We start from the raw sequence: 57,671 nt of genomic DNA, 5'->3' as shown, positions 1-57,671 counted from the left end.
ACAGCTCACGCAATTATCATTTTTCCTGGTGGCGCAGGTACTGCTGAAGAGTTGTTATATTTATTAGGCATATTGTTGCACCCAGATAATACTAAACAATGTTTACCTGTTATTTTAACTGGCCCCAAACAAAGCGAGGCGTACTTTAAAGAGCTATGCGAGTTCGTTGAAATGACCCTTGGTAAGGAAGCCTTGGATAAGTTTGAAGTTATTATTGATAATCCTGAATTAGTCGGTCAAAAACTAAAGTCATCGATGGCTAATGTTCGTGATTACCGTAAAAGTGAAGGTGATGCCTACTACTTTAACTGGACATTAAAAATAGATAACGACTTTCAACAACCTTTTGCACCAACACATGAAAATATGGCAAGTCTAGATTTACACCTTGATCAGCCTAAACAGCTACTCGCGGCTAATTTGCGTAGAGCTTTCTCTGGTATTGTTGCTGGTAATGTAAAAGACGAAGGCGTTAGAGCCATTAAACAAAACGGTCCATACATTTTAAGTGGCGAACCTGCCCTTATGACAAATATGGATAAATTATTACAGGCATTTGTTCTTCAAGGTCGCATGAAGCTCCCTGGTAGTAAATATATTCCATGTTACAAAATAAAAGCATGAGTTTTATAGTTTGAAACCCCATTTACTTCTTATTGATGCGCTTAATTTAATTAGGCGCATTTACGCCGTTGACGCGAATCAAAAACATCATAGCGACGAGCAAATGATACAAACGTGCTGTGCACGTGTAGCCCACGCCTGTAAAAAGCTTTTAGATACGAGTAATGCAACCCATGCCATTGCTGTGTTCGATGGTGACAAAAGCTGGCGTTATCATTTTTATAAAGACTACAAACACTCACGCGCGCCAATGCCCCAAGTATTAAAAGATGCTCTATTGCATTTTAAAGCCGCAATTGAAGAAACCGGTATTGTAGTATTTGAGCCTATTAACGATGAAGCTGATGATATTATTGCAACGCTTGCCTTTAAAGCATCAAATAATCAAATAACGAGCACTGTTGTTTCTACTGATAAAGGCTTTTTACCTTATATTGGCCCTTATATTACAGTTTACGATTACTTTAAAAAGCTATATTTAGATGAGACAAGTATAAAAGAGCGTTTTGGTGTTGAGCAAAATAAACTCGTTGATTTTTGGGCATTAGCGGGCGATAAAACAAATGATATTCCGGGAGTTAAAGGAATAGGTACTAAGTCTGCGCAGCAAATAGTTAATAACTATAATTCAATTGAACAAGCAGCCGAAGATGAGTCTCTAAGCCCGAGTATTAAAGCAAAGTTAGCCGCTAATATGGATATGTACGTAATTTCAAAGCACTTGGTTAGTTTACGCACCGATATAAATTTAGGTTTTAGTTTAAAGCAGTTAAGACTTAATTAGTCGCAAGTTAATAGCCTCTAAACATTACAAAACGTATACTGATATTAGTTACCGGAGTCAGAGTAAGCCATATTGAAAAAATTTATCCGATATTTAATTTTAGGTTTAGGGCTATATGCACTGATAGCTGCATTGGTGATTACCTTTTATAAAGACGATCCTCAAGCTATGATTTGGCAAGACCGAGAGGCTTTCAATAAACGTTACATCGAAAAACTATCACTTGAGCAGCCAACAACACTAAATAGTGTTCTTGATTACTTAGGCAGCCCCGATCTTACTTATGCCAAACGAGATGGTGAACAAGTATTTCAGATAGTTTTTTATCGTACACAACATAAAACATCTGACGGTATTACCACTATGGATGAATGTACTGGCCTATTATTTAAAAATGGGCAGCTGTTTTTATGGGGCCCGAGTGCATACAATAAATACCAAGAACAAAATTAGGTGAAGGTTTAATGGATGAAGCTGTTTCAACTACCTTAGAGCAGCTGCTTAATAATACGCAGCTGTTTTTAAGCTATTATAACAATAAACAAAAATGGACAGCTCTATATCCAATGGCAAGTAAGCTAGCTGAGCAATATAGAGTGCTCTACAGCAAACAGCCATTCGCATTACAATCCCGATTGACGCTTTATAACCCAAGTTATTCTTATGCAACAAATTTAGTTGTTAGTCAGAGCGTCATAACTGCTGCCCTGTGTAAATCTCAAAATTATAATAGTGCCTTAAGTGAGCTATACATAGCCGCTACTCTCATTGAGCATTTATGTGTTGGAGCGCAATTAAACAAGCTTTGCGAGCAAACACCTTTTCAAAATTCTGATAAAAAAATTTGGAAAATGCGTCATCAGTTAGCAGCAAAAGTAATGTTAGCTAGTGGTGATTCAGCCAAACCTGTTACGCAGTTACTAGCTAAATTAAATAAGTATAAACAAGCATTGGTAAGTGCTCCTAAAATAATGCTTTACGATGGAGGCATAACGCTGATTGCTCTAGCAAATATTATTAGCATGAACATTACGAGCAACACGGCTAATAAACATATTAGCTTATATAAAGCACTTACCGATTTGTACATTCGCACACCTAACTTGTTCGCACTGCAATTAATTAAATCACTAATAGCGCATTTAGGGCCATTATTACCGGGAAGCCGCGTTTTATACGCTGAGCAAACCATGATTTATTTAGCAACTGATGCACAACAACGGCATGTTTTGATTAGTACAGCAAATCCAAATAAATTAACCTGGTACAGAGTAAAAGCAACGCTTAACGATAATCCAAAACAATGGCATTGCACTGATAAAACCATTAGCTTCAAAGTATTTAACAGTGAACATGTAAAACCACAAAGTGAGCTTGAGGTTGATAAGGCACAATCTTTACTTGAGCTAATAAGTAATATTAAGTTACAGCACGAATACAGCTATAAAGGATTAAGCCTGCTGATGGTCCCTCACCCTCTCGTAATTGCTAATTTATGCGAGGCTGTAAAACCATATAATAAAGAACATCAGCCCGCAAAAGACTTAAAACATAGTTTATCGATGGTCGGTTATTATAATGCACCTGCAATAATTCAACGGGTTGTTTTTGAACAATTAGTTAATGTTACCCCACATCCATTGCAAGCCTACGTGACTAACAGATTAAATGGATTAGTAAAAATAATGGCTTTATTGGTTAGTAAAAATGATCACGACCAGTTTGAGCACATCACTTTACCTTTATACGCTTACGCCCATTTTTTATTAACGCAATGCAGTACACAGCTTTCTCGTAAAACGCTGATTGACGACACACCAAATAAAACATTGAGTGCCCCTATCTGCTCCTATTTTGGGGTAAATTCAATTAACACTGAACAACTAACACAACAGCTTACTCATTTATTGAGTGATAACCCATGGACTGCAGCACTCTTAGAGGCAGAGCAAACACCTAAAAAGCACTTAACTGAGGCCCATAAACTTTGGATTACACTGAAGATTGTTGCTCAAAATGTGTTTAAACCAGAACTTTCGCTAACTCCGTGGCAGCAGCAAACGTTAAATGAACAGCTAAAAATACTCAAGTGGCATAACAAAGCTGATTTTTATCAACAATTAGAATCTCTCGAGTTGTTTAATAGTATTTAGTTTATTAGAAGCTATTTTATGTCTTTATACCCATTATAACTTTCGTGTATACCCAGTATTTTTTGTATAAACTAGCAAAATGGGTGATAAGTTGGTATAAATGCGCCCTTAAATTTTCAAGCACGTTCACATAAATGTTCTAACAAGCGGTTACTCTCAGAGTAATAATTTATGTGCAAATCAAACTCTTTAAAGGAAAAGTCAATGGCCAAACAAACCATCACAGTGATCAAAGGCGACGGCATCGGTCCGAGCATTATCGACTCAGCACTTGAAATATTAAAAGCCGCAGGTTGCGACTTTGATTATGAATTTGTTGATGCTGGCCTAGCTGCACTTGAAAAAACAGGTGAGTTATTACCGCAAGAAACAGTTGATACAATTGCTAAAAATAAAATCACTCTTAAAGGCCCATTAACTACGCCTGTAGGTGAAGGTTTTACATCTATTAACGTAACACTTCGTAAGCAATTTGGTTTATACGCTAACGTACGTCCAGTTAAATCATTTGTTGGTACTAAAGCGCGTTACGACGATATTGATATCATTACTATTCGTGAAAACACGCAAGGCATGTACTCAGGTGCTGGCCAAGTAGTAAGTGAAGACGGTAATGAAGCACAAGCAAAATCGATCATTACGCGTGAAGGCGCAGAAAAAATCGTAACTTTTGCATACGAGCTAGCGGTACGCGAAGGTCGTAAAAAAGTAACTGCAGTTCATAAAGCTAACATTTTAAAATCAACATCTGGTTTGTTTTTAAAAGTAGCACGTGAAGTAGCTGAGCGTTACCCACAAATTGAATCAAATGAAATGATTGTTGATGCAACATGTATGAAGCTGGTAATGACACCTGAAGAGTTTGACGTAATTGTTACGACTAACTTATTTGGTGATATTTTATCTGACCTTTGTGCTGGTTTAGTTGGCGGTTTAGGTATGGCACCTGGTGCTAACATTGGTGAAGACGCAGCAATTTTTGAAGCTGTACACGGTAGTGCACCAGATATTGCTGGCAAAAACCTTGCTAACCCAACATCTGTAATTTTAGCGTCTATTCAAATGCTTGAGCATTTAAATATGGGCGATACTGCAGAGCGTATTCGTAGTGCTGTTGCTGATGTAATTAAATCAGGCGACCGTACAACTCGCGATTTAGGTGGCAGCCACGGTACAACTGATTTCACTCAATCAGTAATTGACCGTTTATAATTAATATTTGTTATTAATTTAAATAGCCCGCTAATTTAGCGGGCTTTTTTGTGTTTGCTAACTGCGTTTACTACCTAATGTATTTATGCAGGTTAGTATTAAACCTAATTAAGCCCAAAAGTAGTAATCCTAATAAACCCGCCAGTGATCCGCCACTTGAACCCGAACTACTTTGTTGCTTTTGTACAGTAGCAGATAACTCTTGAGTAAAAGTATCATTGGTTTGAGTATCAGTAACATTCAACGTTACGTTATAAGTCCCGTCAGCTTGATAAGTATGCCTTGGGTTTTGTAAATTTGATAACGCACTGCCATCACCAAAATCCCAACTATAAGTGTAACTATTAAAGCCGCCGGTTACTTGGGCATTAAATTGTGCGCTTAAATCACTAACTGTAGCGTTTGCGTTTATGTTAAGCGGAACATTAGCAGTTACATCAATCGCTTTTGATTGCTCAGTGCCTTCGTTATCTGTCACTGTAAGCGTTACTTGGTAATCACCAGAGTACAAATAATTATAAGTAAGCGATTGAGTCGCTAAAGTACTTCCATCCCCTAGCTGCCAATTATAAGTATACGGAGCTACTCCACCTGTAAGCGATGCCTCAGCTGTTAAAGTTCCTTGGTTTATCTCATATTCAATTTCATTTACAGTTAATGGTTCAACTAATGTAACTTGTGCTACAGCTACTTGCTGTGAAGTGCCATTATCTGCCATAAACTCAACGTTATAAGTGCCATAGTCTTGGTATTCATGAGTACGCGTTAACTCTGTGCTGGAGCTCCCGTCGTCAAAACTCCACGTAAATTTGTCCGCAGGAGTAAGTGCAAAACCTTCTACATTAAAATTAACGGTTAAACCGTTTTTAGTAAAATTAACTCCCTTAGTAACATCGTAAGTAAGCTCTACTTCTATATCTTCACTGTCTGCTGACTGGCTTATAATACTAAACCCAAAACCAACCTGTGGAAGCACAACACCCGATGGTTTTTGCGCTGCAAAGCTATAATCGGTTTTATCAGTAAACCCGGTGATAGCTGATAAATCATCATCACCTAACCCTGCCCTTTGTTGATATAGGCTAAAAGCAGCATCACGTATTTGAATTGCTGAAGCAGCCGGAGTTTGCGTACTGCCTTTATTTATCGAGCGCTGATCAGCATCTACCACTAATGCAAAACCACTGCCTGGATGCTCAGTAGTATTATTATCTGCTCGAGATTCATTGCTGTACCACAATAATAACCCCGGTGAGTACTGCTCTGCTTGCAAACTACTGTCAACGCCTGTGTATGAACGCAATTGTAAATAGTAATGTGATGGCGATGCATATGTGTAACTACCTACTTTTTCAAAGCCATTAAACTCAGTGTTAACTTGATCTTGTGCATTATTTTGCCAAATTAAAGTATCACTTTGCTCAATGCGCATATCATCAACAACAAAACCATAATAATGTGTGTTCGCATCTGTTATGTATTCAATTTTTAAATCAATTGTTTGCCCAGCATAAGCTGATAAATCAAACTTATGGGTCAAATAGCCGTTAGGTTGCTTAGCATCACTATTAAGAAATGAATCACCTGAGATATACGGACCAATATCACCGTAGTATGGATTAAGCGCTTGCGTATAATTACTCGCGATTGGCTCGCCATTTACTTTTACTTGAACTAAATCGTAATCACGCTCAATACTGTAATAAGCAATAAAGCTTAAAGTAAGTGTCTCAGTTGTGCTTGGTAGCGCTATTGTATTAGCTAAGCTGTTGCTAATATTGTCGCCCGTATTTGAATAGTATTGAAAATCACCTTCTACTGGAGCCCTAAATTTTTCGAGCCTTGGTGGTAGTGTTATTTTTATTTGATTTTGCTGTTGTGAAGTACTCGCAGTATTAATTAATGTTTGCTGTGAATTAGCCTCTATCTCATCCATATCAAGCGTAAGCTGGTTAACCCAGTTACCCTGGTACCGCTTTTGTAAATATTCAAGCGCATAAGGGCTAAACATAACTGGCTCTGAGCCTCTTGGCGAACCAGCCCAACTTCCTGTCGACATAACTGACCAAGACGCGACAGGCTCACCTACCGTGTTAGATTGTAAGTCGTATTCATCTAATAATCCTAAATCATGCCCAAACTCATGCACAACCACACCAATCCCGGCATCAATAGGGTTAATGGTATAACCAAATAGCTTAATATTGCTGCCTGCAATCTCGCTCGGCCCGCTATTTTCATCAAATACATAGTAGCGGTGCGACCAAATAGCATCGGTACTTAGGTAACCGCCACCCGCTTCTTCGCCAATACTTGAATGAAAAATCATTACATGGTCAATAATGCCATTAGGTTCATTAAGGATACCGTCGCCATCAATATCATCTAAATCAGTTAAATCGTAATCGGCTAAATTAATATTAAACTTTGCAACCGCCTTCTCCACTGCCTCTTTAATTAAAGCGGGCGCATTTATATCCCGTATACTGCCTTGGCGCTCACCATATATTTTTGCATTGCTATCAGCGGTTACCCAGCCATATACCTGTCCGTTAAAGTTTAAGCTGTTCCCCGAAGCCACTTTATAATAATCAGCAGCCGTTTTTAAGCTTTGTCCATCAGGGCCTGTATAACCTTGAGTATTAAAAAGCATTTGCTGATAGTGCTCAGTTGAATAATCAGCGTAAAACATGTCGGTGTCTTGCTCTACAAGCTGATTGTCGTCATGTTTTAGATCAGGAAAATCAATTAAGATAGCCAACACTTTTACATCATTAACGCTTTGATCTGGCACTAGCGACGTTGAAAAAGCAACCTGCTGTTTATTTGTGTTTGAAAAAACGTTGGAAGAGGATTTAAATTGCCTAAAGCCATTTTTAATTGAGTGATTGGCAACGTCTTTGTTACTCATATATGACTTAAATGAACTATCTAACTCACTTGAAGATATTTGGTCTCTTTTTTTAAGCCAATATAAAATACGCTCTTCGTTAGTTATACCAACATCATGCGGACTTAAGTTATTAGCCGCCACCATAGGGCTTAATAGCGTAGTTAAAAGCGCAATTAACGTCACTTTTTTCACTGTGTTTTCCTCAAACATAATTATGTAGCAATCATACCTAATAATAGAAATTTAAACATGCGATAAAAACATATAGTTAACATATGCAATTAAAGCTAATGGTCTCTCACACTCTTTTATACCTAAAATCGAACTCACAACCTAAAATGCATAATTTCTGCCAGTAAACTCAATTAAACATAGTTTTTCTGCAGGTTTAAATTAAAAAAAGCCACAAAACGAATTTAAAATGCAAAAAACAGCTTTCAAGGTTGACATGAAGGCTTAAAACCCTTAAAAATAAACTTATACAAAATCTTTAATTTAAAAGCAGTGTTTTGCTAAGTAGAGTAAAAACTATGAACACACACATTAATCTTTTAGTCGTACTCGTACTGGTCTTAGTTATAAGCCCAGCGGGGATGTATTAAAAGGTGATACTGCTTTTTAAAAACCCTCGCACTACGCGGGGGTTTTTTTATGCATAAAAAAGCGCACAGAGGAATGAGGATGAGCAAACAAGAATATAATGGTTCTGAACTAGTAGTTCAGGCATTAAAAGAGTTAAAGGTAAAATACATATTTGGCTATCCCGGTGGTTCGGTTTTAGACTTATATGATGCACTTTTTCAGCAAGATGACATTGAACATATATTAGTACGTCACGAACAAGCTGCAACACATATGGCTGACGGCTATGCCCGCGCTACTGGAGACGTTGGTGTTGTACTTGCAACCTCAGGCCCTGGCGCTACAAACTGTATTACAGGTATTGCAACGGCCTACATGGATTCAATTCCTATGGTTGTGTTATCAGGCCAAGTGCCTACAAATTTGATTGGCGACGACGCATTCCAAGAAACCGATATTGTGGGCTGTTCTCGCCCTGTAGTTAAACACAGTTTTAACTGTAGAAGTGCTAAAGACATCCCTACAATCTTAGCTAAAGCTTTTTATATTGCTAGCACTGGTCGCCCAGGTCCTGTCGTTGTTGAGCTTCCAAAAGATATGCTTAACCCTGCTATTAAGTTTGAATACGAATTTCCTAAAACCACCGAACTGAGAACGTACAGCCCTAATACTAAAGGGCACTCAAAACAAATTCGCAAAGCCGTAACAGCTATTTTAGAGGCCAAAAAACTGGTTATCTACTCTGGTGGTGGTATTGTTATTTCAAATACATCAGAGCAATTAACGCATTTAGTTGAATCATTAAATGCCCCCATTACAAATACACTAATGGGATTGGGTGGTATTTCAGGTGTGCATCCAAACTTTGTAGGTATGTTAGGCATGCACGGCACGCTTGAGGCAAACAAAGCAATGGCTAACGCCGATGTGATTTTAGCGCTTGGTGCCCGATTTGATGATCGTGTAACTAATAATGTTCAAAAGTTTTGCCCTAATGCCACAATTGTTCATGTGGATGTTGACCCAACTTCAATTTCTAAAACAATTAAAGCACACATACCAGTTGTAGGTTGTTTAGCAACCGTACTTGAACAACTACAAGCGGGTATTGATAAAAGCCCAATAAAAATAGACCGCAGCGCGCAAGAAGATTGGTGGCGACAAATTATCAGCTGGCGCGAACAAAAGTGCTTAAGCTACAACACTGATGGCGACAAAATTAAGCCACAAGCGGTGATAGAAGCGGTTTATAAAGCCACTAATGGCGATGCTTACGTAAGTTCAGACGTTGGTCAGCATCAAATGTTTGCAGCGCAATATTATCCATTTAAGCATCCTCGTCAATGGATCAACTCAGGCGGCCTAGGCACCATGGGCTTTGGTTTACCTGCTGCAATGGGCGTAAAGCTAGCCTTTCCTGATAAAGAGTCTGTGTGCATTACGGGTGATGGCTCTATTCAAATGAACATTCAAGAACTATCAACCTGTTTACAGTACAACCTAGCGGTAAAAGTTGTATCACTAAATAACCGCTCTTTAGGTATGGTACGCCAATGGCAAGACATGGTTTACGGTGGACGTCATTCATCATCTTACATGGATTCACTACCTGATTTTGTTAAGTTAGTTGAAAGCTACGGCCATGTAGGCATACAAGTAAACACACTAGATGAGTTACAACCTGCTATCGATAAAGCAATGTCAATTAGCGACCGATTAGTCTTTTTAGATATAAACGTTGATGAAAAAGAACATGTATACCCAATGCAAATTAAGTTAGGCGGCATTGATGAGATGTGGTTACGTAAAGGAGTAAAAGCATAATGCGTCGTATTTTATCTATTTTATTAGAAAACGAACCAGGTGCCCTATCACGTATTGTTGGGCTTTTTTCACAACGTGCATATAACATCGACAGCCTAACTGTGGGCACAACAGACGATCAATCATTGTCGCGTATTACCATTACCACTATGGGTGATGACAGAGTTGTAGAGCAAATTACAAAGCAGGTTAACAAACTAGTCGACGTGCTTAAAATTATCGATTTAACAGAAATGAGTCACATTGAACGTGAGCTATTGCTTGTTAAGGTATTTGCTCAAGACGAGACGACTCGTGCAGCGGTTACGCGAGTAGTTGATGTGTTCCAAGGTGCTATTTTAGATATGGGCCGACAAAGCTACAGTCTACAATTAGTGAGCAGTACAGACAAAATAGAGTCGTTTTTAGACACACTTCGTCATGAAACCGATATTATTGAAGTTGTACGTTCTGGCGCTGTTGGCATTGGTCGAGGCGATAAAGCCTTAAAAGCGTAAATTTATAATATAAAGGCATCAACTGATGTCTTTATTAAACATAAAAAAAAAGAGCTAAATAGCTCTTTTTTTAATTTAATTCGTTAAACCTATTAAGGGTTTACTTGGTCTTTAAGACCTTTACCTGCTTTAAAGCTTGGGATAGTTGCCGCTGCGATTTGGATCTCAGCACCCGTTTGTGGGTTACGGCCAGTGCGAGCTGCACGTTCTTTTACTGAGAAAGTACCAAAACCAACTAATGCTACTGAATCACCTTCTTTTAAAGAAGAAGTTACAGCACCTGTAAACGCGTCAAGAGCACGAGTAGCAGCGGCTTTAGAGATTTCTGCATCAGTAGCAATTTTTTCAACTAATTGAGCTTTATTCATTGTTAGATTCCTATTCGTTATTATTTTGCCTTCGCAAAACCTATCTTTATGCATTTTTAAAGAGTTAGCAACAGCAAATTGCATTTTTTGCTTAAATTCTTAAAAAATGAGTAAAATTTAAATAATTCTCTGTAAAATACAGCGTGTTGGGTTAACAAAGACTTAATTTGAGTACAATTTTGGCGCAAGTTAAGCAACTGGGTAAATAAGCTATATTTTTTCGATCACTAAGGTCACTTCCCCGACCTCGACTCCAAACTTAACAATAGATGTGCGGTTTATCAAGCGCGATTGTGTAACCAGGTACATCCAATCATCAAAATTCACTTTTAAAGTACTGCCATCGTATGGAAGCTCTACATCGTAATTCCAATGAAATACGCTGCCATCACTTCTACCTTTTGCTGTACCTATAACATCATCTGCCACACCCGTTAAACTATTGTCTTCATTTAACGTTATTTTCCAAATACGCTTTTGAGTTTCGCCATCGTCATAAACAAAGTCTTCTTCAATAACGCCCTGGTTACCTTCCCAGCTCGCATTCATATCTACGACAAGCTTGCGGGTCAATTCACCCTTAAAGTCTTGTACAACACCGTAGGCTTTCAAATTTCCACTAAAAAATGTTTTAAAGTCAAAGTTTGGCGATGTATTTTTATAATGCTCTACATTTGGTGCCGAACAGCTTATCAGCAACAAAGCAGATAAGCTTACAAGAGCTGTTTTAAACGCGTTAAATACATTCATATTAATTCCCTAATAGTTGCTTTCGTAGTTTCGGCTCAGACGTTTTTTCATCCAGCCAAATGGCTAAAAAATCACTCGAAAATTGAGGTTCATTTATTTCGCCAATTTTTTCATCATTATGATAAAAAGTACTCATACCCTGCTCATTTGTGACTAACGTTAGCGAATCACCTTGTCTAATATCAGGCCAAATAGACAATAATTTACTGTCGTATTTGTCTGCTAGCTCTTTTTTTCCAATATGCTCCCACTGCTCATTTGTTGCTTTTACGATTTCTTTAGCTTCAAAGTCACGTAAATAGGTAAGTTTAAATTTAATAGGATGCGTTCCTGCGCTGTAATTACCTGAAGGGGTAAATAAAACCGCGTCATATACATCCCAAAATAAATACTCCATTCGTGCTTCGCCTACTTTATTAAATTGTGTGTCAGCTAAAACAATTAAAGTTGTAAGCAAATAAAAAGTAACTGCCTTTAGTAAAAATTTCAAAATAAGCTCCCTCGAGTCAATGGGTAATGTTACGAAATGGGAATTGTGGGCGATCAGCGATTGATGAATAACTTGATTTTTTGGTTTATAAAAAGAATAACAGTAAACACTGTAGACCAAAGCGCACCGTAAACGAGCCAAAACTGCCATAAAGGTAAGCCTAAGCTTATTACTTCAAAGCGCGCCCCAGCCCAATAACTTGCTGGAGCAAAAGCCATGCATACTAAAAAGGCCTGCCAAAGCTTTAATTTACTCAAAAAAACCATAGAAGTATTTAAAGAAAGTAATAACGCAGCCCATAAAAAGACGAGCCATAGAGGGAAGGGATAAACTTTAAATTCTAACAAGCCTGACTTTACTGCTATGAAATCTAACAATAGTGCTAAAGGTAGGGCTTTAATTAGAAGTAAGGTGTCTTGTTTTTTTTGTTTTGACAACCAAAACATTAAAACAATAATCAATCCGCTAAAAAGTAGCGAATCAGCTTCAAGCAGCAATGATAAAAACCACACTGCTTGAAATAAAACAAAATTAGTAACCGAGCGCAATATCATCGTTATCGCTAACAAAACGTGGTTTACGCGCCATTAAATGCACCGTACTTGTTGCTCTAGCTCTAAACGCGCCTTCGCAGTAAGCAAAATAAAACAACCATAAACGATAAAAACGTTCATCAAATTTTGAGCGGTCCAAATCAGGCCAGCTTTTTATAAAACGGCTTCGCCAGTCTGCTAATGTTCTTGCGTAGTGAGCACCAATATCATTAACAGTATGAATTACCATGTCGGTATTATTTTTAATCTGCTCACTCATCTCATTAAGTGATGGCAAACACCCGCCTGGAAAAATATACTGCTGGATAAAGTCAGAGTTTTTTAAGTAGTGCTTATAACGCTGATCGCCAATAGTTATAGCTTGTATGAGCATTGCACCGTCGTCTTTTAACAATTCACCACATTGGGTAAAAAAGCTAGGTAAGTACTCATGGCCCACCGCTTCTATCATTTCGATAGAAACAAGCTTGTCGTATTTTCCTTTCAATTGTCTGTAATCAAGCTTAAGTAATGTAATTTTACTTTCAAGACCAAGCTCTGAAATTTTATTAGCGACATAATCATGTTGCTCATCAGATATGGTTGTTGTTGTTACATGGCAATCGTAATGTGTGGCTGCATATATAGCAAAAGCCCCCCACCCTGTACCAATTTCAATTACTGAATCATTTTTTTGAAGCTCAACTTGCTCACAAATGCGTTTAAGCTTGTATTGTTGAGCCTCTTCAAGTGTGGCTTCTTTTGTAGGATATACAGCACTTGAATAAAGCATTTCTTTACTCAAAAATGATTCGTACAAATCATTGCCTAAGTCGTAATGAGCAACGATGTTTTTCTTAGAGCCCGATTCAGAGTTTTTATTTTTTATGTGATTAAACCGGTGTGCAATATTACTAAAAAATGCGAATTTCTTCTCAAACTCATCAAGTTGCTTCTCATTTATAGCAAATATCTCAATGAAAGAGGTTAAGTTGTCACAAGACCAATGCCCCAAAATATACGCTTCACCAGCGCCAACGCTCCCAGATAATGCAAATGCCTTATACATAGCTTTATCGTTTACTATAATCGTTGCTTTTAGCACTGAAGATGGGTCACCAAAAACTGTACGCTCGTTTGCATCTACTAAAACAACTTGGCCTGTTTCAATTGACGAAAAGGCTTTAGTCACTAATTTTTTATATATATTAGTTAACCAGTTTGTGCTTTGTTCGCAATTTAAGCTCGACACTTTATCCATTGAAATACCTATTAATTGTCCTGACTATCTATTTGCTTTATGGCTTGCCTGAGTGACCTAAAAAAGGAACTCGTTTTATAAACAACTTTAACGCTTGATAATAAATACCTTTGAAAATAGACCATGTCATGGCCGGAAAACGTTTAAATAACTTATTAACTTCTTCTTTAGTAAGCTCTTTACGTTTTAAGCGAAGTGTAGCATCAAATAATAGCTCTTCATTTCGCTTATTTTCAATGTGTATCAATGTTTTATCAAGCGATTGCTTAACATGCCAATGATAGTTCATATCTAGATTCATAAAAGGTGATACGGAAAAAACCTTTTTAAAGTTCACTTTTTTTTCTAAAGGTACTAAATAATAATGACGTTCGTTCCATGGTGTATTACTTACTTCAGCAATCATGTATTTAAAACGGGTGTCGTTATGACCAAAAAAGTAAAAATTAACAGGACTAAAATACACACCAAAACAACGAAGTTGCCCAAGCATGTAAATATGAGAAAAGGTTTCAGTAAGACCTAAATTGGCAAGTTGTTCGTGTGCACGCTCAATAAGAGGACGTTTAGCAAGCTGTGAGGTGCCTGTAAGATAATCAGCTTCATTAAACTTTAACGCCTTAAAGCCTGACGTACCTATGTGTTTATGCACACCATTTAGTTGTTGAGGATTATTTAAATCTACCCACATCATATATAAAGGGTAACTAAAGCGATGTTCTTTAACAGCAAAACGGCGATGTTTAACATCGCCTAAATACACTGCACTAGTCAAATTCGACCCCAAGTTGCTTGGCTACATCTACACCACTGTGTACGCCATCTTCATGAAAACCATTGTACCAATAAGCACCGCAAAAATAACTATTGTTGTGCCCATCAATACTGTGTTTAAGTTTTTGAGCTGCAATAGACTCTTGGTTAAATACAGGGTGGTGATAAGTAAACTCGCGCAAAATTTTACTTTGGCTTATTCCTTCAAGATGGTTAAGCGTTACACAAAACTGTGTATCTGATTGTATACCTTGCAAAATATTCATTTGGTAAGTAACAACAGCGGCTTTATCCGTGTTGTTGTTAAGTAAGTAGTTCCAGCTTGCCCATGCCGCTTTTCTATCTGGTAAAAGGTTTGTATCGGTGTGCAGCACCACTGAGTTCTCAGTGTAAGCTATTGCACCCAATACTGACTTTTCTTGCTCAGTAGCATCACCCAGTAGTGCAAGCGCCTGATCTGAATGACAAGCAAATATTACTTTATCAAATTTACTTTGCTCGCCATTGGCAAACTCTATTGTTACTTCATCATTTTGCCGCGTAACTGATTTAATATTTGTATTGAGGTTAATTTTGTCTGCAAAACCTCTGATCAGCGGCTTAATGTACTGACGAGAGCCTCCTGGTACTACATACCACTGTGGTCTATTGGTTACATCTAAAAGCCCATGATTAAAGAAAAACTTAACAAAAAACTCAACGCCTACGTTTTCCATTTCTTTAATACTGGTAGACCAAATAGCCGCGCCCATAGGAAGAATATAATGGTATTTAAAAAAGTCATTAAACTGGTTATCGTTAAGCAATTGCCCTAATGACTGATCAGACTGGTAATCACCTTTTTCATGCATTGCTTTGCACAGTTTGTTAAACCTAACAATGTCGTACAATAATCGCCAAAACTTAGGTCTAAAAATATTACGACGCTGTGCAAATAAGCTTGTAAACGTATGTCCATTGTATTCAAAACCAGTGGCTTCGTTATGCACACTAAAGCTCATCTGGGTTGTTTGTTTATCAATACCAATGCGCGAAAGTAACTTTTCAAAATATGGGTAAGTTCGGTCATTAAATACAATAAAGCCAGTGTCTATTGCGTATTTGATGCCACACACATCAACATCAACCGTTGCTGTGTGTCCACCTATGTAATCATTTTTTTCAAATACGGTTACATCGTAATGTTTGTGAAGCAAATGGCCACATGTTAAACCAGATACACCAGTTCCTATTATTGCTATTTTTTTCAACGGGCTAATCCTTTTGCGATTTTAAGCCAAATCGGCAGTGGTAAAATGCGTAAAGCTTTTAATATAAGTGTAAAACGATAAGGGAAATGAACGTCTTTGCGGCGTTTTTGAATACCCTTAATCATGTAGTCAGCTGCTTTTTCAGCAGTAACGGCCATAGGCATCGGGAAATCATTTTTATTAGTAAGTGGCGTTTTTACAAACCCAGGGTGAACTAAAGTCACATCAACATCATTTAAATCAACCGCTAAGCTTTTTGCCAAGTAACTTACACCCGCTTTTGATGCGCCATAAGCTTCTGAACGAGGTAGCGCAAGGTAAGTAACACTTGAGCTGACCAAAACAAGTTGGCCGCCTGGATTTATTTTAGGAAGTAATGCCTCAAGGCAATACCCCATAGAAAGTAAGTTAACGTTTATTACACGCTCAAACAACGCGCTATCAAAGTTGCGCGCATCATCTATATATTCACAATTACCAGCGTTTAAAATAACACGGTCAAAATGAGGAAAGCCAATAGTAGACTCTTTTATATCTTGCAGGTTAGTTGCATCAAATTTACATGCTTGGATATTGTCGTATTTAGCAAGCTCGGCGAGCTTATCACTATTACGGCCGCAAGCTATAACAGTGTCTCCTAGCTGTGCATATTTAATTGCTAGCTGCTCGCCAATACCTGATGTAGCACCCGTTATAAGTGTGATCATAATTAACCTGCCCTTTTATCAATTAGCTTTATAACGCTACCAAGTAAAGGAATGTGTTTGTATAACAACTCGCCCACATTAAAGTAGTCTCTGTGCTTAATAATTTTGCCATCTTTAAAAATAAGCTTGCTATGACCGTCTACCGAGATAGTTTTACCTGATGAGAGCTTTGGATGTGCATAATGCATAGTCCAATAAATAAAAGCATTGTTACCGCTATTAAACGAATCACTAATATCAAACTGGCAATGCTTAACATTGCTGTATAAGTTAGCAAAGTACCTGCGCAATTCTACAATGCCGTTAATTTCATGCATCGGGTCTATAAACTGTATGTTGTCACAGTAAATATCACTCAATAAATCAAGATTAGTACTATCAAGCTGTTGGTATATTTCAACAAATTTATCTACTGGTAACTGGTTATCCATATCACACCTTAAATGCAGCAAGTGCACGTTCTCGTGCCGCTTTATGATCAACTATTGCTGGCCAGTAACATTCCTTATCTTTGCCTGTTGCGGCTAAATAAGTGTGTGGAAAATGAATGTGTTTATCTGGCACGTTTTCAAGCTCTGGCAAATACTTACGGATAAACTTGCCCGTTGGATCAAAGCGCTCGCTTTGTCTGATAGGATTAAAAACTCTAAAATAAGGCTGAGCATCACAGCCCGTACTTGCAGCCCACTGCCAACCACCATTATTTGAGGCTAAATCGCCATCAATTAAGTGCTGCATAAAAAAGCGTTCACCTTCACGCCAGTCTATTAATAAATGCTTAGTTAAAAAGCTTGCAACAACCATTCGTAAACGATTATGCATCCAACCGGTTTGCTTAAGTTGTAGCATTGCTGCATCCACTAATGGGTAACCTGTACGCCCTTCGCACCATGCTTTAAAATCGCTTTCGCTTTTACGCCACACTACAGCATTATACTTTTCGTTAAAGTTATCGCCGCGCGAAAGGTTCGGAAATTCAGCAATTAAATGCCTGTAAAATTCGCGCCAAACAAGCTCGTTAATCCACGTAAACGTTTTACTTTTTGATGTAGTTAAAATATCAGGATAACGCTGCTGAATATTAATAAGCAATTGCTTTGTGCTTACAATACCTAGGGCTAAATACGGGCTTAAACCCGATGTGCCTTTTACACTGGGAATATCACGCTGGTCGTCGTAACTTGTAAGTTTGTCGCATATAAAATTATCAACTACGGTAGAGAGTGTTTCGTCGTCAACCGGCCACTTATCTGAGCACCCATCACTTTTTAGTAAATCACTCTCGTCAAACTCAATAGGGTCAGAAGTTAAAGGCCATTGTGGCAAACTAAAGTGTGTATCTTGATACTGCTTTAACCATGCACGTTTAAAAGGAGTAAACACTTTATACATTTCATTACTTTGATTTTTGACCGTTCCAACAGGTGCAATTAAATCACCTTCGTACAAAGTAAAAGTAATAGAAAGCTCATCGCATTCATGCAAGATTGCTTTATCGCGGTTTACTTCATTAAGCTCATATTCTGTATTAGCAATTACGTGTTTTACATCGTTTGCTTTACAAAAGTTAATAAGCTCGCGCGTACAATCACAAAAGCTAGGCGCTTCAATAATATGTAAAGTAATACCGTAATCAGCAAGTTGTGATTGAAGATAAGTAACTCGGCGCTTGAGTAAGTCAATCTGAATAGGCGCAGCTTGGTGTTGTTGCCACTGCTTTTCAGACACAAAAAAAATGGCGTGTTTAGCGCCATTATTTAGCGCTTGAATTAACGCTTCATTAGAAAAAAGGCGCAAATCGCGCCTAAACCAAAATAATGTATCCATTAAATACCAAATCGTAGTTTTAAATCGTGAGGGTATGGGTTAAAAAACACTTGTTTTTCAAGGTACTCATTCGGATGAACTTTCAAATGGTGTTTTAACAAGGTAAGTGGTACATACAATGGCACCAATCCTTCGCGGTATTCATCTATCGCATCACGAAGTTCTTGTTTTTCAACCTTCGATAAATCATTTTTAAAGTAGCCTTGTAAATGCATTAGGGTGTTGCAATTATTTCTGCGAGAAGCAGGCTTTTTCAGACCTGTCATCAAACCTAAAATATATTCATCCGCAACTGCATTTATGTCGTCACCTACGAACGTTCCAAGCAGATTACCCAAATCTCGATAAGCTTGGTAATTGTGAGCCATCAACAAGTACTTATACTGAGAATGAAATTGAGTAAGCTTATGAACCGTTAGTGGTTCTTGTACTAACTTTTGCCAATTTTTAAATACGTAAATTCTCATTACAAAGTTTTCACGTAAATGCATGTCATTTAAGCGACCGTTTTCTTCACATGGCAATAATGGGTTGTGCTTCATTATTTGCTCAGCAAAAAAACCAATGCCTTCAGAGGTATTACCCGTGCCTGCTTCGTTGTATATTTTAATGCGCTCCATGCCGCAGCTTGGACTTTTTGCGCAAAATACAAACCCGCTCAACTCTTTAGCTTGTTCTGTTGCAACTTTTTTACCATACTCGGTAAGTTGTTGACCTACATCTCCAGTACCATCTGGGCGGCATACTTTAATAGTATCTCCCACTTTAACCTGGCGAATAGTTGGTCGAGGTATTGGTAAACCTACCGCTACCTCCGGACAAAACCGTGTATATTCAACGTGTTTACCTAACTCATCCATACAGAAGTTTGACTTTTTATGACCGGTGTCAAATCTAACTTTTTCGCCTGCTAAGCAGGCGCTTATACCTATTTTTATTATATCTGTGTGCATAAATTCTCTTAGTAAATCAAATTACCTATTGGATTTAGTAACTTGCTGAAGCCCTTATTAAAATGTAGCGCACTACTGACAACTGTAAAGCACAAACAACCATCTTTTGTTAAAGGAGTATGTTGGTGGCTACCATCTTGCCATATAAAGTCACCTGGTACATATTTTCCTTCTTCATCACTAAACTCACCATCTAGGAGTAAAGTAACTTCAAAGCCGGTGTGCGTGTGTTCTGGTATTTCACCACCAGCATCAATATGTAACAAGCTAGAGCGTAATGGGCCATCATCAAGTGCAATACGCGATCTCGCAAGCTTACCCACTTGGGTAAATTTACTGTGAGAAATACGCGTTAGCGCACGTGGAAGCTGATAGTTATGCTCATTAACTTTAATAGAAACAGGCTCTACTTCATAAACTTCGTCGATAGAATCATCAGACGTGATCATATCAAGCACATTCAATTCAAATTCTTCAAGTAACTCAGGTTGCTCAGCTTGAGGTTTCTCATATTGCGCTGGCTCTTCGCTAAATAATGCGTTTGCATTGCTTGCCTCAATTTTAGCTACTTTAGCTTGGCACACAGGGCACATATCTACATGTATAGAAACGGCTAAACTCAATGATGTAGCAAGTGATGCATCGCAATACTGTGTCAGTAAAGTTTCACTCGGGTGATGTTTAATCATGCTGATCTCCCATTTCATTACGTAATTTTTGCAAGGCCAAACGTAATCGTGATTTTACCGTGCCTACTGGAATATTAAGTTGATGTGCAAGTTGCTCTTGCGACATGTCTTGAAAATAAACGCCCCTTACCACTTCGCGTTGAGCAATAGGTAATTTATCTAAATAACGTTTAATTTGTTTATCTTCTAAATGATCACTGTATTCGTGATGTGTATCTTGTGATTCGTTTAATAACGGCCAAATATCTTCGCTTATGTTTTCTTCTTTATTACTTTTCATTTTACGAAGCATATCGAATGAAGCGTTACGCATAACGGTATAAACCCACGTAGTAGCCGCACCTTTATCACTGTGATACAAATGTGCTTTACGCCAAACAGATGTTAACGTCTCTTGCACAAGCTCCATTGCTTGAGCTTCAACACCAAATTGCTTAATTCCAAAGCGTTTAATTTTTGGCGCAAAGTATTCAAATAAATAGGAAAATGCTTTTTTATCGCGTGACTGTGCAACATCTATAAGCGCTTGCATGAGTTCTTTACTCGGCGTTTCTGGCATGGCAGTGTACTTACCTGTATTAGGTTCACAACGTGGTGATTGTTGTTGACTTACCATAATAATTTATCCCGTTATTGCTTTTGTATTAAGTAATACGGGCAATAATTAATTTAGGATCATAAAATTTAGGCAAATTCGTTATTAATCACAGTATGGAGGAAATTCAGTAAGTTATCAAAGTTCGTTTCAAACGCAAGTTGCTGTTTTTTCTCAATAGAAATAGGTAGGAGCTCAAGCCAACGAGCTGCAATCCAAGGCAGTTTGTCAAAGTGAGTTTTTTTGTACAGTAAATTAAGTTCCGGATTACTTTTAAACACGTTTAAAAGCGCATCATGCAATAAGTCATGTTCGCCAACTGAGTTGTTAGAATCCTTATACCAATATGGGGTATTACAAGGAGAAACCAAACCATGTCGCAGTTCGTCCTCGTCTTGATAAACATCATTTATTTGAACGCTTTGAGAAGCAAACACATCGATTAATAATACATCGTTGTCGTCTTGGTCAAAATCAATAATATCAACAAGGCAACCTTGCGCGCTTATATTAAATGGCGTGTCGTGCTCAAATGTACAAAGCACAAACCCTGTATTGTTTTTTAATGCGGTTTTAACCATATTTAAATAGCGAGGCTCAAATATGCGTAATCGCGTATAGCCTTCAGGTAACATAAAAATGGGTAATGGAAAAATCGCACGTTTCATAAAGTCTACTTCTTTCAAACACTCTGCCTTTATTTACGTGCGCTTTTGCTAAGTCGATCAGCTTTGTATGAATCGAATTAATTACCAGCTATATAATTGGCTAAAGATTAAACCAACCTCCCATAGCTTTAAACACTTGAACCGAGTAATAAGCGCTTATCATACTGACTACGGGTGCTAACATTAATGCAAATAATCCAAGTTCACTGCTCATCGTTTTAATCCTTTAAATAATTTATTTTGCGTTTTTAATACTAGTGTCAGTATTTTTAGGCGTTGTGCTATGTGTTAAAACGGGCTCATCTAATAAACCCTCTAAAACAGTTTTAGCATCAAAATAAAGCGTTTCCTTTAGTGATTTTTCAAGCTCGATTGTGGTTTGCTTTACGTAGCTTGCTACACTTTGAGTTAATATATCAGTTACATCTAGGTCCACTTCTGTTGCATGTACTTGCGCAGAACCTAATACTAATAAACTTGCCATAGCGATTTTAATTGAATGTTTCATAATGGTATTCCTTGTTTGTGTATTGTTTAGACGTAGTTACATACTCAAGGGTTGTGCCAACATAAAAATAAATCATAAGCAACTGTAATTAAACAGTTTTACATGCATCGCTTTAATTTAAAAAATTCATACCTTGTTAATTTAACCATTTAATTTAATTTTTTGACTACTTTTTAGTTAATAAATAAAAGGGTTTAAATGTATTAATACCGTCACACTAAATACATTTAGCGTTTATAAAAACGTCATATCTACCCGCTAAAGTGCACACCACTATTAATAATTCAAAAAGTGCAGTATGACCCTTTCATCACGTCGAAATTTTTTAAAAACCTCAGCAGCAAGTATATTTACCGTCGCAGTATCGAGTGCCATTACAGGTTGTGCTCAAACATTAATAAACAAACCTCTATCGGCTATTGAATTTAAACACGGTGTAGCCAGTGGCGATCCGCTCAGTAATGCTTTAATAATTTGGACACGTGCAACCACTGCTCAATCAAATTTTGAAGTTACTGTTGCTTGGGAACTGGCAAGTGACTCTCAATTTAAAAACATCATCCGCAGCGGGCGCGAACAAACAGATAAAAGCAGAGACTTTACAATAAAAATAGATGTGCAAGAACTTGCTCCAAACACAGAGTACTTTTATCGATTTGTGGGTTTAAATACACAAAGCCCAATTGGCCGTGCTAAAACACTACCAATAAACAATGTTGAACAAATAAAAATGGCTGTTGTGTCGTGCTCAAACTACCCTGCTGGGTACTTTAATGCCTACACCGATGCCGCTAAACAAAAAGATTTAGATGTAGTACTGCATTTGGGTGATTACATTTACGAATACCCAATGGGAGGATACGCTACCGAAAATGCTGAAAAAATTGGCCGCCAATTAGCAGCCGATAACAGCGGTGAAATTATTACCCTAAGCGACTACCGCAAACGTTATGCAATTTACAGAACAGACCAAGGCCTTCAAGCTCTTCACGCTGCAGCGCCTTTTATCGCAATATGGGATGATCACGAAGTTACCAACGATACCTATAAAAGTGGTGCTGAAAATCATACCCCTGATGAAGGTGACTTTTTTAAGCGCCGTGCAGCAGCTATTCAAGCCTATTACGAATGGCTGCCAATTAGGCCGCCAATGGGCGAACAAAGCCCGCAAATATACCGCACCTTTGATTTTGGTAATTTAATAAGCTTGCACATGCTAGATACTCGCGTAATAGCACGCGATAAACAACTTGCTTACAGCGACTACAAAAATCTAGAGACCAAACAAATGGATGTTGCGCGCTTTGCCAGTGATTTAAATAATCCAAATAGGCAGTTACTAGGTAACACACAACTAAACTGGCTCACCAGTGCAATAACTAAATCAAATGCAAAATGGCAAGTATTGGGCCAGCAAGTATTGATGACTAAAATGTGGCTACCTACTGAAATATTCTCGCAATCCGATCGCACTAAAATACCTCAGGTGTTAAAAGAGCTTGTTACCATTAAAAAAGCCGTGTTAGCTAATAAAGCGGTAACACCCGCACAACTTGCACGTGTAAATACTTTAATGCCTTATAATTTAGATGCGTGGGATGGTTACCCAAGCGAGCGCGAAGCATTATACAAAAGCGTTGCTGCATTAAATAAAAAGTTAGTCGTGGTTGCAGGTGATACGCACAATGCGTGGCATGGCACATTAAAAAATGCAAAAGGCGAAAGCGTAGGAGTAGAATTTGCAACGCCTGGTGTTACATCCCCCGGTATGGAGCATTATTTAGCGCTTAATACAGCACAAGCAAAGCAAATGGCTGACTCGCTTTCATTGTTAATAAACGACTTAAACTATTGTGACTTATCACACCGTGGATATATGTTACTGACTATTACTAAAGATCAAATCACAACCAATTGGCGCTATATAGATAACATAAACTCCCCTAGCTACAACATCACTGATCAACACCAAAGTGTTTATAAAGGCTAATACTTTTAAAAAGAAGGTAAATGTATTATTTACCTTCTTCGCATATTTTATTTAACGCGCTTAACTACAGCTATAGATAAGCGTCCACGAAGCATCACTTCCGGGAATGCTGTTTGTATACCAATTTGCGCTGTATGCATTACCTTGATATTGCATTTTATCGTCGGTGTTATTGTGAGTAAACGGACCACCTGAGTAATCTTTTTTTACCCAATTAGGGTATGCATTAATACCATTACAATCTGTTGAACTTACAACACTGCATCCGTTTGTATCAACACTTGTACCAGCGGGTGTATCTGGGCACTGATCAATATCATCACTCACTCCATCGTTATCCGCATCGCTTTGTGGTTCAACTACTTCAACAACGCAACCTACATTATTAACAGTTTCACCTGCAGGTGTATTAGGGCATTGATCAATATTATCGCTAATACCATCGGCATCGCTGTCAGTTACCTCACAACCAATACTATCAACCGTTGTACCTGCGGGAGTATTATCGCACTGATCAAGGCTGTCACTTATACCATCACCATCAGAGTCTAAAGCAACCGTACTACCACCCCAACCTTGAATGATCTCTTTAACTTTAGAGCCTGAAGCGGTTAATGAATTCCAACTACCGCCTGGGGTAAATAACGAAGCACCTTCGTTTTTATCGTTTAAAGCCCAGTTAGCGTGGCTAATATTGTTTGTTTTAAAAAATGCCATCCATGCATCAGTTTCATTAATATTAACACCACCATTGCCATCAGCATTAACTGTTCCCCACTCTGTAGCAAATAGTGCAATGCCGTTATCGAGTGCTGTTTGTGCTTTATTTCGATACGATTGACCATGCGTGCCAGCATAAAAATGCAGAGTGTAAGCAATATTGGCGCGATCTATCGGGTTTTGTGATGCCACATCAACATCTTGCGACCACGTAGGCGTACCAACCACAATTAAGTTATCAGGATCGATTGCTCTAATTTTATCAATAACTGTTTCTGCGTAAGGCTTAATATCGTTAGCCCATGAAATTTGTAACGGCTCGTTATAAATTTCATAAATAACATTGTCGTACTGCCCATATTTGGTAGCTACGTCTTCAAAAAAGCGAACTGCAGTCGCCTGATCGGTATGTGCTTCATGGCTATGAAAATCAATAATAACGTACATATCTTCGCTAATAGCTGCGTTTACAACAGTATCAAGACGGCTCATATTGCCCTCCCAATCAAAGTTCAAACTACCACCAGTACTCGTACCATGACCAATAGCTGCACGAATTAATGTTGCATTAAATTCAGTTTTTGCCTTTGCTACTGTTTGTGCTGTATAAAACTTTTCAGCGCCCCAACCGGTGTTACTCCAAAATAGGCTAGGTCCTGCAAAGCTTGTGTTTTCTCCACCTGCAAGAATTTGATTCCCACTCACCGTTAACTTTTCAACAGCGGCATTGGCCATAGTTGAGCATCCTAATAATAAAGCTAACGATAAGCTCGCCACTTTTAAATCCTTTCTTTTGTGATTATTTGAACTGTTATTCATCGTATTTCCTTAAATTGAAATTATCAGTCGTCATCGTTTGACGTAATAAATTGACACCAAACCAATACTTAATAGTTAAACAAAGTTAATTTGGCGAGCAGAAAGTACCATTTATTTATTAACATTAAATGAATAAAAAGGTACAAGGAGAAGGATTTTAATTAACTAAATATCAACAAGTGAGCGATTTAACGAGGTTTGAGGATTTTACTGGGTATATACAGGAATTTACACGATGTTTACATGGTGCGGGCAAAAAATCTCGGTTACAAAAAATATGTATAAAAATGGAAAAAGCGGTAATAATAATTATTACCGCCATCAATAATAGCTAAATATCAGGGATAAATATGCGAGAAGAAAATTAATAAGCCAACCAAACCGAGTTCTGATTAACTGGCTTATTTTTTAGTGGGCAGCGCTTTTCTGCCCAAACGATATGCATCGGCTATGCTCAGCACCCAAATTATAATCATTAAAGGTACGTACTTATATTCAGCGAGCTGAGCGCAGGCGTTAGATGGTTGTTGCGCGGCTTTTAAAATGGCCGTAACCGACATGGGGATTTTTCCGTTTACAATTTCATTTGCAGTACACTGTGCAATCGCAAATATATCTTGAAAGGTTAAAATTAAAAGAACAGAGAATACACCCGCAAAAATAGCGCCTATAAGGTGTTTTTTTAAAGAAAAATGCCCCGCTCCAGGATAAACAATGGCGGTAAGTAAAGCAGCTTTTAGATCTTGTTTCATTTTTACCTAATATAAATTCACTTTAACGTGATCACATAAAAAAGCCACTTTGCAGTGGCTCAATTAAAATATCAAGTAGTTAAATGTATTATTGTCCACCAAACCCGAGAGTTAACTCAATACCAACAAAGCGAGGTGCCCCTGCAACAAATGTTGGGTTGCCAAATCCCCCTCCAGTATTACCTGCATCAACTAAATACTCTTTATCTAATAAGTTACTAGCAAATACACTAACAGCCCAATCATCACCACTTGCAATTCCTAAGCGCGCACTGACTAATCCAAGCCCAGGTTGGCTAATATCTAAGCCTGATATTGGCGCATTTGCTGGCTCAAAATACACTTCAGAGCGGTAGCTATATATTAAAGAGCTCGTTAAATTAAGTGAGTTCGACAATTCTGTTGAATAAAACAGCCCCGTACTAAACGTCCACTCTGGTTGTAGTCTAAATTTATTGCCTGCGAGGTTACCATTATTACTATCATCATCTATTTCAGCATCAAGGTAAGCCGTATTGGCAAATACCTCAAACTCATTATTAATTAACGCCCTTACTTCAGCCTCTGCGCCAACATTAGTGGCAGAGCCCGCATCTGCAGAAAACGCAACGCCTTCATCATCCTGTAACGTAACCTGAAAGTTAGAGTAATCTTGATAAAATACAGCGACAGAGTAATCTAAACGCCCGTCAAGCGCTTTGCCTTTAATACCGGTTTCGTAGTTCCAAATAATTTCCGCTGGGACTTCTGATATAGAAGCTTCAACACTCCCTTGTTCATCGTTAGCCGAACTTACTTCAAGTACTTCCGAACGACGCCCTTTTGAAACAGTCGCATACATATTTGTAGTAGGGTTTATTATATAAAGCGCATTAAAACGTGGCAGCCAATCATCATAATCAGCATCGCCATAGAATGTTTCACCATTTGTATCAACCGTAAACAATGGCGCTTGTGTTAAAACACTATTGGGTGCTGCAGAGCTATAACCACTGCGCTTTTCTTCTTTTATATAACGAAGACCCGCTGTTAACTCCAGTGCCTCAGTTGCAGCATAAGTTACATCAGCAAACGCTGAATACGCTTTGTTTTCACCATAGTTTGTAAACTCTAGTGAATATGGCAACTCGTTTATTGCACCACCTGTTAATGCTGGCGTTAAAATATTAACGCTACCATCATTATTAATACAAGGAACACCTGAACCCAATACGCCTAAGCAATTTAAAAATATAGACTCCTCTGTACTAAATGGAACACGCTGGCTACCATCTTCTTCAAAGTAACTCACACCAAAAATACTAGTGAACTTATTCTGCGTATAAACAGCGCGTAATTCTTGGCTAAATTGATCGCCCTCAGCAGCTTCTGCAAATTCTAAAAACCATGCTTGCGTACCATCAGCGTCAAACACTTCTAATGAGTCAAAATTACGCCCTGCAGTAATTGAAGTAATTGTTAAGTCATTACTTACATCCCAATTTACAGTCAAATTTAAATCGTTAACTGTGCGCTCCACACCTAAGTCTTTTTTTCCAAACACAGACTCTGCATACGGACTACCTGGCATTTCAACAAAGCTATATGGACTTGTATCACCACCGGTGGGTGCATAAAGCCCATTTTTAAAAGATGTACCCGAGTCATCATTTTTTTCATACGTATACACCAAATCAATCGTTACATCGTCATTAGGTGTAATACGTAAAGACGGACGATAAGAAAAACGCTCAATAGCATGCATATCATCTTGCTTAAACCCAGCCGGATTTTGGGAGTTACTATCTCCTGCAATATTTTTTATAAACCCATCACGTTCACGATAAGTAAAAGCAACACGGCCTTGCAATAAATCATTGCCACCCGTTACAAAGCCACTAGCACCTTTGGCTGAGTAATTACCAACGGATGCTTTTAATTGAGCCGAAAAATCTTTTTCTGGTTTGCGTGTTGCTACACTAATAGCCCCCACAGAAGCTGCTGTTCCAAACAGTGTTGCTTGTGGTCCCTTAACAACTTCAATTCCTTCTACATCAAAAAGCTCAAAGTATGAGCCACGAGAGCGTGATACATCTGCTCCGTTATAATAAATAGACACACGAGGGGATGATTGAGACGACCCACTATCAGACGTAATACCACGAATTACAAAGCCCGGGTTGTTAGGGCTTTGCTCTTGAATAACAAGCCCTGGTGTTATTTCAGATAAAGTGTCTAGTTCACCTATACCTAAGCTTTCTAAAAAGTCGCCATCGTAGGCACTTATTGTTACAGGCACATCTTGTATTGATTGGGCACGCTTTTGAGCAACAACCACTATTTCATCAAGTTCTTTATTTATGGTTTGATCTGCAAAACTATTTGTTGATGTAACGCAAATCATCGCAACAGACAATTTAGTAAGTTTAAGAAAAGGCCGTGTTGTTAATTTATTTTTCATGTTTTTCACTGTTCGTCCGGTTAATTGTTTTTAGGAATTACCGGTAATCTAACGAACTATTACGACTTTTTTACGTCTTATTAATTACGCATTGGTTAAATTGATGTTTCAACTTTATGAAAAATAATAAATTATTGTATTCATATAAAAATTATAACATTGAAAAACTCAGCGTACACTTGTACACTAAAATTCATTCAAATAGTGGTAGGATCTGTCATGTCGTTAGAAGCGCCCTATTCTAAAAAAGAAGAACAACTAAACGTAATTAGCCATGCACTTGGTATTGTATTTGCCGTATTTGTTATGTGGGATTTATTTAGCCAAGCCACCAGCGCTAAGGCGTATGTTAGTACTGCAATTTATGGCAGTAGCCTATTTGTGCTGTTTTTGTCATCCACTTTGTACCACGCCAGTATTCAACCGCGCTTAAGAGCCTTTTATAAAAAGTGCGATCACTGCGCCATATACTTATTAATTGCCGGCACCTACACTCCCTTTTTATTAATCTCATTAACCGGTGCTTGGTCATGGGCCACACTTACATTTATTTGGGCGGTGGCACTAGCGGGCGTTGCGTACAAAGTATTTGTAAAAAACGGTAATAAAAAAATATCACTCGCCACCTACTTGCTCATGGGCTGGTTTGCACTGGCTATAGTGTATCCACTTTATTCTAGTGTTGATGTAAAAGCACTTTACTGGCTACTTGCCGGCGGCATTTTTTATAGTTTAGGTACTTTTTTTTACAGTGCTAAAAACACCCAATTTAGCCACGCTATTTGGCACTTATTTGTTATTGCTGGGTGTGTTTGCCATTATATTTCAATTAGTAATTATGTTTATTAGGCAGGTAAAGCCAATTAGAATGGTCTGGTTTGAGCGAATTATAGTCATAAAAATGAGCGACACGCGCATATTGTTCTATTTAACTTTTCTTTAAAGTTTTAGAAAACTTAGTGATAGTAATACCTTAGGTTATTTGCTAAAACTATATTATGCAGAAAAATGAGCGATGAGCGCACTTTTTTAAAATGTTATGCTTTCCATTGGTCTGAGAAAGTATTCGATTTATAGTAAAATGCAAAGGTACTATGGAACATTTGATCACTGAAGAAGATGTACGTACAAAACTTGTTTACCCTTGGTTAAGATCTAAAGGGTTTGCTGATCAAGATATTATGTTAGAAAAGAATATAACATTTCAGCTTGGTCGGGGAGAGTTCCAAAGGGAAAAGAAGAGCGGTCGTATAGACTTACTTATAAAATCTGCAAAGACAGGTAAAAATTTAATTGTATTTGAAGTTAAAGCACCTGAAGTAATTATTGATAATCATGCTATCAATCAAGCTCTTAGCTATGCCCGCCTTATTAAAGGTAATATGGCACCTGTAGTTGTAATAACTAATGCACAAGATACGAGAGCCTATTGTTCATTAAGCAGTAACCTCATAACAGAGCTTGATGTCAAAAAAACTATAACAGGTGAATTTCATTTTCAAGTTAAAGAGCTAGAAGATTTAAAATCTGAAGCAATATCTAACCTTTCTAAAGATGACTATTTTCTTAAGTGCATCTGTAGACAGCTTTCAGCCCCTGAGCTAAGTCGTCTAAGTGGAAAGCTAGCTGACTCTAAGAAATATTGTCAAGAACTGTATATTCCCCTAGTCGAAAAACCAGATACAAATGCACATATTACATTAGTAGTTGGCCCCCCTCAATCAGGGAAAACTAACTATATTTGCAATAGTTTTTACGAAGAAATAAATGAGAAAGGTTTTGCTATTTTTTTAAGAGCTAAGTCAATTAAAAATGGAATAATTCAATATCTAAAAAGCAATATTATAGCCTTAAACACAAATGCCCCAGCAACAGAATTAATCGTCAATAAGCTACTTTCAACTGAGGGAATTAAAATCTTTATAGACGGTTTAAATGAAGTTAACCGCCATGAGCGAGATAATATAGTAGATGATATAACTAGAATACGAAACCTAGGAGTACGATTTGTAATTAGTTGTACAGACTCTTTTGTTTCCACAGTTAAGTATGACTGCAATAATGATTTTAGTGATGTTTTTAAAAATAGTGAAACAAACAAGTTTTGTGAATTAAGATTAGTTCCACTAGAGGAGTATGACTACGAGAACGTTATTAATCATTATCAAAAAGTTTATGAAACTAATGAGAAGCCAAGGCAAAAAGTAAGTTCTATCAATACGATAGGTAAGTTTTACTATCTTATTAAAAACGGGGCAGAGGCAAACGAACTTGAAAGTGAATACAAAATATTAACGAGAATTCTTGATGAGAAATGTGAGATCATTTCCCAACTTGAACACATAGACTGCAAGTACGCTTTGTTACACTTAGCAAACTCAATGGCTGAAAGTGAAAATGGAGTTCCATCTACTTTATTTTGTAAAGAGTTAAGCGGTAGTGCTTTTTCTGCACTCCCTGATTCATTTAGAAATCATGGTATCCTTGAAATTTGCGCAGGACTAATTGAATTTTATGATGAGACATATAGGGATATCATCATAATAGATCAATTCTCAAAGATATTACCCCCAAAACAAGTTTTAAAAAAATTGGTAGGCCTCAATAATTCCGATATTAGCTTGACCTGCGTTTTCAAATATTTGTGCTTTTATGAAGTACCGACTTCAATAATCTTCAGTTTAGACATAGATATTCAAAGTAAAGTTTTGGAGTCGATTATTTCATATGTAAGAAATTGTCAATTAGCAAGTGAATATAATATTCGCATGATTCTTGATATGACTATAAATGGAATCAAAGTCGAACTGATTTCAGAGGAAAGAGCCGAAGAGGTTTTAAATTTCATTGCTGAAGTCAGTATTGATCAACCTGAAATATCGATTGACCATAATAAGACTCAATATATATTAGGGTATTGTAGCGGCTCAATTGTAATATCTAGTGCTTATGAGTTTGAAGAGCATCCCTATGAATTTTACAGTAGTCAAAACTATGGTGATACTATATATAATTATTTAGGTTTTCTGTTTAATGCTTATGTATTGGAAGATCATAAAATAATATTCAATAAAGAGTATGCTGAAGACATTCAATTGGCTTTTAAATTATATGGGAATGAGGCTTTACAACCTTTAGATAATTTTTTTAGTAATTTGATAGAACATATATTTTGTTATGATTCAATGATGTGCTCTTTTGGTTCATATTTAGATGTTGAAATTCAAAATTACAGAGAGACCGGCGAGTATGCGGAACTTGTAGATGCATACCAAATACTTATTGATATGAAGAACTTACTTTCAAATACAAGAAGTTTTGATTCAATAATTGAAGAGATTGATGGAGAGTTAAAATCCTCACCTGAGTACGAAAAAATACAACTTGCTTTGGACTGAACAACGATGTTCAGCAGCTAAAGTAAGTAGTTTAACTAACTTATAAAACAAGCCTAGCAAAGAAAATTAATGTGTCGCTTAACAGCGCACATTATTTAAGCGTCACCACTGTCCGTTCATGGCACTCTCCAGCCAGCAGACAACATAAAATATTGATAATAATTGGCAAGATATTTTACTGTGTCGGATGGCGTGGCTTCGCCACTTATCCGGCCTACGTCAAAATGTAGGTTGGTTAAGCATAAGGCGCCACCCAACAAAGTTTTTGATTCACGCCTTGAAGGTCAGCAGCTGGCACTTACCTGCCAATAATAGTCATATCACTCCCACCGGCACTCGCGCATATTTACTTTGTCATTTTTAAACAATATGCCTTCTGATAATAGCTTTTCGCGCTGTTCTTGGTATTTTTTGCTACCTTCAGGGAATGATATTTTACCTTGGCTATTCACTACCCTGTGCCAAGGTATAACTGAGTCGTTTGGCATCATTTTTAATAAGCGCCCCACTAATCGTGAGTTTTGCGGATAACCCGCAAGAGCTGCAATTTGACCGTAACTTGCTACTTTGCCTATTGGTATACCTGCGATAACAGTATAAATAAGTGTTTCTTTATCAATATCAGCGTTCATTTAAATACGCCTCACTAAGTACTTTAAATTGCTCCCAAATAGTACGCGCTACAGGGCCGTGGTGCACTGCATGTTGTCTAAAGGCTCTAATTTGTGCGCTAAATTTATGCTCTCGGTCAGTTATGTGTATTTCTTGAAGTAAGCCTGCTTTTATTTCAGGAGCGCAGTGTTCTAGACTCATCATTGCCCAACCTGCACCTGAGAGTAAAAACGATTTTAAGGTCGATACATCATCAATTTTCATCATGGCGGAGCCTTTTGAGTACGATAGTCTGTCGCTGTCGATACTCAAGTCACTTTCAAACATAGCTAAACACGGATACGTTTGTAGTTCGCTATAGGTTAGCTTTTGAGGGAATACGCCTTTAGCGCTGACAATGCCAATATCGAGCCTGCCTATAGGTACGCTTTCTAAATCGCCTGTCGCATGAAATAAATCAAACCAAGGGCCAATGCCTAATTCGGCTTGCCCACTATTTACTTGCTCTAACGAAATAAAGCGCTTCCCGCTTGTTAAGCTAAATTCGGTGCTAGTAAACAATCTAAAAGTATTACTTATGATCTCGTTGTAACTCTGCGTATGGCAAAGTTGTTCGTAACAAATTCTAAATTGGGGTTCATTACCGAGTGCCAATTCTTTAGCAAGCTGCGCTAGCTCGTCGTTGGCATGCAGAAGTTGCTGCGCCTCGCGGTGGAAAATTCGCCCTTTTTCAGTAAGCTGTAATCGGTACTTACTTCTGTCTAGCAACTCAAACCCTATTTTTTCTTCTAGATTTTTAATAGCAAGTGTAAGCGCTGGCTGCGTTTTATGTAGCTTTAGTGCTGCCCCGCTTAAGCTTGCGCTTTGCACTATGGCATCTAAAATTATTAATTGATTCAGCTTCATATAGCACTCTGCAACATTATAAGTAAAACTTATTGAGTTTCTAAAATTTAATGATTTTTATTTTATATGTTTGCAGCGTATGCTGCACTTAATTATTTTGCCATCATTGCAACGGAGAAGACATGAAACTCTTTCGTCTATGTTTTTTAACTACGACTTTATTAAGCTTAATAGCCTGTTCTGAGCCAGAACAACAAGTTAAAGAAGAGCCCATTCGCCCTGTTAAATTATTCAACATAGGTCATGATTCTCAAACTAACATTCGCAGCTTTCCTGCTGAGGTTGTTGCAAACCAAGGCTCTTACTTGGCGTTTAGAGTAAATGGTGAGCTTGTTGAGTTTCCGGTTTTAGCAGGTGAAGAAGTTAAAAAAGGTCAGCTACTGGCAAAGCTCGACCCAGAAGACTTTCAATTACAATACGATGATAGAAAAGCCCGCTTTGAGCTTGCTAAGTCGCAACTTGGTCGTATTGAGCAATTACTTGAAAAAAGAATCGCAAGCCAATCTGAATACGATGAAGCATTGGCCAATATGCAGGTGGCAGAGTCTGCCTTTAAAATTGCCGAAACAAACCTAGAATACAGTGAATTACGCGCACCATTTGCAGGCACTGTGGCTAAAGTATTTGTTAAAAACTTTGAAAACATTCAAGCCAAGCAAAACATTTTACGCTTAGAAACACGCGACTTAATGGATGTAGAAATCCAAGTTCCTGAAAAAATAATAGCGCGCATTAAAAAAGGTACCGATTACCACCCTACCGTTGTGTTTGATGGCTTTGCAAAAAAAGAATACACCCTTGATTTAAAAGAGTGGGATACACAGGCTGATCCAACCACCCTGACCTACCAAGTTGTTTTTTCGCTGCCAGTACCTGATGACTTTAATTTACTTGCCGGTATGACTGGGCGTGTATTTATTGATTTATCTAAAGTTACTAGCTCGCAAGTAGCGTATACAATTTTACCTGTTGAGTCGGTTTTTTCAGAAGCAAAAGAAAGCGTGTCTGATAACGCGTATGTGTGGTTATACAACCCAGAAACAGGTGTTGTTAATAAGCAGGCTGTAAAAGTAGGGCAAGTTCACCGTGATGGTATTGAAGTACTTAGCGGCATAAAAGAAGGCCAAATGGTTGTATCTGCCGGTGTACATTCATTAGATGAAGGCATGAAAGTACGTCCATGGAATAAAGAGCGAGGCTTATAATTATGAGCTTTGCGCAACTCTCCATAGAGAAAAAAGTAATTAGTTGGATGTTTGCGCTGCTGCTGTTAATTGGCGGTAGTGTGTCGTATTTTGACCTAGGCCAACTAGAAGACCCTGAGTTTACTCTTAAAACTGCCATGGTTATTACCATGTACCCGGGTGCATCGCCGCAGCAAGTCGAGGAGGAAGTCACCTTCCCTATTGAAAATGCGATTCAGCAACTCCCTTATGTTGATTATGTGACCTCTATTTCATCAAATGGTAAATCTCAAATTTCGGTGGAAATGAAAAGCACTTATCGAAAAGAGCAGCTGCGCCAAATTTGGGATGAAATGCGTCGTAAAATTAATGACCTTTCTCCTTCGCTGCCAAGCGGCGTTTACCCAAGCACTATTTTAGATGACTTTGGCGATGTATACGGCGTTTTATATTCGGTTACTGGCGACGGCTACTCATATGACGAGCTTAAAGACTACGTAGACTTTTTAAAGCGCGAGCTAGTCTTGGTTAAAGGTGTAAGTAAAGTAACTATTGCTGGTGAGCAACAACCACAAGTTATGGTTGAAGTATCTACACGTAAATTGGCTCAACTAGGTATAGCCCCAAGCCATATTTTTGGCTTGCTGCAATCGCAAAATACGGTGTCTAATGCGGGCAAAATACGTGTTGGCGATGAGTCTATTCGCTTTCACCCAACCGGGGAATTTAAAGATGTAAGTGAGCTTGAAACTCTGCTTATTTCAAAACCTGGTGCAAGTGAGCTTATTTATTTAGGCGATGTAGCAAAAGTATTTAGAGAATACGCCGAAGTACCTACTAATGTTATTCGTTACAACTCAGAGCAAGCACTGTTAATTGGTGTGTCGTTTATGAACGGGGTTAACGTAGTTGATGTAGGTAAACGTATTGACGAACACTTAGCAGAGCTTGAATACCAGCGTCCGCACGGCATACATGTTGAATCGGTATATAACCAACCTAAAGAAGTAGAAAAATCGGTAGATGGCTTTATTGTAAGCCTTGTAGAGGCTATTGCCATTGTAATTGTGGTACTGCTTATATTTATGGGTTTAAAAAGCGGTATTTTAATTGGCGGTATTTTATTACTGACCGTTTTAGGCACTTTTATATTTATGAAGTTGTTTGCCATAGACCTGCAACGTATTTCTCTGGGAGCACTTATTATTGCCCTAGGTATGCTGGTAGATAACGCCATAGTAGTAACCGAAGGCATATTAATAAATTTAAAACGTGGCCAAACTAAGTTAAAAGCGGCAGTTAATATTGTTGAGCAAACTAAATGGCCACTACTAGGCGCGACAGTTATTGGTATTACTGCATTTGCTCCCATTGGATTAAGCTCTGATGCCACGGGTGAATTTGCTGGCAGCTTATTTTGGGTGTTATTTATATCGCTTTTATTAAGCTGGATCACCGCCATCACCCTTACGCCATTTTTTGCAAACTTAATGTTTAAACAAGATGAGTTTAAAAAAGGTAAGAATGCTGAGGGCGAAGAGGAAGACGACGACCCGTACAAAGGCTTTATTTTTACAGGCTATAAAGCACTTTTAGATGTGTCTATGCATTATCGTAAAACAACTCTTGTTCTTATGGTTGTATTACTTTGCTCTGCAGTAATTGGCTTTGGTGCGGTTAAGCAGTCGTTTTTCCCTGCGTCTAACACGCCAATGTTTTATGTAGATTACTGGCAGCAGCAAGGCTCAGATATACGTGCAACCCTTGATGGCATTAAAAAGCTAGAAAACTACTTACAAAATGAAGAGCTCGTTGAGGAAATAACAAGTACAACAGGCCAAGGTGCGCCGCGCTTTATGCTTACTTATGCTCCTCAAAAATCGTACTCTTCTTATGGGCAGCTTATTATTAGAGTAAAAAACCGCGAGGCGGTTGCTATAGTAATGCAAAAGGTGCGTGAATACTCACAAAGTACGCCACTTTCAGCCGAGCTTAAAATTAAGCCGATGGAAATTGGCCCCTCTACCGATGCTAAAATTGAAGCACGCTTTACAGGCCCAGACCCAGTAGTTCTTAGAAAACTTGCAGCTAAAGCAGAAGACGTTATAGCAAAGGATGAAGGGGCTTATAATATTCGTGATGACTGGCGTGCGCGTACTAAAATGATTCGCCCGCAGTTTAACGAACAAAAAGCGCGCCGTTTAGGTATTAGTAAATCTGACCTTGATGATGTGCTGCTTACTAGCCTCTCTGGTAAACAAGTAGGCGTATACAGAGATGGTACGCAACTGTTACCTATTATTGCCCGCTCTCCTGCTAATGAACGTTTAAATGTAGAAAGCGTTCACGATTTACAAATTTATAGCCCAGTACTGGGTGTGTTTGTGCCAGTAACGCAAGTGGTTGACGAATTTGTGGTTGAATGGGAAGACAGCCTAATTATGCGCCGCGACCGTAAACGTACAATAACGGTAATGGCCGATCAAAACGTTTTAGGTGACGAAACCGCTGCTAAATTATTTGCCCGCATACGAGGGCCTGTAGAAGCAATAGAGCTACCGCGTGGTTATAAATTAGAATGGGGCGGCGAATATGAATCGTCATCTGATGCGCAATCGGCTATTTTTGGCTCATTGCCATTAGGCTATTTAGCTATGTTTGCGGTAACCGTACTGTTATTCAACTCGCTTAAACAACCTTTAGTTATTTGGGCTACAGTGCCACTTGCCATTATTGGTGTAAGTGCGGGTATGTTGATAATGAATGCGCCGTTTAGCTTTATGGCATTGCTTGGCTTATTAAGCTTAAGCGGCATGTTAATCAAAAACGGCATTGTGTTGGTCGACCAAATTAACCTTGAGCTTCGCGATGGTAAATCGCCTTATCAAGCTGTGTTTGAGTCTGGTGTTAGCCGTGTGCGCCCTGTAGCAATGGCAGCAATAACCACTATTTTAGGTATGATCCCGCTGTTATTTGACGTGTTCTTCCAGTCAATGGCGGTAACGATTATGTTTGGTCTAGGCTTTGCTACAATTTTGACTCTAATTGTAGTGCCAGTACTTTACACGGTTATATTTAGAATTGATTACGAACCGCGTAAGTAGTTAAGCATATAATCGGTTAACATTAAAAAATGCCACTGGCTCAAGGTCAGTGGCATTTTTGTTTAATACCGATGAAAAAAGAAAGGCTACATATTTAGTTGTTAAGAAACTAACCGCAACACTTCTTATATTTTTTGCCGCTACCACATACACAAGGTGCGTTACGCTCTGGTACTTTATCAAATACTTGTGGTGTTGACTTGCTAAGCGCAAAGTCTAGTTCGCGAATATCTTCTGGTACTTCAGCTTTAACTTCAATTGAAGCAAACAGCGAATGCTCTTCTAGTATTGCTTCTATTTCTGATTGTCGTGCAACTGAGTTTACAATTAGCGTTAACGGGTGTAACTCTGTGCCTGGCTTGGCAGTACGTTTTGGTGCAAATCCATTACTGTTATTTTTACCCATTATGTCGGGCTTACCCATAAAGAAAAATTTTGACATGTTACTTCTATAACCTTTCTGCATTATTAAGACGGCGCATCTTAACAGCTTACCCTTCATATAACTAAGTGTACTTGTAAATAGCTTAAGAACACGTCTATAAAGCAATTTTAACTTAAAAATTTAAATGGCCTGCAAAATAGGCTAACTATTATTATATACATTTACTATAAACTGATTAAATAAATGCGGTTATTATCAATATTTAAATACTCTGTACACTTAGCTTCGTTATATAAGCACTTACCAATTAAGCAATAGGTATGCTAACTAGGGCGATAGAAATTGCCTTTAACTTTTTAGCCTCACTTATACAGAGGCAATTTATTTAAGTAGAGAAAGTCATGTTTAAAAATTTTGGATGGATAGTAGAAGCTAAACTTAATGCTGGTGAACTTGAAAACTTTAAAGCGGTGATGAATTCACAAGTTAATCGCGCACTTAATGAAGTTGGCACTAAAAATTATCAATACTATATGTCTGATGCTGGCGATGTTTTAGTTTACGAACGCTTTGCAGATGCAGACTCTTCACACGAACATATTGAAAATTGGGACGATCATTCAGCACATTGGATGGCAGCTGCTGCACCTAAACGCATGGTGCATTTAGGTGAATTACCTGACGATGTTCGTGAGCGTCATGCGGCTTTAAGCCCTCTTTGGCTAAAACCATTTGGTGGCTTTTCTCGCGAAGAAGAACAAACGAGTCAAATTAACAAAAACGGTGATACGACATTTGATAATTTTGGCTGGATTGTTGAAGCCAAGCTAAACCCAGGCCAATTAGATGCCTTTCGTGAAGTAATGAATTCACAAGTAGAACGTGCAAAAACAGAGCCTGGTACACTAAATTACCAATATTACATGTCTGACGATGGCGATATTATGGTTTATGAGCGCTTTAGAGATTTAGAAGCATCGCACATACACATCCAAAACTGGGATGATCATGCAGAGCGTTGGATTGCTGCAGCAACACCAACACGTATGGTTCATTTGGGTGATTTACCTAAAGAACTAACCGATAAACATGCTGCACTGTCACCACTTCTATTAAAGCCTCTAGGTGGTTTTGCAAAGTAAATATGGATAAATACTAAATTCGTAATATAGTTAAGTGCCACTGACTAAACTCAGTGGCATTTTAGTATCTAACTCAATATTATGGAAAAACCTTGGAAAATTTTAAAACCGCGATACTAATAGTGGGCAGCGTTTGTATACTTTTTGGTTATTTACGCTTTATAACTGACGAGAATGGTAACGTGAACTTAAACAACTACCGATTTACAGGGGGCATACTACTGGTTATTTCCGGTATGGTTGATGGCACACGCGACCTTGTTAAGCGCCTGCGCTCTAAAAACTCGTTATCGGCGATTGCTGTTTATTTAGGTATACTCTTATTTTATATTGGCTTTAGCATTTTATAAGTGAATACCCTTTGACCTTTAAGCAACTCTTCAACAGCGCCCTATTACTTTTAGCAACGGCTCCTCCACTGGTTCTACTTGCATGGGATGAACAAGCCGATCCCGCATTTATTCCCAACGGTATATATAACACCTTAACATTTACGTTATTTCCAATAACGGCGATAGTGTTGTCGATTGTTTTATTAAGGCACCTATATAAAAAATATAATAATAATTTTGAATTTAAACATACAGTTAAAAATTATATTGCTGAGCATGGGAAGTTCCGAAGCGCATTTATACCACTGTTTTTGCCTATTTTAATTTACTTATGGTTATGGACGTCAGTTTGTATTTCTGTGAAATTATGGGCCAATAAACACAGCAATAATATATGGCAGCAAGAGCATCAATTACTTGAGGTAGGTAGTTGCTCAACTGATTATGAGTACAGTTGTGCAACGCTAACAGTGCTTAGTTTACAGAACTACAGAAAATACACTTTTAGATGGTATTTAGATAAGAATAAATTGGTGACTTTGCAAAATAACAATATAAATTTAGTGGGCGTTACAAGCCCACTTGGTAATATAGTACAAGAAATACAGTGGTAGTAGAATACCACTTAGCTGCAGATTATTTTTTTAAGCTAAGGGTACGCCCCGAGCTAGGTTTTGACTGTGACGACTTATTCTCTTTAATACTTTTTGGCTTACCAACATACGTGGTAGAACGCTTTTGATAAGGTGCTTTACTGCGCTCATTTTTGCGCTCGCCATTATCATTACTGCGTTCAGAGTTGCGACTTGAATTTCGCTCGCCACTTTGTTCGCCTTTATTAAAACGGCGAGGATTTTCACCCTGAAAATCACGCTTTTTAGGAGCTGAAGGCGTATTATTTTCTGATTGTTTATTAGCATCAAGCGAATGTTCTTGAGTTTTACCTGAGTCAGAAATCGAGTCGTTTATTTGCGCCATTTCAGTATCAGACAAATGACGCCACTGCCCTACCTTTAAACCTTTTAGTGTTACGTTCATTATACGAGTGCGCTTTAACGTCACCACTTCGTAACCTAAATATTCACACATACGTCGTATTTGGCGGTTTAAACCTTGTGTAAGTACTATTTTAAATTCTTTAGGGGCAGTTTGTGTCACTTTACACTTTTTAGTCACGGTATCTAAAATAGGCACGCCATTGGCCATTTTTGTAACAAACTGACGATTAAGCGGTTTATCAACCGTAACAACATATTCTTTTTCGTGGTTATTACCCGCACGCAAAATTTTATTAACGATGTCGCCTTCGTTAGTTAAAAATATAAGCCCTTCAGACGGTCTATCTAAACGCCCTATTGGAAATATACGCGTAGGATAATTTACCGCGCGAATAATATTACTTTGAATTTTACTTTCGGTAGTACACGTAATACCAACGGGTTTATTGTAAGCGATATAAACGCGCTTTGGTGTGGCTTTAAGTGGCTTGCCATCAACCAATACAACATCGGTAGCGGCTACTTTTACGCCCATTTCTGGTGAGTAGCCATTAACGCTGACACGACCTTGCTCAATATATTTATCGGCTTCGCGGCGTGAACAAAATCCTGTTTCACTAATAAATTTATTTAAACGTTTTAATTCGGTCATGGCACTTATAGCGTAGTAATTTTTAAGGCGAGTAGTGTAAACCACCCACACTATTTTTTCGCCCCTAATTTAAAATTTATAGGTGTTTAAGCATTAATTTTTGCTTTCGTTAATTTACGCCATACAAATTCAAGCGGGCCTTGGTTAAAATAGCGGCTGTATATAAAGGTAAATATGAGCTGCAGTGCAACTAATGACGTTGCAACTAACCAGTAGTCAATACGATCAAAATTGAGCACCCAGTGTGTAAATAGCACTTTATATAACAACAGTTGTATGAGTGTTTGGCTAATATATAAAGTAAATGCTAAGCGCCCCGCTTGTTGAATAAGCTTGCCAACATGTGCGCTGTTATTGCAAAATTTAACAATTAAATGAATATACAGCGTAGCCATACCTAGCGCCGCAAAAATATTTACAAATTCTTGCACCCCATATCCTAAGCTGCCATTAACCTGTGATGCATAAAGCCTGATTCCACAAAAAACAAGGGTCATTGCACCGCAAACTATTAATTGCTGAGTCGTTAAGCCTTTACTAAAAACGTCTTGTTTATATAAATAAATGCCAATGAGCATAAGGCCCACGCACATCCACATTGTCATTATTGGCACCATAACAAGCATTAACGTGTTCATAGCAAGGTTACTAATAAAGTAATCAATATAGTGTGGGTTATATAATTCAATAAACTGTGCTGTATCGCGGTAAATTATTTCATCGGGTACGCTAGATATAACAAGTAAGGTAACCACACCCGACAACAAGGTAAATGCAAGCCCTCTTTTTAAAAGTACGTTGCTATCACTTTCTAAATATTTAATAACAAACCAGCCAGATACACCGTAAACAAATAAAATATCACCGGCCCAAAGTAAAAAACCATGCGCTAAACCAAAGAGGATTAACCAATAGAGCCTGCTTTTTATCTGCACTTCAGACTTGTAACGTTGCCACTGAATGTAAAGCCCAGCACCAAAAAGCAAACTAAACAGTGTTCTAAAACGCCCGTCTACAAACACGCTGCTAAGGGTGTGAATAATTGAGTCGCTAACAGGAGGATTAGTTAAGGAGCTATACCCGTATTCAAAAATACCGAAGGCGTAACCATTCATGTAAACGAGGCCAAGCACGGCAACGCCGCGAATAAAGTCCATATTATAATTGCGCATTAAAGCTATTATCCGTTAAATATTATTCTTATAACTGTCAGCCCAATCGACTGACTGCTGGTAAAGTGGAGGTAGTATAGCACTGTCAATATTCAACAAAAGTACAGCTTGTTCAAGTGCCCACCAGCTTCCTGTTTCATATGCTTTAACAACGTTTAAAATATAATAAAGTGTGTTTTTGTCCCCTAATAATGCCGTTTTTATTTCATCAGGGAAAGGTAGCTTTTCAACAAGCAAGCTCATTGGTTGATCAAGGATTGCATCCAGTAACGAGAATAATCCTGTTAAAAATGCTTCGCCTGACTGACTCTTATTAACCTTTTTTGCCACCAGCTCACAAAAGCGAGCGCGTACAACACACACTTGCATTAGCTCTGCAGGTTTTTTACCCGCTGTATGAGCAGTAACAATAAGGCTCACAAACTTTTTCAGGCGTTCGTGCCCTAAATACACAAGCGCTTGCTTTAATGACGATATTTGGCTTTGTATAGGAAACACACCGCTGTTTATTAATCTTAGTAACTTATATGCGAGTGCAGCATCTAGCTCAAACAGGCTTGCGATGGTTTTAATATCAGGGCTTTGCTTCATGATTTCTGCGTATATGGCAACAACTAGACCGTAATTGTAATCAACGTCGTTTTGCTTGATCATGGTAGGCTTTGCAAAAAAATAGCCTTGAAAATAATCAAACCCCATATCAAAGGCAAGCTCATAGTCTTCTTGTGTTTCTATTTTTTCGGCTAGTATTTTTATTTGTTTATGCGCTTGTAACTTAGTAACTATGGGCTGTATTTCGCTAAGAGGTGTAATTGCAATATCAAATTTAATGAGTTTCACAAGCTTTAAAAAACGATCCCATTGTGGTTTATATACAAAATCATCGAGTGCGAGTTTGTAGTTACTATGAAATAAACCTCGGCATAGCTCATAGTTATCGTCGGTTGGTTCTATGGTTTCGAGCAATTCAATCACAACGTCTTGGCATGGTAAGAAAGCACATAAATCGAGTTTTAGTGATTCTGGTCCTATATTAATAAGCGCTTTTTTGCCTGATGTAATATGGCGTGTACCTAAATTTAATTGATTTTCCATAATAAGCCTTGCTGTTGCTTGACCTTCTGCAATATCTGGAAAATAATTTTTTGGACTATCACGAAAAAGTAGCTCATAGGCTACTACTTTTTTACTTCGATTGAATATTGCTTGCCTTGCAACAAATACAGACACATTACCTACTTCTTAGCTTTTATATAATACTAAGTAATTAAACCCTAAGCAGGTAGATTTGTCACTAAACTTTAAAGTACACAAACGTTTTACCGGTATAAGGTTGTTATATAATCAGTTGCCACTTGTGGCCACGAAAAACGCATTTGCTCTGCGCTGTGCTTAATTTTATGCCATCTTTTAGGATTTTGCTTTTTAATTAAGAGAGTTTCGGCTAAACAGCTAATTAAATTACGCGTTTGCGTTGCCAACGTGTCTCCATTAAAGCTAAAACCATTTTCGTGGTGTTTAACAGTATCTTTTAATCCGCCAACACTGTGTACTAAACACGGTTGCCCCGCTCGCATTGCTAGCATTTGGCTAATACCACACGGTTCAAACGAGCTTGGCATTAAAAATAAGTCACCAAATTGATACATTAAATCGCCAACACCTTGACCATAGCCCTTTAAAAATAAAAGATTGGAATTACGCGCCATTGCTTTGGTAAATATGCTTTCGAGCTCTTTGTCACCCGAGCCGAGAATAATAAGTCTGCCGCTATGTTCACTAATTAATTGGCACACTTTATCAATAGCTAAAACCCCATTAACCTGCTGGCACAATAACAACACTTTTTGCTCAGTAAGACGGCCAACGCTTGTAACTAATGGACCGTTATTAACCGTTGCTTTAAATTGCTGTAGTCGTTGGTGGGCAATATAATAGCCACTTTGTAACTGCTCGCTATTTGCCATCCAAGTAAATAAAGTGCTCTCTGCTTGGCTATAAAAATCAGCGAGAGTTGCTCCTTCAAGTGCATTGATTGGATATTCGCAGCCATTTAAAATACCAACAAGCTTGCCTTGGCTTGCTGCATTTTGCAGATCTTGCTCAAGCCCTTCGCCACCAAAAAAACCATGTTCGTAATTGCTAGGTTCAAGAACCTCTTGGCTGTAAGTTGGCGATACAACATGTATTTTATCGCATAGATTTATTGCACTGCGCATAGGATTAAAACAATGAGGGTAACGCGGGTCGCATAATTGCTGGCCATTATAACTAAGTGATGGAAACCACGCCTCTAAGCTTGAATCATCATGTTTGAAAGGCCTTATCCCTTGCAGTGCAATATTATGCACTGTGAAGGCAATAGGTAAGGTATTAAGTGAGCTATAACGTGGCTCAAACTTAAGTAAAACTGCAACGCAGGCACTGTGCCAATCATGTAAATGCAGCGCTGTAGGGCGCTTTAATACACCTTCTAATAACGCTTCGCAGACGGCTGCGTTAAATAGAGCAAATTTAGTCGCATCAGTTGCAAAAGGCCTCCCCGGTGCATCATTACAATATACACTGCCTGATTCACTAAATAACGGGTGGCTAATAACAATTTGGCTTACATTATTTTCGGCTTGTTGTACTTTAAAAATGGTTAATACATGGGGTTGAGCATTAAATGCAACAGTTACTTCACCTACATAAATACGCTCAAGCGGCTCAAACCCGTAGTCAGGAATAACAACATCAACCGTTATACCTTGCTTTGCGAGAGCCTTAGGTGCATCGCGTACTACATCTGCCACACCGCCTACTTTTGCGCCTGGTAACGCGTCATTTTCTGCTGCAACCATTAATACATGCATTAATTTATTATTTCCTTTAAACCTGTGTGAGCTTGCTCACAAATGAGCAAGCTATGTTGTCGTGCTTATCTAACTTGTTGTTACGCTAGCTTTTTATTTTCTCGCGCTTGGCGTTCTAACTTTTTTGCAAGCTCAGTGAGCATATCACGTGTAACAAGAACGATACCTTTTTTAGATACCCTAAAGCCGTTTTCTTCATCTGTTTTTTTGTCAAAACCGATTTCAAGACCTGCCGGTATTTCACAGCTTCTATCTATTATTGCGCGTTTAATTTTACAACCTCGGTTTATAACCGCACCGGGTAAAATAACCGACTGCTCAATGGTACAAAATGAGCGAACGTGAACGTTAGAAAACAACAGGGATTTTCTAACCGCAGAGCCCGAAATAATACACCCACCCGAGACTGTTGAGTCTAAAGCCATACCACGTCTATCCTCATCATCAAAAATAAATTTAGCAGGTGGTAGTTGCTCTTGATAAGTCCAAATTGGCCACGTTGGATCGTATAAATCAAGTTGTGGTTCTGGCATTACCAATTCCATATTAGCTTCCCAGAACGAGTCAAGCGTACCTACATCGCGCCAATAAGGTTGCCCTTCTTGGTTTGGATCTCTAAATGGGAAAGCAAATACATTGTGCTCTTCTATAATCGCTGGAATAATATCGTGACCAAAATCGCGTCCAGAGCCTTCATTTTCAGAATCTTTTTTAAGTTGCTCAAATAAAAATTCTGTATTGAAAATGTAGTTCCCCATTGATGCTAAACATGTACCTGGCTTGCCGGGTACGGAGCTAGGCATTGCTGGTTTTTCATCAAAACGACACACTCTATTTTCTTCATCAACGGTCATTACACCAAACGTGTCTGCGGCTTCCTCTACTGGAACTTCAATACAACACACAGTCATATCTGCGCCTTTTTGCACATGTTCAGCCAATAAAGCACCATAGTCCATACGGTACACATGATCTCCAGACAAAATCATCACATATTTAGGAAGCTCGTGACGAATAATATCTATGTTTTGAAAAACAGCATCTGCGGTTCCACAATACCAATCATCACCTTGGCGCTGAGATGCAGGTAGTATTTCAACCGACTCTCCTAGCTCTTTTTTAAAGTGCCCCCATGCGCGGTTTACATGGCGTATTAATGAATGTGATTTATATTGTGTAGCAATACCAACACGTCTCACACCCGAGTTAATGCAGTTTGATAGTGGAAAATCGATAATTCGATGTTTACCACCAAAGTAAACTGCTGGCTTTGCTCGCCAATCGGTTAACTCATGCAGGCGAGAACCGCGACCGCCTGCCAGTATTAACGCGTAAGTTTCTCTGGTTAGGCTACTTATGTAGCGATTTGCATAATTAGGCATAATACTCTCTCCATTTAGTCTAGGCTGTTAGTGGCATGGCTTTTAGTTGTCGTTAAGTCTGTTTCACTAATATTGAGGGGTTCTAAATGCCAAATATCTTCACTGTATTGGCTTATGGTTCTGTCACTTGAAAACATACCACTGGCTGCTGTATTTAAAATACTCATTTGTGTCCAGTAGGTCTGATCTGCGTAAGCTTTATCAACTTCTTTTTGAGCTGCTACATAACTTTCAAAATCGTGAGCAACAAGCCATGGATCGTGCGGGCTCTTAATTGCATTTGTTATGTCGTCAAATAAGCATGGTTCAAATAAATTAAAATGTCCGCTCTCGAGTAATTGCATCACATTCTTTAAATCGCTATTTTGCGATATTAAATGCTCTGGATTATAACGTGATTTAATATCGTCAATTTCGTGCGCTTGTGCGCCAAACAAAAAGAAGTTATCAGCACCAACAGCATCTCTAATTTCAATGTTTGCGCCATCCAGCGTGCCTATTGTCAATGCACCATTCATCATAAATTTCATGTTGCCAGTACCAGACGCTTCTTTACCTGCGGTAGATACTTGCTCTGAGAGATCGGTTGCAGGACAAATAACTTCCATTGCGGTTACGTTGTAATTAGGTAAAAATGCGACGCGTAAATATGGCGCAGCTTGAGGGTCTTTATTTATAACCTCTGCCACGTTATTAATAAGCTTAATAATTTTTTTAGCCATGTAATAACCCGGCGCTGCTTTACCACCTAATAGAACACAACGAGGAACAAGTTCTTGGGTATCCCCACGGCGAATACGGTCATATAAATGAATCACATGAAGTATGTTTAATAGCTGACGTTTGTATTCGTGGATACGTTTTACTTGTACGTCAAACATCATTGATACATCAAAATCGATATCGCAGCGCGCCTTAACTAAATCAACTAAACGTTGTTTGTTTTCACGTTTAGCATTTTGCCACTGCTCATGAAATGCCTTGTCGTCATAAAAACGACGTAGGTCACTAATTTTTGAAAAGTTTTTAACCCAATCATGGCCAATTTTTTCACCAATTAATTCACTTAATACTGGATTACAATGCGCAAGCCATCGACGAGGCGTTACACCATTTGTTTTGTTATTAAACTTATCTGGCCACAGTGCATAAAATTCTTTAAATAATCCCGCTTTTAACAGTTCGGTATGAAGTGCTGCTACGCCATTTACAGAGTAACTACCTACAATAGCTAAATAAGCCATACGAATTTGCGGCTCATCACCCTCTTCAATCAGTGACAATGCACGTTGCTTTTCAACATCTCCCGGCCACTGCTGTGCCACTTGTGCTAAAAAGCGTGCATTTATCTCGTAAACTATTTCTAAAATGCGTGGTAATAATTTTGAAAACAACGAAACAGACCATTTTTCAAGCGCTTCAGGAAGTAGCGTATGATTTGTATAGGCCATGGTTTTAGTTGTGATTTGCCACGCATCGTTCCAATTTAATTCGTAATCATCAATTAAAATACGCATTAGCTCTGCAACAGCAATACTTGGATGCGTGTCGTTTAACTGAAAAACATGAAAATCAGCAAAGTCACTAAAACTCTCGCCATGTTGGGAAACCCATTGGTCTACTACGTCTTGAATACTCGCCGATGATAAAAAGTATTGTTGGCGTAACCTAAGCTCCTTACCATTTTCGCTGCTGTCATTTGGATACAGCACCATGGTGATTTGTTCGGCTAGATTTTTTTGTGCGACGGCTTCTGAATAACTGCCCGCATTAAATTCGGTTAAATTAAATTCATCTGTTGCCTCTGATTTCCACAGACGTAGTGTATTTACGATATTGTTTTTATAACCAGGGACAGGTACATCGTACGGTACAGCTAATACATCTTGTGAGCCCATCCATTGACGGTGCTCTCTGCCAAATTTATCTGTGTAACTTTGCACATAGCCACCAAACTTCACACGTTTTGCATGCTCTGGTGCGCTTAGCTCCCATGGATGTCCTTCACGTAGCCAGTTATCTGGTTGCTCAATTTGGTTACCATCTTTAATCGATTGATTAAACATGCCGTATTCGTATCGTAGGCCATAGCCAATAACAGGCAACGCTAAACTAGCACAGCTATCTAAAAAGCAGGCTGCAAGGCGCCCTAGCCCACCATTTCCTAGGCCAGCGTCGTGCTCGGCGTCTTCAATTGTTTCTATTGTTGTGCAGTACTCTTGTAGTGCTGAGCTTACTTGTTCATCTAAATCTAGATTTAAAACAGCATTACCTAGCGCACGCCCCATCAAAAACTCAAGAGAAAGGTAAGCCGTCTTGCGGCGTTTCTCTTGCTTAATTTGTTGATTCGTTTCTCTGCAGCGAGCCACAAGTCTGTCGCGAATAGTAAGCGCTAATGCGTGATACAAATAATGCTGCGATTCACCCACTTTATCTCGGCCGAGGGTATAATAAAAATGCCGTGTTAAGTCATCTTTAAGCGTACTTTCATCAATAACGGGACCTTCTTGCCAGCCCTTTACTACACACACTTGATCACTTTGTTTAACCATGACTAACATCCTCTAAATTGGCACTAAAAACCCAACTACTTTGTGCTGAAATTTCAACCATCGCATCTTCATTACTGCTCACAGATGCATTATGTACACTTGATAGAATCATTTGCCACGGCGCATTAATTGGCGATGGGGGCATTTGACAAAAAATTGTTTTTTCACTGGCATTAAATACAATCAGCAATGCATGATTGTTTTGCTTATCAAGTAAGCTGTACATTAAAAACTGCCTGGTATCTTCATGCCAGTGAGCATCAGTCATGGTTTTACCTTGTTCGGTAAACCACTTAACGGTAAAACGCTCGTCTATATCATCTAAAAATACACTGTGTTTAAACACACTGTGCGCACGTCTAATTTTTAATGCATCATCAATAAATCGTGTTAGCGAATGATTAAGTTGAGAATCTTTCCAGGCAAGCCAACTAGTGCGATTATTTTGGCAATAAGCATTGTTATTCCCCCCTTGCGAGTGCGCCATTTCGCTGCCAGCGGCAATCATGGGAACACCTTTTGAGAGAATTAAAGTAAGTAAAAAGTTCTTTTGTTGCTGTAAGCGCAGTGCGTTTATTTTAGAGTCGCTGGTAAAACCTTCTACCCCACAGTTAAACGAATGATTTGCACTGTGCCCATCTCGATTTTGCTCGCCATTAGCTTCGTTATGTTTATGCTCATAACTCACTAAATCAGCAAGGGTAAAACCATCATGACTCGTTATAAAATTAATACTATTGAGCGGCCCACGTTGGCTGTGCTCAAAAATATCAAACGATCCATGCAAACGTTTTGCAACGCTTGCAATAATGCCTGTTTCACTTTGCCAAAAACGTCTAATTACATCGCGGTATTGATCGTTCCATTCTCGCCATGGCGGCGGAAATGCACCAAGCTGATAACCACCTGGGCCTATATCCCAAGGCTCACTTATTAACTTAACTTTGTTAAGCACAGGGTCTTGGGCAACTACTTGTAAAAAAGTATGTGCGGAGCTAAAGCCTGCTTTTGAGCGACCTAAAATGGTCGCTAAATCAAACCTAAAACCATCAACTCCCATTACTTCAACCCAATAACGAAGGCTATCAAGTACAAGTTGCAGTGTTTTAGGATGATCAATATTTATGGTATTACCACAGCCGGTATCGTTTATATATACGTCAGGCTGGCCATCTACTGTGCGGTAATAGGCTAAGTTATCAAAGCCTCTAAGCGATAGTATAGGGCCATCCGCCCCTGCTTCAGCTGTATGGTTGTAAACAACATCTAATATGACTTCTATGTCTGCAGCATGGAGCTCTTGCACCATTTGCTTAAACTCGTTTATATCGTCGTTTACTAAATAGTCTTTATGGGGCGTAAAAAAGTTAAGCGTGTTGTAACCCCAGTAGTTTTGCAAACCTTTCCCTGTTAAAAATTGCTCACTAATAAAAGAATGAACAGGCAAAAGCTCAACGGCTGTAACACCAAAGCTTTGTAAGTGTTCAATAAAGCTTGGGTGGCTTAACCCTAAAAACTTCCCTTGTAGAGATTTGGGAATTTTAGGATGACGACACGTTGTACCTTTCACATGGCACTCGTAAATAACCGTGTTTGACCAACGGTGATTAGGCTTTTTATGCGCGTACAACGTAGGAGCCGCTACTTTTGATTTAGGTATATCAATCGCATTATTTACAGTGCTTTTAGTACCGATTGGCATTTGCCCGTAATGGCGTTCACTCCAAGTAAACTCACCAAACAAGTCTTTTGCATATGGGTCTATCAGCAGCTTATTTTCGTTAAACAGTTGACCATTTTTAGGGTTATATTCACCCTCAACTCTAAAACCATAAAGCGCACCGGCGTTTAATGGCGAAATATGAATACTCCAAATACCCCCTTCGTTGATATTCATCGCCATTTTTAGTATTTCTGAATGGCCACTTTTATCAAACAGGCATACATAAGCTTGGCTCGCCCCAGGCGCATAAAGCGCGAAGTTGACCCCATTATCAATAACACTAGAGCCAAGTGGTTCTACATTACCGGGTGCTACATCAAATCGGTTACTCATCATCAACCTTTTGTAAATAAATAGTAGTTAAGCCACCAATGGCAATTGAAATACTGTGTTTAAAACCATGATTTGATTCGTTTATTGCTTGAACTATCTGCGATGAATCTTTAGTTACCTCAACGCCAGAGCCAAAAAACTGAGTATCGTCTGTATTTAAAACAACTTTATAACGCCCTTTACTCGGTACGCCAATAACGTAGTTTTCATAGGACGCGGGGGTAAAATTAGCAATAACAACCACAAAGTTTTTTGCGTTTTTAGCATAGCGAACAAAGCTTAAAATGCTCTGCTGATTATTATTGTTATCTATCCAGGTAAAACCAGCCGCGCTCGAATCTAGCTCATACAACGCAGGTTGGTTTTTATAAACCGTATTTAGTGTTTTTACCGTTTGCTTTATACCATTATGGCTTTGGTGCTCAAGTAAATGCCAATCGATAGAATGATCGTGTCCCCACTCTTTTCGCTGTGCAATTTCACCACCCATAAATAAGAGTTTTTTACCCGGGTGTGCCCACATAAATGCGTAGTAAGCGCGTAAATTTGCAAATTTCTGCCAATCATCGCCTGGCATTTTTTCAATTAACGAGCCTTTACCATGTACTACCTCATCGTGGCTTAATGGCAATATATAGTTTTCGCTAAACGCGTATACCATCGAAAAAGTCATTTCGTGATGATGATGCTGACGATAAAGCGGGTCGTGCTGCATGTAATGCAAACTATCGTTCATCCAACCCATATTCCACTTATAACCAAAGCCTAAACCGTTGTGCTCAACACTTTGGGTGACACCCGGCCATGCTGTTGACTCCTCAGCCACCATCATAATGCCTGGGTTGTTTTTATAGCTGCGCATATTGACTTGCTTTAGGCACTCAATTGCACCTAAGTTTTCACGCCCGCCGTAACAATTAGCAACCCACTCGCCTTCTTTTCGGCTGTAATCTAAATACAACATAGAAGCTACGGCATCTACACGCAGGCCATCTAAACCAAATTGATGTAGCCAATACATAGCATTTGATATTAAAAAGCTTTTAACTTCAGGACGGTCGTAGTTATAAATGTATGTATTCCAATCAGGATGAAACCCTTGGCGTTTATCAGCATGCTCATATAAATGGGTGCCATCAAATCGATGTAAGCCATGCGGATCGCTTGGAAAATGCCCTGGTACCCAATCAAGTAAAATACCTAAATTAGCTTTATGGCACTGCTCTACGAAGTATTTAAAGCTGTTGTAGTCGCCAAAGCGGCTGGTAGGTGCAAATAACCCAACAGGCTGATACCCCCACGAACCATCAAACGGGTATTCACTTATTGGCATAAGTTGCAGGTGAGTAAAATTCATTTCAAGAGCGTAGCTAACGAGTTTGTCGGCAAGCTCTGTGTAACTTAAATAGCGGTTGTTTTCAGCGCGTTGCCATGAGCCTAAATGCACTTCGTAAATACTAATTGGTGCATCAATATGGTTACGCTTTTGTCTGTTTTGAAGTGCCTGCTCGCCAAGCTTTATAGGTTCTGATTTATACTGCAGTACACTTGCGGTGCCAGGTGCTTGTTGCATTTTAAATGCATAGGGGTCGGCTTTTTCGAGCACCTCTCCACTTTGCGCGGTAATTGCAAATTTGTAGCACATGTCAGCTTTAAGGCCTGGTACAAATAACTCCCATACACCACTTGCAGGATGAAAGCGCATAAAGTGGCGATTCGCTTGCCAAAAGTTAAACTCACCAATAATAGAGACACTTGCCGCATTAGGCGCCCATACACAAAAACGCACACCGTCTACGTTTTGTTGAGTACTAAAATGTGCACCAAAATGCGAGTAAGCATGTTCAAGGCTGCCCTCGTTAAATAAATACATTGCCTCTGCATCAAGTGTGCTTTCAAAGCTGTATTCATCATAAAAGGTAACGCTGCTATCTGTGTACTGAGCAATGCATTCATATGGCGCAGTGGGCAAAGCATCTACTTTGGCTATAAATAAGTCACTTTGTTGGTAGCGCTGCGCCTTAATAGTTTTATTATTTAATGTAACACTTACGCTTATTGCACAAGGTAGATAAAAACGAATTTCAACTTCGGCATTCGTTTTATGTGCCCCTAAAAAGCTAAATGGGTCTTTAAATCGCCCTGTATTTAATGCGTGTACTTGTGCATCGTAACTATTTTCATTAGTTGTACTGCTCATTTAACCTTTCCTTATTGAATCGATAGCAGCTAAAAGTGAGGCATTTTTGGTAAAAATTTCTTCACTGGTATGCGTTAATACACGTCGCCAATTAGGATATTCTTTATCTGTCCCGGGGATATTAACCGGATACTTCTGCTCATCTAAGTCATCTATTTGTATTGCAAATAAACGCGATTGAGAGCCTGCTAAACACAATGCAAGTGCGCTATAAACAGTCACTGCTTCACTATGTAATAAAAGCTCAGTTGTATTGCCATGGTGATTAATAAAACGTAGTAACCTTTGTTGCTCTTCTATTCGCTGTTGCTTTAGTTGCTCGTATTCATTGCAAGTTATAAGCTTATATTGTTGCTTAATATCTAAATCATCATGTTGCCACCAGCCTGTAAATGGAGGGACATCGTGATTGGCTATCATTAACAAACAATGTGTTGCTAGCTCATCTACCGATAAAAACTCTCCACTGTGTTGTTTTTCAAAATAGAATAAGCTGTTGGAAAAAATACCGCTAGATGCCAAAGCTTCCCTAACCTCTGGCGGTACGATGCCTAAATCTTCACCAATAACAATACTCTGATTAATATGCGATTCAATTTTTAAAATGGCAAGTAAATGCTCAAACGGATAATAAACATAACAGCCGTCTTGTTCGCCATTGCTTTCAAAGCACCACCATAGGCGCCTAATAGCCATTACGTGGTCAATTCGAAGCCCACCTACGTTTTGCATGTTTGCGCGAATGAGCGAGCGATAAAATTGGTAGTGATTATTACTAAGGCTTTGGGGATTGAGGGCTGGGAGGCCCCAATTTTGACCTGCTTCAGCCCATGGATCGGGTGGAGCGCCTACACTTGCACCTTGGCTAAACAACGATTGTTGATTTTTAAATTCAGCCCCATCGCCAGCACAACCAACAGCTAAGTCGTTTATTAAGCCAATAGCCATGCCTCTCTCTGCGCAACTTTTTTGACACAGTGCCAGTTGCATATGCGCTTGCCATTGCAGGTAATAAGCAAATGTTAGGTTATCTGATTCGAGGGTATTTAACGTAGTAGAATGAGTATTACAAAAATCAGTAAACGCTTGGCGACGCTCATCATTTGCCGTTAATTCAAACTGATTATAAAGCGCTTCAAATAACGCATACTTTATACGACTTACATTTTCATAATCTATAAACTGATCATTACTTTTAATAAGTGCAGCGACATCATCTTGCTGCATAATGGCGTCAAGGTTTTCGTTATTTATTGCGTCTTCGCTTAGTACGATAGAAATATAAAGAGGATTTAATAAAGCGCGACTATTAGGGCTATAAGGACTGGCTCGCTCTGGCATATCAGCGAATAGCAAATGCAGTGGATTAAGTAATATGTAATCCATGTTTTGGGAGCTGCATAGTTTTGTAAGCGCTAATAAATCGTCAAAGTCGCCAATACCCAAATTCGCTCTATTTTTTAATGTGTAAAGCTGAATAGATAATCCCGTGCGCTTTGTGTCTTCCACTTGATAGACTTGCTCAGGCACGCACCAAATTTGTGTAATAGCGTGTTGCTCACCTACCTGAACATTAGCGTCATGATAGCCAATTGGCATATTATCAATGGGTAGTGCCAACTCAATATAGCGAACGCCATGCAAGTAATATTCACCAGTGACGGCCAAGTTATAAAGGTTGTCAAATGCTATGTGCATTCCAAGTGAAGGGACATCAATATTAGCGGCTAAATATTGCTGACGTTCATCTATACGAAGCTTTAACAAACATGTACTTTGCTCAACTAAACTCACACTAGGTACTAAATCCAGCCAAAGCGATGCATCTAAATCATAAGTTAGTTGAGCTATTCCTGCTTCATTATTTGTATCAACACCACAACATTGCAAAGCACGTTTACGCGTTTCTTCGCTAAAAAACACCTGTTCACCTGTATACTTAGTGAATTCAAAGCCAATACCATGCAGGTAAAACAACTGCGAAAGAGCATCCATTGAATCGCCTTAATTAGTGCGTTGAGTATTTACTATGCTGTTTTCTGTGCCAAAAGTATTGCCGATATAACCGTCAGCTTGATGGTCGTTATCCCAAATGTCTCCATTAATCAGATAACGAAAGTGAAATTGTTGATCGATAGGTAAGCGTTGCTTAAATTTAAACACACCTTGTTTTTTATAAAGCTTCATTGGCACTGGTTGCCAATCATTAAATTCACCTAATAAGCAAACTTCTTCTGCCTCTGGATGAGAAAATTCAAAAGTAACTTCAGCTTCATCTTTTGTTTTAAAAAAACGTTTATTCAACATAGCAGGCTCCAACTAAACCAAAAAGGGTACTTAATCTTTGCCACAGGCCATACAACTAAACAAAAAGGCGATGTGGTAACCATCTAAAAATCATTAAACGTGTTATTAGTTAAACAAAACTTTATTTACGCTTTATTACAGTGCAAATAATATTTCAATTACACCAAAAAGGTGCATTAACCTTATATACAATACGCTTTAAATGATACTTAACATACAGAGCAATATTCAAACCAACAAACTATTAAAAACCTCATTAGTTCAATATATAAATATTTATAGCTGCAAATATCCGAAGAAAATTTAAAATCCTAAATTACTTTTTTTATATTACTTCATCATGGATAATACACATCATTCTAATACTCTGAAATATCATTAATTTCATGTTGAAAAAAACCATTTTAATAACTACCACCATCATTTTTTTAGTTGTAGCTGCATTTATTGGTACCTCAATTTATACCCTATACAGTAAAAAAGAAATCTCAGTTGATCCTAAATTAAAAGAAATATCAGGAATAGAATTTGATAAACAGCAACGTTTATGGGCTATTAACGACGGAGGCAACGAACCAAAGCTATATAGACTCAATAAAGACGGTTCTATTGCTAAAGAAATTTTAGTTGAAAACGCTAAAAACATTGATTGGGAAGACATGACCCAAAACAAATTTGGGCACTTCTTTTTAGGCGATTTTGGTAATAACAAAAACGATCGTAGATGGCTCACTATTTATAAAATAGAAAACCCGATAGATATAAAAACAGATACGACTCAAGCAGAAATAATTAAGTTTACCTACCCCGAAATGGATGGCACTCCTATAAAGCCTAATAACCGTAATTTTGATTTAGAGGCATTTGTAGCTCTAGGACGTCACTTATATTTATTTACTAAAAACCGCACAGAACCATTTGATGGTATTACTAAGGTTTATAAAGTGGGCGATCATGCCGCTAATTTTAAAGCCGAGTTAATAGATTCATTTAAAACATGTACCACTTTAGAAAAGCTATGCTGGATAACATCGGCTGCTTTAAGCCCTGATCGTAAAAAGCTGATATTACTTGATTCAACCAGTATTTGGTTATTCGAAAATTTTGAGGGTGATAAGTTTTTTTCTGGCGATGTATCAAAAATTGACTTAGGAATAGTAACTCAAAAAGAGGCTGTCACTTTTTTTGATGACAATACTATTGTATTTACAGATGAAGAGTTTAAAGGTATTGGCGGTAATGCTTATTTTATAAAGCTTGATGAAGCCAAAAAAGAAATTATAAGAAAAAAGCCGACCTCAGAAAAAGTACACCCATAATATAATGTTAGCTAAGCAAAAGTTCCAAAGCTTAGCTAACTTATGAAAGGTATCGAGTTAGTTACTCTGCTCGTTTGACGAATGGAGTGCTTTTTCTACATCAACACCTAAAATCAACACTCCAATATGACTATTATTATCATCTAAAACAGGAAAACTTAGCTGTACTTGAAAATGGTGTGTTGATGCGTCATATGTAACGCTATCAAAGTTATAGTCCTTTGACTGTTTAAATATTTTAGTAAACTTATTTTCATCTCCTTGCCAGTAATCACTGGTTAACTTACTTATTGCTATATTTTTTCCTTGGCTGTCAGTCAATATAAGCTCAGTAACAACACCTTTAAATTGCGATTGCCATTTTTTAAATACCTTAGATAACGGTAAATCAAGCATAGTTAACCCATCAGCATGCCCAACGTGTTTACTTTCTTTTATCCATAGCTGGTCTC

At 38.4% G+C, this 57,671-nt stretch carries 49 protein-coding genes (2 of these 49 cut by a window edge); 16 read left to right on the top strand and 33 right to left on the bottom strand.

Features of this window, described 5'->3' with window-relative positions; all coding sequences use genetic code 11:
* The 5 genes from ppnN to QMA08_RS06965 all read left to right on the top strand — a co-directional run.
* Positions 1-624, top strand: partial view of a nucleotide 5'-monophosphate nucleosidase PpnN gene (gene ppnN / locus QMA08_RS06985; RefSeq protein WP_290174028.1) — the final stretch only. It extends 720 nt beyond the left edge of the window; 624 of the gene's 1,344 nt are visible here — the last part of the coding sequence; its start codon lies beyond the left edge, outside the window; it ends in the stop codon at positions 622-624.
* Between the two features lie 10 nt (positions 625-634).
* Complete coding sequence (gene xni, locus QMA08_RS06980) at positions 635-1,408, top strand: flap endonuclease Xni (protein ID WP_024596930.1); 774 nt, start codon at positions 635-637, stop codon at positions 1,406-1,408.
* A 69-nt stretch (positions 1,409-1,477) separates the two neighbouring features.
* Complete coding sequence (locus tag QMA08_RS06975) at positions 1,478-1,861, top strand: DUF3192 domain-containing protein (protein ID WP_024596929.1); 384 nt, start codon at positions 1,478-1,480, stop codon at positions 1,859-1,861.
* A gap of 11 nt (positions 1,862-1,872) precedes the next feature.
* Positions 1,873-3,561, top strand: a complete 1,689-nt coding sequence (locus QMA08_RS06970) for a hypothetical protein (protein ID WP_290174027.1) — start codon at positions 1,873-1,875, stop codon at positions 3,559-3,561.
* Positions 3,562-3,765: 204 nt separating this feature from the next.
* Positions 3,766-4,773: an isocitrate dehydrogenase gene (locus QMA08_RS06965; protein WP_002960311.1), complete on the top strand. Its 1,008-nt coding sequence runs from the start codon at positions 3,766-3,768 to the stop codon at positions 4,771-4,773.
* A 70-nt stretch (positions 4,774-4,843) separates the two neighbouring features.
* Here the strand turns inward: QMA08_RS06965 and QMA08_RS06960 are convergent, their stop codons facing one another.
* Positions 4,844-7,858, bottom strand: a complete 3,015-nt coding sequence (locus tag QMA08_RS06960; RefSeq protein ID WP_290174026.1) for an immune inhibitor A domain-containing protein — start codon at positions 7,856-7,858, stop codon at positions 4,844-4,846.
* 489 nt (positions 7,859-8,347) lie between these two features.
* On the opposite strand from QMA08_RS06960, the gene QMA08_RS06955 reads away from it, so the two are divergent.
* Positions 8,348-10,072, top strand: coding sequence for an acetolactate synthase 3 large subunit (locus QMA08_RS06955; RefSeq protein ID WP_193226929.1), 1,725 nt, complete (start codon positions 8,348-8,350; stop codon positions 10,070-10,072).
* Positions 10,072-10,569 (top strand): acetolactate synthase small subunit, encoded by a 498-nt coding sequence (gene ilvN / locus QMA08_RS06950; RefSeq protein WP_002960314.1) that lies wholly within the window; start codon positions 10,072-10,074, stop codon positions 10,567-10,569. The genes QMA08_RS06955 and ilvN overlap by 1 nt, the downstream gene beginning before the upstream one ends.
* 92 nt (positions 10,570-10,661) lie before the next feature.
* On the opposite strand, the gene QMA08_RS06945 is transcribed toward ilvN, so the two are convergent.
* The 15 genes from QMA08_RS06945 to QMA08_RS06875 all read right to left on the bottom strand — a co-directional run bounded on the left by QMA08_RS06945 (position 10,662) and on the right by QMA08_RS06875 (position 21,942).
* The gene (locus QMA08_RS06945) at positions 10,662-10,937 is read right to left on the bottom strand and encodes an HU family DNA-binding protein (RefSeq protein WP_002962474.1); all 276 of its coding nucleotides are present in this window, start codon (positions 10,935-10,937) and stop codon (positions 10,662-10,664) included.
* Positions 10,938-11,147: 210 nt separating this feature from the next.
* Positions 11,148-11,687, bottom strand: coding sequence for a DUF3833 domain-containing protein (locus QMA08_RS06940; protein ID WP_039487661.1), 540 nt, complete (start codon positions 11,685-11,687; stop codon positions 11,148-11,150).
* A gap of 1 nt (position 11,688) precedes the next feature.
* A complete protein-coding gene (locus tag QMA08_RS06935) occupies positions 11,689-12,177 on the bottom strand; it encodes a chalcone isomerase family protein (RefSeq protein ID WP_290174025.1) in 489 nt (162 codons plus the stop codon).
* 53 nt (positions 12,178-12,230) lie between these two features.
* A complete protein-coding gene (locus QMA08_RS06930) occupies positions 12,231-12,731 on the bottom strand; it encodes a DUF2878 domain-containing protein (protein WP_290174024.1) in 501 nt (166 codons plus the stop codon).
* Entirely contained in the window at positions 12,709-13,971 is a 1,263-nt protein-coding gene (locus QMA08_RS06925; RefSeq protein WP_002962469.1) for a cyclopropane-fatty-acyl-phospholipid synthase family protein, read from the bottom strand. The genes QMA08_RS06930 and QMA08_RS06925 overlap by 23 nt, the downstream gene beginning before the upstream one ends.
* Positions 13,972-14,008: 37 nt before the next feature.
* Positions 14,009-14,746, bottom strand: coding sequence for a DUF1365 domain-containing protein (locus tag QMA08_RS06920; protein ID WP_290174023.1), 738 nt, complete (start codon positions 14,744-14,746; stop codon positions 14,009-14,011).
* Positions 14,739-15,995: an FAD-dependent oxidoreductase gene (locus tag QMA08_RS06915; RefSeq protein WP_002962467.1), complete on the bottom strand. Its 1,257-nt coding sequence runs from the start codon at positions 15,993-15,995 to the stop codon at positions 14,739-14,741. The genes QMA08_RS06920 and QMA08_RS06915 overlap by 8 nt, the downstream gene beginning before the upstream one ends.
* The gene (locus QMA08_RS06910) at positions 15,992-16,702 is read right to left on the bottom strand and encodes an SDR family NAD(P)-dependent oxidoreductase (RefSeq protein WP_002962466.1); all 711 of its coding nucleotides are present in this window, start codon (positions 16,700-16,702) and stop codon (positions 15,992-15,994) included. Before QMA08_RS06910 ends, QMA08_RS06915 begins: the two co-directional genes overlap by 4 nt.
* 2 nt (positions 16,703-16,704) lie before the next feature.
* Entirely contained in the window at positions 16,705-17,133 is a 429-nt protein-coding gene (locus QMA08_RS06905; RefSeq protein ID WP_002962464.1) for a nuclear transport factor 2 family protein, read from the bottom strand.
* A gap of 1 nt (position 17,134) precedes the next feature.
* Positions 17,135-18,529, bottom strand: coding sequence for a deoxyribodipyrimidine photo-lyase (gene phrB, locus QMA08_RS06900; RefSeq protein ID WP_290174022.1), 1,395 nt, complete (start codon positions 18,527-18,529; stop codon positions 17,135-17,137).
* Entirely contained in the window at positions 18,529-19,482 is a 954-nt protein-coding gene (locus QMA08_RS06895; RefSeq protein ID WP_002962461.1) for a DUF523 and DUF1722 domain-containing protein, read from the bottom strand. The genes phrB and QMA08_RS06895 overlap by 1 nt, the downstream gene beginning before the upstream one ends.
* A gap of 8 nt (positions 19,483-19,490) precedes the next feature.
* Complete coding sequence (locus QMA08_RS06890) at positions 19,491-20,171, bottom strand: ChrR family anti-sigma-E factor (protein WP_002962459.1); 681 nt, start codon at positions 20,169-20,171, stop codon at positions 19,491-19,493.
* Positions 20,164-20,787 (bottom strand): sigma-70 family RNA polymerase sigma factor, encoded by a 624-nt coding sequence (locus tag QMA08_RS06885; RefSeq protein WP_002962457.1) that lies wholly within the window; start codon positions 20,785-20,787, stop codon positions 20,164-20,166. Before QMA08_RS06885 ends, QMA08_RS06890 begins: the two co-directional genes overlap by 8 nt.
* A 68-nt stretch (positions 20,788-20,855) precedes the next feature.
* Entirely contained in the window at positions 20,856-21,434 is a 579-nt protein-coding gene (locus tag QMA08_RS06880) for an LON peptidase substrate-binding domain-containing protein (protein WP_039487779.1), read from the bottom strand.
* 235 nt (positions 21,435-21,669) lie between these two features.
* A complete protein-coding gene (locus QMA08_RS06875; protein ID WP_002962453.1) occupies positions 21,670-21,942 on the bottom strand; it encodes a hypothetical protein in 273 nt (90 codons plus the stop codon).
* 298 nt (positions 21,943-22,240) lie between these two features.
* Between QMA08_RS06875 and QMA08_RS06870 the strand changes: the two genes are divergently transcribed.
* Entirely contained in the window at positions 22,241-23,932 is a 1,692-nt protein-coding gene (locus QMA08_RS06870) for an alkaline phosphatase D family protein (RefSeq protein ID WP_290174021.1), read from the top strand.
* Positions 23,933-23,992: 60 nt separating this feature from the next.
* Here the strand turns inward: QMA08_RS06870 and QMA08_RS06865 are convergent, their stop codons facing one another.
* The 3 genes from QMA08_RS06865 to QMA08_RS06855 all read right to left on the bottom strand — a co-directional run bounded on the left by QMA08_RS06865 (position 23,993) and on the right by QMA08_RS06855 (position 28,663).
* Positions 23,993-25,471 (bottom strand): cellulase family glycosylhydrolase, encoded by a 1,479-nt coding sequence (locus QMA08_RS06865; RefSeq protein ID WP_290174020.1) that lies wholly within the window; start codon positions 25,469-25,471, stop codon positions 23,993-23,995.
* A gap of 401 nt (positions 25,472-25,872) precedes the next feature.
* A complete protein-coding gene (locus QMA08_RS06860; RefSeq protein WP_002962450.1) occupies positions 25,873-26,223 on the bottom strand; it encodes a hypothetical protein in 351 nt (116 codons plus the stop codon).
* Positions 26,224-26,311: 88 nt separating this feature from the next.
* Complete coding sequence (locus QMA08_RS06855) at positions 26,312-28,663, bottom strand: TonB-dependent receptor (protein WP_290174019.1); 2,352 nt, start codon at positions 28,661-28,663, stop codon at positions 26,312-26,314.
* A gap of 219 nt (positions 28,664-28,882) precedes the next feature.
* Between QMA08_RS06855 and QMA08_RS06850 the strand changes: the two genes are divergently transcribed.
* Together QMA08_RS06850 and QMA08_RS06845 are read left to right on the top strand one after the other, a co-directional pair.
* Entirely contained in the window at positions 28,883-29,512 is a 630-nt protein-coding gene (locus tag QMA08_RS06850; protein ID WP_278381715.1) for a hemolysin III family protein, read from the top strand.
* 245 nt (positions 29,513-29,757) lie between these two features.
* Positions 29,758-32,061 (top strand): type I restriction enzyme HsdR N-terminal domain-containing protein, encoded by a 2,304-nt coding sequence (locus tag QMA08_RS06845; RefSeq protein ID WP_290174018.1) that lies wholly within the window; start codon positions 29,758-29,760, stop codon positions 32,059-32,061.
* Between the two features lie 320 nt (positions 32,062-32,381).
* Here QMA08_RS06845 and QMA08_RS06840 read toward each other — a convergent pair whose 3' ends face one another.
* Positions 32,382-32,693, bottom strand: coding sequence for an MGMT family protein (locus QMA08_RS06840; RefSeq protein ID WP_002958589.1), 312 nt, complete (start codon positions 32,691-32,693; stop codon positions 32,382-32,384).
* Positions 32,683-33,579, bottom strand: coding sequence for a LysR family transcriptional regulator (locus QMA08_RS06835; protein WP_290174017.1), 897 nt, complete (start codon positions 33,577-33,579; stop codon positions 32,683-32,685). Before QMA08_RS06835 ends, QMA08_RS06840 begins: the two co-directional genes overlap by 11 nt.
* Positions 33,580-33,701: 122 nt before the next feature.
* Here QMA08_RS06835 and QMA08_RS06830 point away from each other — a divergent pair, with 122 nt between their 5' ends.
* Both QMA08_RS06830 and QMA08_RS06825 read left to right on the top strand, forming a co-directional pair.
* Entirely contained in the window at positions 33,702-34,784 is a 1,083-nt protein-coding gene (locus tag QMA08_RS06830; protein WP_039487629.1) for an efflux RND transporter periplasmic adaptor subunit, read from the top strand.
* 2 nt (positions 34,785-34,786) lie between these two features.
* Positions 34,787-37,867, top strand: coding sequence for an efflux RND transporter permease subunit (locus QMA08_RS06825; RefSeq protein WP_039487627.1), 3,081 nt, complete (start codon positions 34,787-34,789; stop codon positions 37,865-37,867).
* Between the two features lie 109 nt (positions 37,868-37,976).
* Here the strand turns inward: QMA08_RS06825 and QMA08_RS06820 are convergent, their stop codons facing one another.
* On the bottom strand, positions 37,977-38,309 hold the full coding sequence (locus QMA08_RS06820; RefSeq protein WP_024595073.1) for a PBPRA1643 family SWIM/SEC-C metal-binding motif protein: 333 nt from the start codon (positions 38,307-38,309) through the stop codon (positions 37,977-37,979).
* Positions 38,310-38,653: 344 nt separating this feature from the next.
* On the opposite strand from QMA08_RS06820, the gene QMA08_RS06815 reads away from it, so the two are divergent.
* From QMA08_RS06815 to QMA08_RS06805, 3 genes are all read left to right on the top strand, one after another.
* Entirely contained in the window at positions 38,654-39,394 is a 741-nt protein-coding gene (locus QMA08_RS06815; protein ID WP_290174016.1) for an antibiotic biosynthesis monooxygenase, read from the top strand.
* A gap of 92 nt (positions 39,395-39,486) precedes the next feature.
* A complete protein-coding gene (locus QMA08_RS06810; RefSeq protein WP_149603663.1) occupies positions 39,487-39,744 on the top strand; it encodes a MetJ regulator of methionine regulon in 258 nt (85 codons plus the stop codon).
* Between the two features lie 11 nt (positions 39,745-39,755).
* Entirely contained in the window at positions 39,756-40,340 is a 585-nt protein-coding gene (locus QMA08_RS06805; RefSeq protein ID WP_290174015.1) for a hypothetical protein, read from the top strand.
* A gap of 22 nt (positions 40,341-40,362) precedes the next feature.
* On the opposite strand, the gene rluF is transcribed toward QMA08_RS06805, so the two are convergent.
* From rluF to QMA08_RS06755, 10 genes are all read right to left on the bottom strand, one after another.
* The gene (gene rluF, locus QMA08_RS06800; RefSeq protein WP_290174014.1) at positions 40,363-41,376 is read right to left on the bottom strand and encodes a 23S rRNA pseudouridine(2604) synthase RluF; all 1,014 of its coding nucleotides are present in this window, start codon (positions 41,374-41,376) and stop codon (positions 40,363-40,365) included.
* Between the two features lie 86 nt (positions 41,377-41,462).
* Positions 41,463-42,533, bottom strand: a complete 1,071-nt coding sequence (locus tag QMA08_RS06795) for a DUF418 domain-containing protein (protein ID WP_290174155.1) — start codon at positions 42,531-42,533, stop codon at positions 41,463-41,465.
* Positions 42,534-42,563: 30 nt separating this feature from the next.
* On the bottom strand, positions 42,564-43,778 hold the full coding sequence (locus QMA08_RS06790; protein ID WP_039487615.1) for an HDOD domain-containing protein: 1,215 nt from the start codon (positions 43,776-43,778) through the stop codon (positions 42,564-42,566).
* 89 nt (positions 43,779-43,867) lie between these two features.
* Entirely contained in the window at positions 43,868-45,403 is a 1,536-nt protein-coding gene (locus QMA08_RS06785; protein WP_290174013.1) for a glycogen/starch synthase, read from the bottom strand.
* Between the two features lie 80 nt (positions 45,404-45,483).
* On the bottom strand, positions 45,484-46,785 hold the full coding sequence (gene glgC, locus QMA08_RS06780; RefSeq protein ID WP_002958601.1) for a glucose-1-phosphate adenylyltransferase: 1,302 nt from the start codon (positions 46,783-46,785) through the stop codon (positions 45,484-45,486).
* A 14-nt stretch (positions 46,786-46,799) separates the two neighbouring features.
* Positions 46,800-49,337, bottom strand: a complete 2,538-nt coding sequence (locus tag QMA08_RS06775) for a glycogen/starch/alpha-glucan phosphorylase (protein WP_290174012.1) — start codon at positions 49,335-49,337, stop codon at positions 46,800-46,802.
* Entirely contained in the window at positions 49,330-51,393 is a 2,064-nt protein-coding gene (gene glgX / locus QMA08_RS06770) for a glycogen debranching protein GlgX (protein ID WP_290174011.1), read from the bottom strand. Before glgX ends, QMA08_RS06775 begins: the two co-directional genes overlap by 8 nt.
* Positions 51,386-53,593: a 1,4-alpha-glucan branching protein GlgB gene (gene glgB / locus QMA08_RS06765; protein ID WP_290174010.1), complete on the bottom strand. Its 2,208-nt coding sequence runs from the start codon at positions 53,591-53,593 to the stop codon at positions 51,386-51,388. Before glgB ends, glgX begins: the two co-directional genes overlap by 8 nt.
* The gene (gene malQ / locus QMA08_RS06760) at positions 53,594-55,588 is read right to left on the bottom strand and encodes a 4-alpha-glucanotransferase (protein WP_290174009.1); all 1,995 of its coding nucleotides are present in this window, start codon (positions 55,586-55,588) and stop codon (positions 53,594-53,596) included.
* Between the two features lie 9 nt (positions 55,589-55,597).
* Entirely contained in the window at positions 55,598-55,900 is a 303-nt protein-coding gene (locus QMA08_RS06755; protein ID WP_002958606.1) for an isoamylase early set domain-containing protein, read from the bottom strand.
* Positions 55,901-56,286: 386 nt separating this feature from the next.
* Here QMA08_RS06755 and QMA08_RS06750 point away from each other — a divergent pair, with 386 nt between their 5' ends.
* Positions 56,287-57,219 (top strand): hypothetical protein, encoded by a 933-nt coding sequence (locus QMA08_RS06750; RefSeq protein WP_039487606.1) that lies wholly within the window; start codon positions 56,287-56,289, stop codon positions 57,217-57,219.
* Positions 57,220-57,276: 57 nt separating this feature from the next.
* Here QMA08_RS06750 and QMA08_RS06745 read toward each other — a convergent pair whose 3' ends face one another.
* Positions 57,277-57,671: the 3' end of a cellulose-binding family II protein gene (locus tag QMA08_RS06745; protein ID WP_290174008.1), read on the bottom strand. The gene runs 775 nt beyond the window's last position; only the last 395 of its 1,170 coding nucleotides appear in the window; its start codon lies off the right edge, out of view; it ends in the stop codon at positions 57,277-57,279.

The sequence above is a fragment of the Pseudoalteromonas sp. APC 3355 genome, assembly GCF_030407615.1.
Taxonomy (GTDB): Bacteria; Pseudomonadota; Gammaproteobacteria; order Enterobacterales; family Alteromonadaceae; genus Pseudoalteromonas; species Pseudoalteromonas distincta.
The sequence above is the reverse complement of the archived record's forward strand: the minus strand, read 5'-3'. Positions and strand labels throughout refer to the sequence as shown.

Excerpts from the sequence above, each read along its gene's own strand:
- QMA08_RS06875 (WP_002962453.1), bottom strand. The coding sequence starts at position 21,942 with ATGAAACATTCAATTAAAATCGCTATGGCAAGTTTATTAGTATTAGGT.
- QMA08_RS06755 (WP_002958606.1), bottom strand. The coding sequence starts at position 55,900 with ATGTTGAATAAACGTTTTTTTAAAACAAAAGATGAAGCTGAAGTTACT.
- QMA08_RS06860 (WP_002962450.1), bottom strand. The coding sequence starts at position 26,223 with ATGAAACAAGATCTAAAAGCTGCTTTACTTACCGCCATTGTTTATCCT.
- QMA08_RS06965 (WP_002960311.1), top strand. The coding sequence starts at position 3,766 with ATGGCCAAACAAACCATCACAGTGATCAAAGGCGACGGCATCGGTCCG.
- QMA08_RS06930 (WP_290174024.1), bottom strand. The coding sequence starts at position 12,731 with ATGATATTGCGCTCGGTTACTAATTTTGTTTTATTTCAAGCAGTGTGG.
- QMA08_RS06955 (WP_193226929.1), top strand. The coding sequence starts at position 8,348 with ATGAGCAAACAAGAATATAATGGTTCTGAACTAGTAGTTCAGGCATTA.
- QMA08_RS06830 (WP_039487629.1), top strand. The coding sequence starts at position 33,702 with ATGAAACTCTTTCGTCTATGTTTTTTAACTACGACTTTATTAAGCTTA.
- QMA08_RS06890 (WP_002962459.1), bottom strand. The coding sequence starts at position 20,171 with ATGATTAAACATCACCCGAGTGAAACTTTACTGACACAGTATTGCGAT.
- QMA08_RS06970 (WP_290174027.1), top strand. The coding sequence starts at position 1,873 with ATGGATGAAGCTGTTTCAACTACCTTAGAGCAGCTGCTTAATAATACG.
- QMA08_RS06835 (WP_290174017.1), bottom strand. The coding sequence starts at position 33,579 with ATGAAGCTGAATCAATTAATAATTTTAGATGCCATAGTGCAAAGCGCA.
- QMA08_RS06840 (WP_002958589.1), bottom strand. The coding sequence starts at position 32,693 with ATGAACGCTGATATTGATAAAGAAACACTTATTTATACTGTTATCGCA.
- QMA08_RS06865 (WP_290174020.1), bottom strand. The coding sequence starts at position 25,471 with ATGAATAACAGTTCAAATAATCACAAAAGAAAGGATTTAAAAGTGGCG.
- QMA08_RS06895 (WP_002962461.1), bottom strand. The coding sequence starts at position 19,482 with ATGCACACAGATATAATAAAAATAGGTATAAGCGCCTGCTTAGCAGGC.
- QMA08_RS06945 (WP_002962474.1), bottom strand. The coding sequence starts at position 10,937 with ATGAATAAAGCTCAATTAGTTGAAAAAATTGCTACTGATGCAGAAATC.
- glgB (WP_290174010.1), bottom strand. The coding sequence starts at position 53,593 with ATGAGCAGTACAACTAATGAAAATAGTTACGATGCACAAGTACACGCA.
- QMA08_RS06910 (WP_002962466.1), bottom strand. The coding sequence starts at position 16,702 with ATGATCACACTTATAACGGGTGCTACATCAGGTATTGGCGAGCAGCTA.
- QMA08_RS06795 (WP_290174155.1), bottom strand. The coding sequence starts at position 42,533 with ATGGACTTTATTCGCGGCGTTGCCGTGCTTGGCCTCGTTTACATGAAT.
- ilvN (WP_002960314.1), top strand. The coding sequence starts at position 10,072 with ATGCGTCGTATTTTATCTATTTTATTAGAAAACGAACCAGGTGCCCTA.
- QMA08_RS06850 (WP_278381715.1), top strand. The coding sequence starts at position 28,883 with ATGTCGTTAGAAGCGCCCTATTCTAAAAAAGAAGAACAACTAAACGTA.
- QMA08_RS06885 (WP_002962457.1), bottom strand. The coding sequence starts at position 20,787 with ATGGTAAGTCAACAACAATCACCACGTTGTGAACCTAATACAGGTAAG.
- QMA08_RS06825 (WP_039487627.1), top strand. The coding sequence starts at position 34,787 with ATGAGCTTTGCGCAACTCTCCATAGAGAAAAAAGTAATTAGTTGGATG.
- QMA08_RS06845 (WP_290174018.1), top strand. The coding sequence starts at position 29,758 with ATGGAACATTTGATCACTGAAGAAGATGTACGTACAAAACTTGTTTAC.
- QMA08_RS06905 (WP_002962464.1), bottom strand. The coding sequence starts at position 17,133 with ATGGATAACCAGTTACCAGTAGATAAATTTGTTGAAATATACCAACAG.
- QMA08_RS06925 (WP_002962469.1), bottom strand. The coding sequence starts at position 13,971 with ATGGATAAAGTGTCGAGCTTAAATTGCGAACAAAGCACAAACTGGTTA.
- QMA08_RS06775 (WP_290174012.1), bottom strand. The coding sequence starts at position 49,337 with ATGGTTAAACAAAGTGATCAAGTGTGTGTAGTAAAGGGCTGGCAAGAA.
- malQ (WP_290174009.1), bottom strand. The coding sequence starts at position 55,588 with ATGGATGCTCTTTCGCAGTTGTTTTACCTGCATGGTATTGGCTTTGAA.
- glgX (WP_290174011.1), bottom strand. The coding sequence starts at position 51,393 with ATGAGTAACCGATTTGATGTAGCACCCGGTAATGTAGAACCACTTGGC.
- QMA08_RS06815 (WP_290174016.1), top strand. The coding sequence starts at position 38,654 with ATGTTTAAAAATTTTGGATGGATAGTAGAAGCTAAACTTAATGCTGGT.
- QMA08_RS06750 (WP_039487606.1), top strand. The coding sequence starts at position 56,287 with ATGTTGAAAAAAACCATTTTAATAACTACCACCATCATTTTTTTAGTT.
- QMA08_RS06870 (WP_290174021.1), top strand. The coding sequence starts at position 22,241 with ATGACCCTTTCATCACGTCGAAATTTTTTAAAAACCTCAGCAGCAAGT.
- QMA08_RS06880 (WP_039487779.1), bottom strand. The coding sequence starts at position 21,434 with ATGAAACGTGCGATTTTTCCATTACCCATTTTTATGTTACCTGAAGGC.
- rluF (WP_290174014.1), bottom strand. The coding sequence starts at position 41,376 with ATGACCGAATTAAAACGTTTAAATAAATTTATTAGTGAAACAGGATTT.
- phrB (WP_290174022.1), bottom strand. The coding sequence starts at position 18,529 with ATGGATACATTATTTTGGTTTAGGCGCGATTTGCGCCTTTTTTCTAAT.
- glgC (WP_002958601.1), bottom strand. The coding sequence starts at position 46,785 with ATGCCTAATTATGCAAATCGCTACATAAGTAGCCTAACCAGAGAAACT.
- QMA08_RS06855 (WP_290174019.1), bottom strand. The coding sequence starts at position 28,663 with ATGAAAAATAAATTAACAACACGGCCTTTTCTTAAACTTACTAAATTG.
- QMA08_RS06820 (WP_024595073.1), bottom strand. The coding sequence starts at position 38,309 with ATGTCAAAATTTTTCTTTATGGGTAAGCCCGACATAATGGGTAAAAAT.
- QMA08_RS06785 (WP_290174013.1), bottom strand. The coding sequence starts at position 45,403 with ATGCATGTATTAATGGTTGCAGCAGAAAATGACGCGTTACCAGGCGCA.
- QMA08_RS06940 (WP_039487661.1), bottom strand. The coding sequence starts at position 11,687 with ATGAATGTATTTAACGCGTTTAAAACAGCTCTTGTAAGCTTATCTGCT.